The 57671-nt window shown below is 41.7% G+C and carries 51 protein-coding genes, 1 tRNA gene and 1 pseudogene (1 of these 53 running past the window's edge); 28 read left to right on the forward strand and 25 right to left on the reverse strand.

Annotation, left to right across the window (positions count from 1 at the left end):
• Positions 1-1306: pseudogene (locus SKC38_RS11325) on the forward strand (IS3 family transposase); the annotation flags it as partial.
• A 52-nt stretch (positions 1307-1358) separates the two neighbouring features.
• Here the strand turns inward: SKC38_RS11325 and SKC38_RS11330 are convergent.
• The 6 genes from SKC38_RS11330 to SKC38_RS11355 all read right to left on the reverse strand — a co-directional run bounded on the left by SKC38_RS11330 (position 1359) and on the right by SKC38_RS11355 (position 6549).
• Complete coding sequence (locus SKC38_RS11330) at positions 1359-1559, reverse strand: hypothetical protein (RefSeq protein WP_377977260.1); 201 nt, start codon at positions 1557-1559, stop codon at positions 1359-1361.
• A 57-nt stretch (positions 1560-1616) separates the two neighbouring features.
• The gene (locus SKC38_RS11335; RefSeq protein ID WP_377977261.1) at positions 1617-3347 is read right to left on the reverse strand and encodes a hypothetical protein; all 1731 of its coding nucleotides are present in this window, start codon (positions 3345-3347) and stop codon (positions 1617-1619) included.
• Between the two features lie 8 nt (positions 3348-3355).
• Complete coding sequence (locus SKC38_RS11340; RefSeq protein ID WP_377977262.1) at positions 3356-4015, reverse strand: hypothetical protein; 660 nt, start codon at positions 4013-4015, stop codon at positions 3356-3358.
• Positions 4016-4044: 29 nt separating this feature from the next.
• On the reverse strand, positions 4045-5265 hold the full coding sequence (locus tag SKC38_RS11345; protein WP_377977263.1) for a BaiN/RdsA family NAD(P)/FAD-dependent oxidoreductase: 1221 nt from the start codon (positions 5263-5265) through the stop codon (positions 4045-4047).
• Positions 5266-5341: 76 nt separating this feature from the next.
• Positions 5342-5539 (reverse strand): hypothetical protein, encoded by a 198-nt coding sequence (locus tag SKC38_RS11350; RefSeq protein WP_377977264.1) that lies wholly within the window; start codon positions 5537-5539, stop codon positions 5342-5344.
• 17 nt (positions 5540-5556) lie between these two features.
• On the reverse strand, positions 5557-6549 hold the full coding sequence (locus SKC38_RS11355) for an endo-1,4-beta-xylanase (protein WP_377977265.1): 993 nt from the start codon (positions 6547-6549) through the stop codon (positions 5557-5559).
• Between the two features lie 82 nt (positions 6550-6631).
• On the opposite strand from SKC38_RS11355, the gene SKC38_RS11360 reads away from it, so the two are divergent.
• Complete coding sequence (locus SKC38_RS11360; RefSeq protein ID WP_377977266.1) at positions 6632-7531, forward strand: PIG-L family deacetylase; 900 nt, start codon at positions 6632-6634, stop codon at positions 7529-7531.
• Position 7532: 1 nt separating this feature from the next.
• Here SKC38_RS11360 and SKC38_RS11365 read toward each other — a convergent pair whose 3' ends face one another.
• The 6 genes from SKC38_RS11365 to SKC38_RS11390 form a co-directional block, all read right to left on the reverse strand.
• Positions 7533-8618, reverse strand: coding sequence for an alpha/beta hydrolase (locus SKC38_RS11365; RefSeq protein WP_377977267.1), 1086 nt, complete (start codon positions 8616-8618; stop codon positions 7533-7535).
• A gap of 1 nt (position 8619) precedes the next feature.
• Positions 8620-9357, reverse strand: coding sequence for a hypothetical protein (locus SKC38_RS11370; protein ID WP_377977268.1), 738 nt, complete (start codon positions 9355-9357; stop codon positions 8620-8622).
• 1 nt (position 9358) lies between these two features.
• Positions 9359-10138, reverse strand: a complete 780-nt coding sequence (locus SKC38_RS11375) for a hypothetical protein (protein ID WP_377977269.1) — start codon at positions 10136-10138, stop codon at positions 9359-9361.
• Positions 10139-10245: 107 nt separating this feature from the next.
• On the reverse strand, positions 10246-11025 hold the full coding sequence (locus SKC38_RS11380) for a hypothetical protein (protein WP_377977270.1): 780 nt from the start codon (positions 11023-11025) through the stop codon (positions 10246-10248).
• Between the two features lie 8 nt (positions 11026-11033).
• The gene (locus SKC38_RS11385) at positions 11034-11822 is read right to left on the reverse strand and encodes a hypothetical protein (RefSeq protein WP_377977271.1); all 789 of its coding nucleotides are present in this window, start codon (positions 11820-11822) and stop codon (positions 11034-11036) included.
• A 50-nt stretch (positions 11823-11872) separates the two neighbouring features.
• The gene (locus tag SKC38_RS11390) at positions 11873-12598 is read right to left on the reverse strand and encodes a hypothetical protein (protein WP_377977272.1); all 726 of its coding nucleotides are present in this window, start codon (positions 12596-12598) and stop codon (positions 11873-11875) included.
• A gap of 136 nt (positions 12599-12734) precedes the next feature.
• Between SKC38_RS11390 and SKC38_RS11395 the strand changes: the two genes are divergently transcribed.
• The 12 genes from SKC38_RS11395 (at position 12735) to SKC38_RS11450 (ending at position 25862) form a co-directional block, all read left to right on the forward strand.
• Positions 12735-13886 (forward strand): helix-turn-helix domain-containing protein, encoded by a 1152-nt coding sequence (locus SKC38_RS11395; protein WP_377977273.1) that lies wholly within the window; start codon positions 12735-12737, stop codon positions 13884-13886.
• A 113-nt stretch (positions 13887-13999) separates the two neighbouring features.
• The gene (locus SKC38_RS11400; protein WP_377977274.1) at positions 14000-15292 is read left to right on the forward strand and encodes a serine hydrolase domain-containing protein; all 1293 of its coding nucleotides are present in this window, start codon (positions 14000-14002) and stop codon (positions 15290-15292) included.
• 2 nt (positions 15293-15294) lie between these two features.
• The gene (locus tag SKC38_RS11405; protein WP_377977275.1) at positions 15295-16038 is read left to right on the forward strand and encodes a hypothetical protein; all 744 of its coding nucleotides are present in this window, start codon (positions 15295-15297) and stop codon (positions 16036-16038) included.
• Position 16039: 1 nt separating this feature from the next.
• Positions 16040-16789, forward strand: a complete 750-nt coding sequence (locus tag SKC38_RS11410) for a hypothetical protein (protein WP_377977276.1) — start codon at positions 16040-16042, stop codon at positions 16787-16789.
• 6 nt (positions 16790-16795) lie between these two features.
• Entirely contained in the window at positions 16796-17575 is a 780-nt protein-coding gene (locus tag SKC38_RS11415) for a hypothetical protein (protein ID WP_377977277.1), read from the forward strand.
• Positions 17576-17583: 8 nt separating this feature from the next.
• Complete coding sequence (locus SKC38_RS11420; protein ID WP_377977278.1) at positions 17584-20100, forward strand: serine hydrolase domain-containing protein; 2517 nt, start codon at positions 17584-17586, stop codon at positions 20098-20100.
• Between the two features lie 2 nt (positions 20101-20102).
• Complete coding sequence (locus SKC38_RS11425; protein ID WP_377977279.1) at positions 20103-20342, forward strand: alpha/beta fold hydrolase; 240 nt, start codon at positions 20103-20105, stop codon at positions 20340-20342.
• On the forward strand, positions 20302-20631 hold the full coding sequence (locus SKC38_RS11430; protein ID WP_377977280.1) for an alpha/beta fold hydrolase: 330 nt from the start codon (positions 20302-20304) through the stop codon (positions 20629-20631). The genes SKC38_RS11425 and SKC38_RS11430 overlap by 41 nt, the downstream gene beginning before the upstream one ends.
• Positions 20632-20726: 95 nt before the next feature.
• Entirely contained in the window at positions 20727-21269 is a 543-nt protein-coding gene (locus SKC38_RS11435; RefSeq protein ID WP_377977281.1) for a hypothetical protein, read from the forward strand.
• Positions 21270-21303: 34 nt separating this feature from the next.
• Entirely contained in the window at positions 21304-21807 is a 504-nt protein-coding gene (locus SKC38_RS11440; RefSeq protein WP_377977282.1) for a nuclear transport factor 2 family protein, read from the forward strand.
• A 182-nt stretch (positions 21808-21989) separates the two neighbouring features.
• A complete protein-coding gene (locus tag SKC38_RS11445; protein WP_377977283.1) occupies positions 21990-24635 on the forward strand; it encodes a M14 family metallopeptidase in 2646 nt (881 codons plus the stop codon).
• A 12-nt stretch (positions 24636-24647) separates the two neighbouring features.
• Complete coding sequence (locus SKC38_RS11450; RefSeq protein WP_377977284.1) at positions 24648-25862, forward strand: serine hydrolase domain-containing protein; 1215 nt, start codon at positions 24648-24650, stop codon at positions 25860-25862.
• 12 nt (positions 25863-25874) lie between these two features.
• Here SKC38_RS11450 and SKC38_RS11455 read toward each other — a convergent pair whose 3' ends face one another.
• Both SKC38_RS11455 and SKC38_RS11460 read right to left on the reverse strand, forming a co-directional pair.
• On the reverse strand, positions 25875-26621 hold the full coding sequence (locus SKC38_RS11455) for a hypothetical protein (RefSeq protein WP_377977285.1): 747 nt from the start codon (positions 26619-26621) through the stop codon (positions 25875-25877).
• Entirely contained in the window at positions 26621-27274 is a 654-nt protein-coding gene (locus tag SKC38_RS11460) for a glycosyltransferase family 2 protein (protein WP_377977286.1), read from the reverse strand. Before SKC38_RS11460 ends, SKC38_RS11455 begins: the two co-directional genes overlap by 1 nt.
• A 195-nt stretch (positions 27275-27469) precedes the next feature.
• On the opposite strand from SKC38_RS11460, the gene SKC38_RS11465 reads away from it, so the two are divergent.
• Together SKC38_RS11465 and SKC38_RS11470 are read left to right on the forward strand one after the other, a co-directional pair.
• Positions 27470-29104, forward strand: a complete 1635-nt coding sequence (locus tag SKC38_RS11465; protein ID WP_377977287.1) for an amidase — start codon at positions 27470-27472, stop codon at positions 29102-29104.
• Between the two features lie 20 nt (positions 29105-29124).
• The gene (locus SKC38_RS11470; protein WP_377977288.1) at positions 29125-29649 is read left to right on the forward strand and encodes a lipocalin family protein; all 525 of its coding nucleotides are present in this window, start codon (positions 29125-29127) and stop codon (positions 29647-29649) included.
• 188 nt (positions 29650-29837) lie between these two features.
• Here SKC38_RS11470 and SKC38_RS11475 read toward each other — a convergent pair whose 3' ends face one another.
• Positions 29838-30974 carry a phage tail protein gene (locus SKC38_RS11475; RefSeq protein WP_377977289.1) on the reverse strand — a complete coding sequence of 379 codons (1137 nt, stop codon included), beginning with the start codon at positions 30972-30974 and terminating at the stop codon, positions 29838-29840.
• Between the two features lie 168 nt (positions 30975-31142).
• Positions 31143-31217: transfer RNA gene (locus SKC38_RS11480), tRNA-Val, on the reverse strand.
• A gap of 151 nt (positions 31218-31368) precedes the next feature.
• Between SKC38_RS11480 and SKC38_RS11485 the strand changes: the two genes are divergently transcribed.
• Positions 31369-32181 carry a TerC family protein gene (locus SKC38_RS11485; protein WP_377977290.1) on the forward strand — a complete coding sequence of 271 codons (813 nt, stop codon included), beginning with the start codon at positions 31369-31371 and terminating at the stop codon, positions 32179-32181.
• 167 nt (positions 32182-32348) lie between these two features.
• Here SKC38_RS11485 and SKC38_RS11490 read toward each other — a convergent pair whose 3' ends face one another.
• The 8 genes from SKC38_RS11490 to SKC38_RS11525 all read right to left on the reverse strand — a co-directional run bounded on the left by SKC38_RS11490 (position 32349) and on the right by SKC38_RS11525 (position 42482).
• Entirely contained in the window at positions 32349-32762 is a 414-nt protein-coding gene (locus tag SKC38_RS11490; protein WP_377977291.1) for a thioredoxin family protein, read from the reverse strand.
• A 158-nt stretch (positions 32763-32920) separates the two neighbouring features.
• On the reverse strand, positions 32921-34045 hold the full coding sequence (gene dnaN, locus SKC38_RS11495; RefSeq protein WP_377977292.1) for a DNA polymerase III subunit beta: 1125 nt from the start codon (positions 34043-34045) through the stop codon (positions 32921-32923).
• Between the two features lie 71 nt (positions 34046-34116).
• Positions 34117-35784, reverse strand: a complete 1668-nt coding sequence (gene gldG, locus SKC38_RS11500) for a gliding motility-associated ABC transporter substrate-binding protein GldG (RefSeq protein ID WP_377977293.1) — start codon at positions 35782-35784, stop codon at positions 34117-34119.
• 60 nt (positions 35785-35844) lie between these two features.
• Entirely contained in the window at positions 35845-37962 is a 2118-nt protein-coding gene (locus SKC38_RS11505) for a peptidylprolyl isomerase (protein WP_377977294.1), read from the reverse strand.
• 123 nt (positions 37963-38085) lie between these two features.
• A complete protein-coding gene (locus SKC38_RS11510; RefSeq protein ID WP_377977404.1) occupies positions 38086-39213 on the reverse strand; it encodes an aspartate aminotransferase family protein in 1128 nt (375 codons plus the stop codon).
• Positions 39214-39669: 456 nt separating this feature from the next.
• Complete coding sequence (argC, locus tag SKC38_RS11515; protein ID WP_377977295.1) at positions 39670-40620, reverse strand: N-acetyl-gamma-glutamyl-phosphate reductase; 951 nt, start codon at positions 40618-40620, stop codon at positions 39670-39672.
• Entirely contained in the window at positions 40620-41816 is a 1197-nt protein-coding gene (locus tag SKC38_RS11520; RefSeq protein WP_377977296.1) for an argininosuccinate synthase, read from the reverse strand. Before SKC38_RS11520 ends, argC begins: the two co-directional genes overlap by 1 nt.
• A gap of 3 nt (positions 41817-41819) precedes the next feature.
• Positions 41820-42482: a GNAT family N-acetyltransferase gene (locus SKC38_RS11525; RefSeq protein WP_377977297.1), complete on the reverse strand. Its 663-nt coding sequence runs from the start codon at positions 42480-42482 to the stop codon at positions 41820-41822.
• Positions 42483-42709: 227 nt separating this feature from the next.
• Here SKC38_RS11525 and aat point away from each other — a divergent pair, with 227 nt between their 5' ends.
• The 3 genes from aat (at position 42710) to SKC38_RS11540 (ending at position 44902) form a co-directional block, all read left to right on the forward strand.
• Complete coding sequence (gene aat / locus SKC38_RS11530) at positions 42710-43318, forward strand: leucyl/phenylalanyl-tRNA--protein transferase (protein ID WP_377977298.1); 609 nt, start codon at positions 42710-42712, stop codon at positions 43316-43318.
• Between the two features lie 46 nt (positions 43319-43364).
• Entirely contained in the window at positions 43365-44393 is a 1029-nt protein-coding gene (gene proB / locus SKC38_RS11535) for a glutamate 5-kinase (RefSeq protein WP_377977299.1), read from the forward strand.
• Positions 44394-44536: 143 nt separating this feature from the next.
• Positions 44537-44902 (forward strand): four helix bundle protein, encoded by a 366-nt coding sequence (locus SKC38_RS11540; protein WP_377977300.1) that lies wholly within the window; start codon positions 44537-44539, stop codon positions 44900-44902.
• Positions 44903-45086: 184 nt separating this feature from the next.
• Here the strand turns inward: SKC38_RS11540 and secA are convergent, their stop codons facing one another.
• A complete protein-coding gene (secA, locus tag SKC38_RS11545; RefSeq protein WP_377977301.1) occupies positions 45087-48446 on the reverse strand; it encodes a preprotein translocase subunit SecA in 3360 nt (1119 codons plus the stop codon).
• Between the two features lie 152 nt (positions 48447-48598).
• Here secA and SKC38_RS11550 point away from each other — a divergent pair, with 152 nt between their 5' ends.
• From SKC38_RS11550 to SKC38_RS11585, 8 genes are all read left to right on the forward strand, one after another.
• Complete coding sequence (locus tag SKC38_RS11550) at positions 48599-49063, forward strand: hypothetical protein (protein WP_377977302.1); 465 nt, start codon at positions 48599-48601, stop codon at positions 49061-49063.
• Between the two features lie 63 nt (positions 49064-49126).
• Positions 49127-50497 (forward strand): DUF1800 domain-containing protein, encoded by a 1371-nt coding sequence (locus SKC38_RS11555; RefSeq protein ID WP_377977303.1) that lies wholly within the window; start codon positions 49127-49129, stop codon positions 50495-50497.
• Between the two features lie 3 nt (positions 50498-50500).
• Positions 50501-52036, forward strand: coding sequence for a DUF1501 domain-containing protein (locus tag SKC38_RS11560; protein WP_377977304.1), 1536 nt, complete (start codon positions 50501-50503; stop codon positions 52034-52036).
• An 82-nt stretch (positions 52037-52118) separates the two neighbouring features.
• A complete protein-coding gene (locus tag SKC38_RS11565; RefSeq protein WP_377977305.1) occupies positions 52119-53075 on the forward strand; it encodes a hypothetical protein in 957 nt (318 codons plus the stop codon).
• Positions 53072-53749, forward strand: a complete 678-nt coding sequence (locus SKC38_RS11570) for a DUF6089 family protein (RefSeq protein ID WP_377977306.1) — start codon at positions 53072-53074, stop codon at positions 53747-53749. The genes SKC38_RS11565 and SKC38_RS11570 overlap by 4 nt, the downstream gene beginning before the upstream one ends.
• Positions 53750-53798: 49 nt before the next feature.
• Positions 53799-54572, forward strand: a complete 774-nt coding sequence (locus tag SKC38_RS11575; protein ID WP_377977307.1) for an isoprenyl transferase — start codon at positions 53799-53801, stop codon at positions 54570-54572.
• A 27-nt stretch (positions 54573-54599) separates the two neighbouring features.
• A complete protein-coding gene (locus SKC38_RS11580; RefSeq protein WP_377977308.1) occupies positions 54600-57251 on the forward strand; it encodes a BamA/OMP85 family outer membrane protein in 2652 nt (883 codons plus the stop codon).
• A gap of 12 nt (positions 57252-57263) precedes the next feature.
• On the forward strand, positions 57264-57671 hold the 5' portion of the coding sequence (locus tag SKC38_RS11585) for an OmpH/Skp family outer membrane protein (RefSeq protein ID WP_377977309.1). It continues 132 nt past the right edge of the window; only the first 408 of its 540 coding nucleotides appear in the window; the start codon lies at positions 57264-57266; the stop codon falls past the right edge of the window.

The following is a 57671-nucleotide window of genomic DNA, read 5'->3' on the forward strand; positions in this document are numbered from 1 at the left end:
TTGAAGCCGTAATCAAAGACAACTGCTCGATACGAACAGTTGCTCAAAAAAAAGGAGTTAACATCACTAATTTACGCCTTTGGTATCGTTTCTATGAACGATATGGCAAGGATGGGCTGAAAGAAAGAAAATACCAATTCTACACCCCATCTTTTAAGCTCATGGTGCTTCAGTCTATTGAAAAGGAATTTCTATCTTTACGGGGAGCCTGTGCACGATTCAATATCCCAAGTGAATCGACAATTATCAAGTGGAAAAAGGTATATGAAATAGAGGGTGTAGCGGGCTTGAATTCTAAACCTAAAGGACGACCAGCTAAGATGTCAAATTCCATCAAACCCATCGCAAAGAAAGCCCAGAAGCCTCTAACAAGAGAAGAAGAATTACTTAAGGAAAACGAATACTTAAGGGCTGAAAATGACTTACTAAAAAAGCTTCAAGCCTTAGTTCAAGCAGACAAAAAGCGCAAGCCGTAAGTGAACTAAGGCATAAGCACAGGTTAGCAGTATTGCTTACTTGTGTAAAAATGGCAAGGAGTTGTTTTTATTATTATTCAAAACAAGGGACCGAAGACAAGTACTCGAAGCTAAAGCAAGAAATTGAACTGATCTATCATCACCATAAGGGCAGATTGGGTTATCGTCGTATAACCATTCTACTGCGTCAAGCTGGCCACCTAATTAATCACAAGACTGTTCATCGACTAATGACATGCTTGAAATTAAAGAGCTTGATTAGAAGGAAGAAATATAAATCCTACAAAGGAGAGCAAGGTAAAATAGCGCCCAATATTTTAAACAGGGCTTTTAAAGCAATGGCTCCTAATCAAAAATGGACAACCGATGTAACAGAGTTTAATGTATTAGGAAGGAAGCTATACTTGTCGCCTGTATTGGACTTATACAATCAAGAAATCGTCTCCTACGACATATCAGAACGACCTGATTTTAAAAATGTCATGAATATGCTAACAAAGGCAGTGAAAAAGAAGTCAAAGTCAACAGCCCTTCTGATGCACTCGGATCAAGGATGGCAATACCAAATGAAGCAGTATCAAAGTGTTTTGAAAGACAATGGAATCCAACAAAGCATGTCTAGAAAAGGAAACTGCTTGGATAATGCAGTCATGGAAAACTTCTTTGGAACACTAAAATCGGAACTGTTTTACCTGAACAAATATGAGTCAATAAAACAACTAAAGAAAGAAATCAATGAATATATCAAATACTACAATTATGAAAGAATCAAACTCAATTTAAACGGAATGAGCCCGGTGCAATACCGAGCTCATCACAATAATAATTAATTACTAACTTTGTCCAACTTTTGGGGTTCAGTCCATTCCGGCGGGCTTTTTTTTAATATACTTGATTCACTGTGACGATCAGTGAAGGTATCGCAGGCCTTCTCGGAATGCTTGTTGAAGGCGTGTAGGCGATGTAAATCTGAGGATTTGATACGCTCCACATAAGTTCCACTTGATCACCTGCGGCAAGATTTTGGAAGAAATTCCACGATGCGACAACCGCAGCAGTACTAACTCCCCCAGAAATAATCATTTCAGTCAATGATGCGGGGACATCTACCCCATTTTTTCGTAACCATATTTTGATGGCTTAGATGGTAGTTCCTGCGCTTCGGTCAACTTGCGCAGAGAATTGGATGTTGTAAATTCCAGCATTGGTAAATCGCAACTGCGAATTATTCTGAACAGTTACGCCGGCAGCAAAATCGGTATTGCTCAACTTCATGGCTACTGCTGAATCTGCCAGAGCAGCCGTTTGATTCGTTAGATCATAAAAGCTACCATAACTTGCAGCGCTAAATGCCCCCGTGCCATTGCCACGAACCAAACCGGTGAGTGTACTCGCACCTGTTCCGCCATTTGCCACGGAAATGTTGCCGGTCAACTTCGACGCTTGCAAAGAAACGATTTTCGCATCGGTCACGTTGGCGTCTACAATCTTACTTGTTGTCACGGTGCTATCTGCCAGATTTGAAAATTTCACGGCATTCGCAGCTATTCGAGGAAGCGTTGCCGTTCCGGTCAAATCCCCTGCCAACTGGATTTTACCTAATAGACTAACTGTAGCGTTCGGCGTAGTCTGTGCATCCACGTAGGTTTTTACCGCCTTTTGAGATGGGTAAAGGTCATCGCTAGGAGCAGAAGCACCTAAGTTGGCCGCCACCGCTTTATTCGCTAGATTTTCTTTTAATGCTAACGCGGGTACCGTAGGAGCGGAGGCGGTACCTGCCAAATCACCCGCAAGCTGCAATTTACCTTGAATTAAAGTTGTTGCTTCGGGGGTTGTTTGTGCATCTACATAGGTTTTTACAGCCTTTTGGGTTGGGTAAAGTACATCGCTAGGAGCGGATGCACCTAAGTTGGCCGCCACCGCTTTATTCGCCAGATTTTCTTTTAATGTTAAAGTGGGAACTGTGGGTGCATAATATGGCCCAGCTAAATCTCCTGCCAAAGTAATTTTACCTGCAATTGAATTGGTTGCCGGTACCGTAGTTTGGGCATCAATATACGTTTTAACAGCACGTTGACTTGGATAAAATCCATCTTGAGGATTTCTACCACCTAATTCTGTATCAAGTGAACGGTTTTGAAGTCGTTCATAGGTTAATCCTAAACTTTGGATGGCCATGTTCGTTTCTCCCACTTGCGCATTTAAATAATCAAGTCGATTCGTTTGTGTCTCATTAACCTTATTGATTGCAATGATTGATTGATTAATAACGGCAACTTGAGTAGATGTCTGTGAATTTGAGGATTGAATGCTTTGAATATCTTGCTGGGTCTTTAAGATATCTGCTTTGATGGGATCAAGGTCCTTTTTTGAGGCAATTTGAATGTCATCCGTAAACTGCGATAATTTTGTAGGTGCTGAGCGAACATTTTGGTAGTCGACGCTTTCCGCATAAAGTGCATAAGCAGCATAATTCAGTGCTTGCGTGCTGACCATCGTAAAGGTTTTCCCTTGGTCAAAACTAACATCTACTTTCAGTTTCTTCGGATTTGCATCCCAAACAATTGCATCAAATTTGCTGTATTTTCCCGTATTTGAGCTATTCCCAGCACCAATATTCAGATTCACTAAGCCATATGCATCCGACTTCGTGCATTGTACTTCTTGATAATCCAATTGGCCACTTTGATCCAATAAACTGAATTTGATACAAACATCACTAGATCCATAAGGGAGGTTAGAAATCGTATTCCCAGGTACGTCAATTGGATTCGGATTGAGAATAACGGCTTGGTAATTCAAACTTTTGCTTTGTGCCAAACTGGAAAATGCCAAAAGGAACAAACAGAAAATGCGTATATAGGTCAACATAGATGGTCTTATGGATTGATTTTAATGCCCAATGAAATGGTTGTTGGGATAATGCGTAAGTGGTTCACCGGATAATCGGGTTCCTTTACTGAGCTCAAATATTGGTATTTAACAAATCCACTGACGAATTTGCTGAGATGGTGCACTAAGGCAATCGAATATCCGCCATAGATTCGAATCTTCGAAAATTGTTGCTGCTCATCCAATGGCATGTACTGATTCGCGATATATTGATTTCCATTCCACATTTTGGCTACGGACACAATGCCTTTCAGGTCCAAGGAGATTGCTTGATTGATCGGAATTTCAGGGCCTATTTCCCCCGTTATACCCAGATGGTCGGCTTGATAGCTCAACGCAATTCCTCGCGTGTTTCCTACACTATTGTATTGATTATATGTGAAGCCAAACGCATATTTGATTGTGGGAACATACAGCGGATTTTCGTCTTTTTCCGTCGCACCTAAATGCTTGGAAATTTTCCAAAGGACATTCTCTCTTTTGAGTTGAACGTGTAGGCCCGTGGCGGGTTTTAGGTAGTCGACGAGTGTACCATTGAGGTTTTGGTATTGGTATTCGGTGGAGTTTCCTCCTACTTCGAAAACCAATTCTTGTGCGTTTGCTTCATTGAGTAAAAGGCAAGCAAACAATAGAATTAGGATGCGCATGAATATGTGATAACGTTTTACGAAGATAGTTAATTAACATGCATTCCACATGATTTTCCCGCAATAAAGCCTGTTGTCCATGCGCCTTGAAAATTGAACCCACCCGTGATGCCATCAATGTCGCAAACTTCACCGGCAAAAAAGAGTCCCGGTAGTAATTTACTTTGCATGGTTTTTACCTCAATTTCTGCGAGATCGATACCGCCTGCTGTTACAAATTCTTCTTTAAAAGTCGTCTTCCCTTTGACCTCGTAGCGGTCATTGATCAGCGTATTGATGAGCTTATTTGTGTTTTTTCCTGCCAAATCCAACCAGCGCGATTCGGGTTTGATTTCGTTTTTTTCTAAGAGATAAATCCACAGCCTATTAGGAATGGGGAAGGGGTTATGATTTTGAAGCATTTTGGCGCCATGGATTTTTTGAATCGATAGAAATTCTTGTCGGAGGGCCTCTTCCTTCATTTCATCGAGCCAATTAACTAAAATAGAACAGCAGTAATCTTTTTCTGCCAAAATTCGAGCTCCCCAGGCGGAAAGTTGCAAGATGGCTGGGCCGCTCATGCCCCAATGGGTGACGAGAAGGGGTCCTATACCCAAGAGCTTTTGGCCTTCGATGCGCACGCGGGCTTTTTCAACAACGACTCCCATGAGTGCCTTGATAGGCTCTTGCGGCATGTTGAAGGTGAACAAGGAAGGTACGGGAGGAATAATGTTGTGGCCAAAGGATTCGATGGCTGAAAACCACGTGCTTTTCGGTTGGCCCCCCACCGTAATAATTACCCGGTCCGCAAGATGAATTCCCTGATTGCTCTTAATTTCAAAACCCTTGTCGGTTTTTCTTATATGCTCAACGGATTGATTGGTCTGTATTTCGATCCCTAATTTTCGTGCTTCGTTCAGGAAGCAATCGATGATGCTTTGGGATTCGTTGGACAAGGGAAAGATACAGTTGTCGGGGTATGTTTTTAGCGCCACCCCGCGCGATTCGAACCAGTTGACCGTGTCTTGGGCATTAAATTGCTCGAATGCTTTGCGGAGAAATTTCTCGCCGCGCGGGTAATTCTCTGAAAGCAGACGGTTGTTAAAAGTCGCATTGGTTACATTGCATCGCCCACCCCCGGATATTTTCACCTTCCCGAGGAACTTGCTCGTCTTTTCTAGGATGCAAACATGGGCATCAAGGAAATGGGATTTGGCAGACAGGGCGGCAAAGAAACCGGCGGCTCCTCCGCCGATGATGGTGATTTTCAAGGGCAAATGTTTTGGCAAAAATAAGATAATTATTTCATGCGCAGCCGAGTTTTATGAAACCATTAAGCTTGGAATGTTATTTAAATCGAGTCGAATCAATCACTAAACACAATCCCGCCTGAAATACCACCAGCGCCCCCGTTCCATACCAAAACCATTCGCCACCTTGTAATTTACTTATTCCGGCGTCGATCGCCATTGAGAGTCCACTTCCCGTGAGGAGAAGTCCGCAGGTTGCTTGAAGCGCCCAACGGGTCGTTGATTTATTTTTCATTTGTCTAAAAGGGTTGATTAGATTGCTTTTCGGTTGTATTGATCATCAAATAAGAGCGGATATTCCTTCGGTCTTTTGAAATATCCTCGAAGCCAAGAGTCGCGATCTCCTATGTTCCAAAACGTGATGCCATATTGCTGCTTCTTGGGTATGGCGCGGTAGGCCTGAAAAACGAGCTTCAGTTTTTCTGATTGGGCTGATTTGGCAGCATCGTCATAGACAAATGTGGAATCATTTTTGGGATTCACCGCCACATCTAATTCGGAAAAATGGATGGCAAGACCAGTTGCGGTTGATTGCTCAATGACCCCTTGAATATCTTCATTTTTTGCGTTGATATTGATATGCATTTGTAGCCCTAATCCATGAATGGGAATGTGGCGCGCTTGTAGGTCACGCACCATATCCAAAATGGCTTGCATCTTTTTGGGTTTCCCATCTTGGCCATAATCGTTGTAAAACAAGGTCGCATTGGGATCGGCTTCATTTGCCCATTGAAAGCTTTTCGCGATGTAATCCGGAATGTTTTTCGACCAAATCGTAGGCCTCAAACTTCCATAGTCTAGAAAAGATTCATTGACAACATCCCAACCGGCGACTTGACCTTTATAATGTTTTACGACTGTTTGGATATGGTTTTTCAACATGTCTTCCCAGGCTTTCTCATCGCCTGTAAAATCCTGCATCCATTTGGGTACCTGATTATGCCAAACCAAGGTGTGGCCGTGCATCCGTTTTTGTTGGCCCTGCGCAAATCTGACGATTTCATCTCCTTTGCTAAAATCAAAACGATTCGCTTCTGGATGGACCAACATCATTTTCATGTGGTTTTCTGCGGTGACGCTGTTGAATTCGGAGGAAGCTAGTTTGAGGTATGCTTCATTTTCAACTAGTAATCGAGGGTTCATGGAGGCGCCAATCGGAAAAGAAACTTGGTCTTTTAACAAGGGGGATTGTCCCAATGAACTTTGGGCTATCCCTAGAAGCAAGCAAAAAAGAATCGTTTTCATAAAAATAGGTTTCCGCAAGATAATCAATATTGTTAATTTCTTTTTTTTCTGTTAACTCGCTATGTCTTAGACCTTAACCTACATGACTCGAACATTCCGAATCCTCACGCTCCTTGCGCTTTTCTTATCGACCAACTTATTAGCCCAATCTCCTAAGGTATTAGTGGTTACCGCTCACCCCGACGATGAGACGGGCTTTTCCGTGACCATGTTCAAGATTACCCACGAACTAAGAGGCATCGTAGATATGGCCGTTATGACCGATGGGGGTGGCGGCTTTGCGGATTCGCAATTGGGCGCCCTTTATTATGGTTTGAATTTGACAGACTCCCTCGTTGCGCGTACGCATTTACCCATGTTGCGTAAACAAGAAATTTTGGATGCCGGTAAAATCATGGGTGTGCGGAATATCTACTTCATGGAGCAGCCGGATGATTGGTACACGCTCGACCCACAGCCCTATATTTCAGGAAAAAACTGGGAGATTCCGTATGTGGAAAGGCGTTTGGATAAATTACTTGCCGACCGCGATTATGATTTTGTCATTACGATGTTGCCACATGCTGGCCAGCATGGGCATCATAAAACATCGGTCATCTTGGCTTTACGCGCTGTTCAGCGATTTAAAGGGACTCATAAGCCTATCATTATAGCGGGGAGTCCCATGAGCGCGACGAGTAAACCCATCGATTATACCCAGCTCGAAGGATTTCCTGAAACGAAAATCAATCCTCAATCGCCCACATTTACCTTGAATCGTGCCTTTCGGTTTAAAGAAAATGATAAAGTGAGTTATAAGATTGTCGCCGACTGGGTTATCTCCGCATATAAATCCCAAGGAGCCATTCAAGAAAATGGGATCCATAAAACCGATTTTGAAGTTTATCGATTTTATGACATCAATGACCCGAAGGGTATTTCGCGCGTGAAGGAATTGTTTGATGCATTAGCCAAAAGCGGATTTGCCGCTCCCGAGAACTGATTTATTTGGCCGTAAACTTGGCATATTCCTTCGGGTATAGCCGCTGATAATAGTCACGCAGTTTTTTCTGACCTGCGAGGTCTTGGTTTATTGCATAAAACATATCGAAATATTCGAGTTCCTCTGGCCTTACTTGGAGTGGGGTTTTCAACTTTGCCGATAAGTTTTTGTAATAGGCCGTAATGCGTTTTTCAGGATCAAAGTTGGGGTTAACAACTTCGTAATAGGATAATTGATGCGCTCGGAAAATCTTGCGAAGGCCGTCATAAATCCCAACAAACGGGATGGATCCGTGGTCGTCTTGAGGATAATATTGATAGTTAAATGGAATCGATTTAGACCGATGAAGTTGTTGGCAGAAACGTATAATACTTTTTTCGTGAACAGAAAAAGCAGCTTTGCTCGCAAGCACTTTGGCTAGACTTGGTTCATAGGTTGTATTGGCCAGGCCGATAAACAACGATTTGTTTTGATATTTTCTAGCTTGTATTGTTCGTAATACATCCTTTGAAAATCGACCTTCATCATACCAAAGACTCGGGTCCATCACCAGATAATCATCAAATAATGTGGGATGCTTCTGCAAAACAGCAAGCGCGAAGATGCCACCAAAACTATGGCCAAAAAGTGCGCGATATCCACTGCTAGGATATTTGCTTTCGATGTAGGGAATGATTTCTTGCTGGATGACTTGGGTGAAATTTTCGGCTCCTCCGGTAACATCGGCCATGGCTTTGGGTAACATGGCAGAGGCGTTCACGCGATACGGCGTTAAATCCCGCGTCCGATTCGTATTGTTGATAAATACGACAATCATTTTAGGGAATATCCGATTTCCATTTACTTCCGATAGGTAGTTTACCATACCTGAAACGGGCAGATAATTGTCGTCTCCATCGAGGACATAGAGTACCGGGTATTTTTCTTGTTTGGGTTTTTTATCTACAATTTCTTTGGGTAAATAAATCCGAAAGGTTCTGGATTCCTTCAAAATTGAGGATTGGATAGAATCCAACACGATGCTGGGATGCTGAGCAAAAATCACGTGTGAACAGCATGCGATTAGGCAAACGAATAATACTTTCATCTTATAATTCCGTTTCAATCAGTTTAATTAAATCTTGTCCTTCTTTTTTGAGTTTTTCTTCAAAGAACATAACGACATAATTGCTTTTATCCATCGCAAAAAACTGCGACATCATGATATTGATTTTGGCTCGATCATAGGTTAATAGCGGGGGATTTCCTTGTGGAATAAGATTTGACGTGTAGTTGCTAACATTGCTCCCTGCATATTTCATGAGGACTTTTACATCAAAGACTTCTGCGTTTGCTTTGGAATATTCACGTAGGTAATTCATTTCCCCCTCCTGAAATTTCTCGATGGCCGAAATGGAGTTTTCATAATGTTGGATGGCTTGAATGATTTTCGGATTATGAATTAAGCGCAATCCTCCTGCATTTTTCATGAGTTGGAAACCGGCATCTGTTCGTTCGAATAAGTAGCGGACATGAAGTCGCCTGCCGTTATAATAGAAAGGCCCCGAGTCTTTTTTGTATTCATCTTCAGTAAAGTTTTTAGTGAATTGTTTACTGATGTCGGCGCGAATATTTCGGTAATGTAAATTGGAGTCCACCATCGCAATGTCCATTTCGATGTCTTTCGCAATTAGGCTCAGGAATTCTTTTTCTCGTGCGCGTTCGATGACATGTTCCCGGTAATTTTCCACGAAGAACCCGAGTGTGACTGCCATGAAAAGCATGAAAAACTCGCTGAAATATTCTTTCCAATTCTTAGGTGCGTGATGGGGGTGATGTACTTCCATGTTAGTTTGATTCGGGGAAATTAGATTCAATTAATTTACGCAGTTGGTAACTTTTCGCTTTGTAGGTCTTGTAATAGCCTGTTTCAGTCACATTCATGAGCCAGTCGCTCCCACGAAGCATATTGGCGGTTTTGTGATTTAAATCTGGCTGATTAGTGTCTAGAAAAAAGGGTTGTCCCGGTGCAGAACTTTGGTTTTTCTCCAACAAAGCCATCATTTTACTCCTTGCTAAGCCATTTCGATGTGCATCTACATGCGCCAGATTTAAATGATTAACCACCCAAGGTTGAATATTGGCATAGAAATATTCCTTTTCGCGGTCTTGTCGGTATTCAATGCGTTTTAGTTGCATTTTCAAATCCGAAATAGCTTTGGCTAAGGTGTCGTTTTTAAAATAACGGAGTGAGCCGGAACTGATGATTTGGTCCAAATTGGCTTGTCTAAATTCCGGATGGCGCCAAATGAAAACACCGCGGATAAAGTGATAATAGAGTGTTGGATCATTGGGTTTTAGGCCTTTTGTTTCAATGATTTTTATGGCCTGATTTACCGATTGTCGTTCGATTACTCTCAGTTCTTGGAATTCTTTGAAGTCGACAGAGTCCGCAGCGAGGTCTTTCAACAAAGATTGCGCTAATTCCTTTTCGCGTAAACCTTCGATGTAATGTTCGCGTTGGTTTTCCACTAAGAAGCCGAGCGTTAATGCGACGAATATGACGATGAATTCACTGGCATAATCCTTGAGACTTTTAGGTGGGTGATGGGGGTGGTGTACTTCCATGTATATTTTTTATTACCTTTCGTTCATTAAATCAAAAACGATATGCCATTAGCCATCATTTTCGCGTTGATTGTTGTAGTTGTTATCTATTACCGTCGCCGGAGGGATTAGAAATCGCTACCATACGTATCCATTAATAGCTTGTTTAAAGCGATGCATTGGGCTTTTAATTGGCCCAAGTGCCCATTGATATACCGTGTCGAATTCACGGGGGCAATTCCCAAATTCACTAATTCATTGATATCTTCCGGATTGTTGTGTTTCAACGGTCGTGCATTTTCGGGCAATTCAAAACGATTCAAATAGCGTTGTTTTTCAGAGCCATTGGGCGAATAATTTAACAGTTGTTTTTGGTTCATTTCCCATACAGTATAGGCATCCAAAACACATCCCGTTTTCATTCGGAAATAAAGTAAATTTTGGTCCATGCTCTCTTGCAAGGCATCAATATTCGCGATGCGAATTTCAATCAATTGGAGTTGTTTGATGATTTCATCATTTTCAATCAGGCGTAGACCTCCCGCATTTTTCAATTGATCAATGCCGTTTTTAGAATGCTGAAAATAGCTGCGTAATGCGAGTGACTTGATTAAATAGTAAAATTGTGGGATGTCGGATTGGTAGCCTTTCGCATATAAATTAGCGAGTTGGATGCCCAATTTTTGTTTCAAGATGTTGTATTTAACGATCTTGTCGATCTCCGACATATCTCGTTCCAAGTCCAAATGAATATTCTTTAAATATTGAATTTCGCGGTGTTTTTCGATTTGATGCTCGCGTAAATTTTCGGCAAAAAATCCGAGCGTTACCGCGGCGAATAACATGATGAATTCGGTGAAATATTCACTTACTTTTTTAGGCGGGTGTGCGTGGTGGTGTACTTCCATGTAGGTATTTATTCAAAGTGATAGACGCGTCGTAAATCGTTCAATAATTTGGTGTTGATTTCACGATACTTTTTCAATTGATTGTGTCGCGTTGAGGCAAGTAAGAATCGATAGAATTCCAAAGATTTTCGAAGCGATTTCAGGTAACTGGGGCTTGGATTAATCTTAGGAAACTGATAGTAGTTAGGTGATGCCAAATATTCTTCCACCAGTAACGTGAGAGATCGAGTGTTTTTCCCATTTTGCGTTAATGCTCGGATTAAATCCACATTTTGAATATCGATAAAATTGGGAAGTACGAATTGGTGATAGGCGTCTGCTTCACGTTGCATCCGAATGCGTATTTTCTCTTGATCATTGATGATTTTAAGAAGGTCTTCTTGTATCTCGATGTCTTTAAAATAACGTAGCATGCCCGATGATTCGAGTTGGCGCAATATCGCACTTCGTGGTTCAAACAATATTTGTGAGTTCGCATTTACCCCGATGAATTGCGCGGCTTGAATGCGTTTTTGTTTGGAGGGGTCATCCACATCCCCTTGGTAGGTCAAATAAAGTTCATTTAAGTAAGATTCCTTTTTGATTCGAAAAGGAATGATTTCAGCTAATTCGATGGAATCAGCTTTGGTTTCTAGGTATAAGCTATGGGCTAACTCTTTTTCGCGGATACCCTCGATGTAGTGTTCGCGCTGGTTTTCAACAAAAAAGCCTAGGGTAAGTGCAACGAAAATAACGATGAATTCGCTCGCATAGTCTTTGATGCTTTTGGGTGGGTGATGTGGGTGATGAACTTCCATGGGGGTCTTTTAAGCGTAAATGGCCCGATTAACGGGCCATTTGAAGCATGTTATTTAGATGACAAATCAGGTTGAAGCGTCATGTAAACGGTTTCGTTTTCTACGATGTAATTACGTAAAATGGCGATGTCTCGATCATAAGATCCTTTGCCATAGATTTCTTCATAGGATGCTTTCAATTTTGAAGGCTCATCCAATTCTTTCCAACCGTTCGGAAAGCGACGGGAAAAAATGATGCGGGCTGCTCCGGAGGTTTGGTAGGTGGCAATTTTGATTCCTGCTTTGTCCCAAGCTTTTGGTAAACGTTTCATCACATCCCAAAACTCGGGCGCCGGCGCATATTTCAAGGTTAAGATATTCGAGCGGATTTTTGCTGATCTTTCGGCAGGGCTCGAATTGCTGTAATCGGCTTGGTAAGTAATGATTTCACCACCGGTCACAGCCTCGATATGGGGTGAAACTTTCAGATAGAAGTCATCGGCTGCTTCAGCGTTTGCAGGCATGGAACCTAACTCATCCCGCTTAGCCCAAGAAGTACCGATGTTATACAGGGACATCACTTCTCCATGGTGACTTCCGCCTACCAGGTTGAAAATAGCCCACGCATAGGGAGTGCCTGCTTTGCGGAATTTTGCAGTATGGTTTTTGAGGGCCTCATTGAAAGCGCCACGGTGACCGGGTTTCACTTTGTAATACTGGAAATTTGTGGTATTTGCTTGACCAAAAAGCGTTACGCTTAGCAAGCAAAAAATCGAGAGGGTAAGTAGTTTTTTCATCTTGAGAAGGGGTTTTATTTAATGTTCGAAATTAGACCAAAGCCTGCTGGCTTGATATTTTTTTTGTCTTTGCTTTGTCCTGTTTTTTGGATTTTTTGTCTAAATTTCTTTTACCAACTTACCTATCAAGTTTACTATGTATGATTTTGTACCTTATTTGTCATTTTTAACGAGTGGCATTGGGCTGTTTTTTATATGTTACTTGTTGTTCCGTTTTGGGAAATCCCCCAAGGTTTACGGACTCATCTTCATCATTTTTGCACTCGTTTACATGGAGTTCTATTTATATGCCTTGACTTCTAAGCATATTTATAAAATGCTCTTTCTTTTACGTAGCTCGAATATCTTCCGCATCTTTTTGCCGGCCACACTTTACCTGTACGTTCGGAGCATGTTGTTGCCTGCGAACCAATTAAAATCTTGGCAGTTCCTGCATTTTACGGTTCCTGTTCTAATGAGCATTGGTATAATGCCTGATTTATTCTTGTCAGAAGAAGCGAAAACGGCCGTTTTGGATAATTACTATGTAAACAATAAGTATTTTATCTCTATACCAGTCGGCTGGATTCCTGCCGGATTTATGCAGCCTATTTCCATAGTTTTTGGTATCGTTTATGGTGGGTTGACCTTGGTCTTGATTCAAAAGACGCGTAGGAAACAGGGTGAAACGTATGCCCATATCAATAAGCAGACCTTGACTTGGTTAAATTTATTGGCCGCCGCAGTGACGATTTACTTTGCGCTTCAATTATATCAATACATCAATTTATTCCTTAACAACGCCTTTGATCCACCTTCCCAAATAATCAAATGCCTCTTGGGAATTTTATTGTTTAGCTATTTCATCAGTACGCCCAATGTGCAGGAAAATATGGATGGCTGTATACTGCCGAAGGGAAAATCCTTCCCGTCAATTCAAGAGATCTATCCGAACATAATCCCTGCTTACAACATGGATTTGGTTGCTATGAATTTAGACAAGCAGGTTAAAGAATCGAAAGCCTATTTATCTGCCGAATATGATTTGTCGGCCATGGCAAAAGCACTTGAAATACCAATTTCAAAATTGCCTAAGTTGATCAAAAAATATTACGGAATTTCGTTTGTCGAATTTATCAATCGATTGCGCATTCATCATTTCTTAGAGCAGCGGTCTTCTTTTGATCAATTTACGTTGGAGACCTATATGTACCAAAGTGGATTTTCTAATCGGTCCACGTTTTATGCGGCTTTCAAAAAATATGTTGGTGTCAACCCTAGTTTCTATTTGAAAGAAATGGCCATTTAAGATCTTTTTGGACAAGGTCATCTGAATACTAGACAAATTTCTCAGGCTTTTCACGAAGTATGCTATCCATTTTAGACAATTTGGATACTTGTTTTATCATACTTATTAAGTCTGTGAAAAATCGATTTTATACGTTGGCATGCATGTGCCTTACATTTGGCTTATTGGGCCAAACGAAAGAATTTATTCATAAGGGGAATATGAATCCGGCTCGATTGTCCCAAATAGATCGGATGCTTGAAACCTATATTCAAAACAAAACTATTAACGGCGCAGTAGCTGTTATTCACCGGAATAATGAACTAGTTTACCACAAGGCTTTTGGTTATTTTGACGTGGAAACGCAAAAATCGATGCCACGCGATGCGATCTTCCGAATTGCCTCTCAAACGAAGGCAATAACGGCTACGGCTATCATGCAGTTATATGAGGAAGGTAAACTACTATTGGATGATCCGATCGAGAAGTATTTGCCTTCCTTTGCATCGCCTCGGGTAATTGCATCGTTCAATTTTACGGATACAAGTTACACGACTATTCCTGCGAAACGTTCTGTTACCATTCGGGATTTACTTACACACACTTCCGGTATTGGATATGCGCAAATAGGAAATGATACCGCACGTGCGCTTTATGGGAAGTTTGGGGTTGTTGGTGGAATCGGTGTGACGAATCCCAAAATACGTCTTGCAGATCAAATAAACACGTTAGGTACTATCCCATTGATGCATCAGCCAGGTACTAAATGGACGTATGGATTGAATATTGATGTATTAGGCAGATTAGTTGAAGTATTAAGTGGTCAAGATTTAGCCTCATTTTTCAAGACGCGTATTTTTGACCCGCTTGGAATGAATGATACCTACTTTTACCAACCTGCTTCAAACTGGTCGCGCATCGTTCCGTTGCATTCGAGTTCTGCATCAAACGGAATTGTGAAGTTGCCAACGGAGACATCCATGCTCGGGGGATTGTATACCGCTTATCCAAGTTTTAAAGGTACCTATTTTTCGGGTGGAGCGGGTCTTTCTTGTACGGCGATGGATTATGCCCAATTTCTACAAATGATGCTGAATGACGGTATCTATAAGGGGAAACGCATTTTATCGCGTGCAAGTGTTAAACTCATGCGAAGTAATCAAATAGGGGATGTCGAATTCATCATGCCTGGACAGCAACCTAATAATAAAGTGGGTTTTGGATTTATCATCACAACGGAAAAGGCGAGTGCGCAATCCCCAACTTCTGTAGGTACATTTTTTGGAGGAGGGGCTTTTTATTCGATTTACTGGATTGATCCCGTAGAAAAAATAACAGGACAATTGATGGTCAATATGTTGCCAATGTCCGATGCTGATTTATTAGAAAAGTTTAAAGTTGTAACCTATCAAGCTATTCAGGATTAAAAATGGAAGTACACCATGGCCACCATGCGCCTAAAAATTGGAAAGAATATTTTGTCGAATTCCTCATGTTGTTCACAGCCGTAACACTCGGTTTTTTCGCAGAAAACGTCAGGGAACATTACATCGAATCACATCGCGAAAGTCAATACATGGAATCGTTATTGGCGGATTTGAAGATTGATCAGGCTAATTTAAAAAACTCTATCCCATACCAACAAAAACGCGTGGAGGCAATGGATTCCCTCTTTTTGTTTTTCAAAAACAATCCCCAAGCTACTCAAGTCCCAGTTTCGGTTGTCAAGCATTTTAAACGTGTATCTTGGGAGATCATTTCGTATCGTAATACAACCACGATAAGTCAATTGAAAAATTCTGGTGGCTTACGTTTAATCCAAAATAAACGAGTGACTGATTCTATTGATGTCTACGACATGCGCTGGATCCGAATTGAATCCTCCAATAACCGCTTTGTCACGAATTCACGCGACATCAATTTGTTAGAAGAAAAGATCTTAGATGCATTTGATTCTTTGGATGCTTACATCAAAAACAATGGCTATGACAATCAAGATAATATACCCCAAACTGGTTTTGTGCGGATTAATCGGGCACATTTGAGAGAGTATTTAAATTTGTTGGCTCGCCAACAAACGATAACCCGACAAGATATCCGATCCTATAAACGGGCATTACAAACTACCGAAAACTTAATGGCAATAATTAAAAACGAATATAATCTGCCCTAGCATGGAAGTACACCACCACAGCCATATTCCCAAAAAATGGACGGAATACATCACAGAATTTATCATGCTATTTGCAGCGGTAACGCTAGGTTTTTTTGCAGAAAATCTACGTGAACATGCCATTGAAAAGGAGCGAGAAGTAAAATTTATTCAAATTGTGCATGAAGACTTATTGAATGATATTAAAAATTTAGATACAGTTTCGACCATTTATCAAACGAGGTTAAAACGAGAGGATACCTTGCTGAATCTATTAAGCAATCGAGATTTTAAGCAAACGAATGACCTGTATTATTTGGCACGATTGAACTCCATTCGATTCTTTTTCCATCATTCAAAAAATGGTTTTCAGCAATTGAAAAATGCCGGTGGCTTGCGCTTGATCTCGAATATAGAGGTTATCAAAATGATTCAGGCCTATGAAAATAATGTGGAGGAAATGGATGAATTGCAAAAACTTACGGAGGATTTACTCATGAATTACCGCCAACAAATGGCAATGATTTTTGATGGTCGAGTTTTTAAAAATATGGTGATAAATGGGCAATCAAGAAATATTGAAGCACGTTTTTCTAGGCCAACGGGCAATCCTCCTTTATTTAATGATAGCCCTGAAGCACTTAACGATTTATTGAATAAAACCTTGTATGTGCACAACAATAACTTAGGTATTGCCAGTCGGTCAAAGGAATTAAAGCGTGCCGCAATAGAGCTGGACAATATGTTAATTAAAACCTACCACCTAAATTAATATACGATGGAAGTACACCACCATGCCCACGCACCTAAGAAGTGGAATGAATACATCACGGAATTTATCATGTTGTTTGCGGCGGTAACACTGGGTTTTTTGGCCGAAAATTTCCGGGAACATCAAATAGAAAATAACCGTGCCAAAGAGTACCTCGAATTATTCAAAACAGAAATTAAACGAAATAATACAGCGATTGACTCTGTCTTGAAATTTGGGACCCCCGTGTTAATCCAAAATGAGAAACTTTATTTTTCGCTTTATGCAGATAAAAATCTCTCGAACGAGACCATTGCCAACTCCCTCGATTTAATGGTCTATCGTTTTTCCAATGACAAACGCATTTTCGAATTGATGAAAAATTCAGGCTCTTTGCGCTACATCAAAGACAAGAAATTAATCGAAGAAATAAACGCCTACGAAACAGATGCCGACTTTGCTGAATTCAGAACCTTTGATCAAGAGAGTTCCGCAGGTAAATTATTCTGGGAGTTTTTAGTGCAGAAGATGCCTCCTGCTTTATTGATGAAGTGGCTGAACCGACCAGATCTTGATTACATTGCTAATCTTTCTCCGGCCTATGCCAACTTGTATGCGGCAAATAAACAAGCCATAGAAACTGACTTGAAAAATGTACGATTGTCGGAAGATGTGAAGTCTGTCCTCCTCAAGTATTTGATGAATAAATGTACCATTCAAAAATTGAGTATATTAAATCTTAAAATTATCAAGAAAAAATCCGATCCTTTATTAGCACATATTGATACCTATTTAGCAACTAATTAACTCATTTTATGAAGATCTTACGTCTAATTTTTCTCCTGCTTTTTTGTGTTCAAGTTACGCTTGCGCAAAATTTTGAATCGCTGAATCAATTTCTTAAACAAGAGGTGCAAGCCAATAAATTGAAAGGCGTTCATGGCCTCGTTTACCATAAGAACAAGGTAGTATTTAATAAATTTTATGGAGATCGAGATGCGGAAAATAAGGTTCCCATGACCGGCAAGGAAATATATTACTTGCAATCGATGTCCAAGCCCGTGATCACTGTGGCGCTTATGACACTTTATGAACAAGGTAAGTTCTCATTGGATGACCCCGTGGAGAATTACTTACCCGAATTTAAAAACTTAAGTGTTGTACAAGATGTGAACCAGGGAATGAGAAGCAGTTTGATTCCTGCGAAAAGCAGAATTACAATCCGGCAGTTGATCAGTCATACTTCGGGTATGTCGCATGGCATAACACAGGTGAAGATGGATCGAGATATTTGGAATACGATTTTATATGATCAAAGTTTGACAACGATAGAGAAAAGGGTTGCGGCCTTAGCTAAAATTCCGTTGTCATATCAGCCTGGTACGAAATGGAATTATTCATTTGGACCAGATGTGGCTTCTCGGTTGATCGAGGTGCTGACAGGAGAAACTACAGATGCCTATCTGAAGAAGACCATTTTTCAGCCCTTGGGGATGAAGGATATGGGTTATAATTTAAATGAGGCCCAAGAAAAACGGGCGATGGTGGTGTATGATTTTCAAAACGGAAAAAATTTGGTTCGATCCAACATGCAACCTGCACGCAAAAATGTTACCGTTTTTGCCGGTGTAAATGCCTTGTGGGGAACGATGGAGGATTATTTGACCTTTGCCAAAATGCTATACCATCATGGAGAATTACATGGGAAGCGAATTTTGAAAAAAGAGACCTTGCAGTTGATGCGGACAGATGTTACAGCGGAAATCACTCGTAAACCGGATCAAACATCGCGTATTTATAAAATTGCCAATGGCATTTCATTAGATGAGGATGGAAGTACAAACCTAGAACCAGGTTATGGTTTTGGTTTGGGCTTTGGGATTTTGATAAATCCCATGGTGGCCAATAAACCGAATGTTTCTGCGGGAGAATACTTTTGGAGCGGGGCTAATTCCACGCATTTTTTCATCAATCCTAAGGATGAAGTCATTGGGATTTTCATGACTCAAATAGGTTCCTTGGGTACGCCTAATCCTTATCAATTCTATTTTGGGGATGAGTTTAGAAAAGGCGTGTATGCAGGGATAAAAACAGCTGAATCAAAGCTCGTAACGACGGATGTGGCAAAGCCTTCAGAAGTGAAGGCATTGGGTTTTGATCAAAAAGTATTGGATGAATTTCAACAAGAAGTTTCAAAAAGTATCCAACAAAAAGAAATTGCCGGAGCAGTAACCTTGATCGCGCGCAAAGGTAAAATTGTTCATTTTGAGGCGAAAGGGGAGTCTCAAATGGAGACACATGTTCCCATGCAAAAAGATGCCATTTTTCGTTTGGCTTCCATGACGAAACCGATCGCGACTTTAGCTTTATTGTTGCTGATGGAAGACGGAAAATGTAAGCCAAATGATCCCGTGAGCAAGTATTTGCCTGAGTTTGCATCCCAACAAGTTTTAGTATCGAAAGATAGCGTTGACGGCATGTGGATGTTTAAGACACGCGAAGCAACAAAGCCCATGTTGATTCGTCATGTGTTGACACACACAACGGGCCAACCAAGTGCTTACGGGGGAAATATGCCCGAGGCATATGCTGCGATTACGAAAAATGCCTACAGCAGTAATATCGAAAATTATGTCAAGAAATTAGCCAAATTGCCTTTGACACATGAACCCGGTGAAGGCTGGATATATGGTCCAGGTTTATTAGTCGCAGGACGAATCGTGGAAGTGATCAGTGGCATGCCATTTCAAGATTTTGTACAAAAACGAATTCTGGATCCGCTCGGCATGAAGGACACACATTTTTTCTTAGAAGCTAAAGATGCACCACGATTTACGTCCTATTACCAGCCGGATGGCAAGGGAGGTTTGGTTTTAATCGATCCCGGTTCAGAAAAAAGTATTCGGATCAGTGGTTCTAAGACCTATTATTCCGGATCCGGTGGATTACATTCGACGGCCTTGGATTATTTTAAATTTTGCCAAATGGTCGTTCAAGATGGCGAGTTGAATGGCGTGCGTATTGCGAAGCCTTCCACGATTGCTATGATGAAAACGGATCAAACACCGTTGAATTTAGAGGCGGCAATTACGCCCACGGATGATTTAAAGAACAACGGTTTTACCTTTGGTTATGCGATTAAACGCAAGGAAATTGGTAATGACCCACGCCCTGCCGGTACGATATATTGGAGTGGGGCTACGGGTCCGATATTCTTTATTGATCCAATACATGAGCTGATTGCTATGTTATTATACCAGCGGCCATCGACTGCACCAACAAACATTCGGACGAATTTTAAGTCCTGGGTAATGAAGAGTTTAATTAAATAAGTATGAGAGCATTATTTACAACCGTATTGTTATTGTTGACAATGACGTTAGCAGCGCAGATTCCTTATGGATCAAATTCAGCTGTGGGTAAACGAATTCAAGTGGGTGACATTTCTATGTATTATGAGATATATGGAAAAGGGGAGCCCTTGATATTATTGCATGGGGGCTATGGAAATATTGAAACAATGGGCGGAATGATTGCTGCTTTTTCTAAAAAAATACCGTGTTATTGCTGTTGATTCGCGTTCCCAAGGCAGAACGACGGATAGTGATTTGAAGGAGCTGACCTATGCACAAATGGCCTTAGATGTGAATGGATTTATGGATCAATTGCATGTGAAGAAAGCCAAATTTGTGGGCTGGAGCGATGGGGGAGATATCGCATTGGAATTAGCCTTGATACATCCAGAGAAAATCGATAAGGCAGTGATTATGGGTGCTAATTTCTTGGGGGAGTCTAAGGGCGTCGCGTTAGCTATTGATACGACCTGGCTTAACTTCCCCTATCTTTTTTTTGTTCCCATTTGAGATTTGGGAACATATTTTTCCATTGTTTCTGATGTCATCTTTGATACATCAGGTTAAGTTCGTTGGATTACTCAAAAACTTAAAAAACAAAAACAATGAAAAAATTAATGATGATGGTTGTTGTAGCTGCGGCTTTGTTTGCTTGTGGCCAACAAAAAACAGAAGCCGTTAAAACGGATGCCGCGGAAACAGATTCCTTGGGTGGAACGATGACCACTTTAGATGAAAAAACTAAATCTATCCATGCGCAAATCAAGGCTTATCAAACCAAGGATTCCACATTCAAGGGAGACGAATTAGCCGAAAATATTCAAGTTTATTATCCTAGCGATACGACGGCTGATTTGGTTGGGAAAAAAGCCTATTTGGCTGACTTTTTCTCCAATCAAAACTTATGGGAGAATTCAAATTTCGGAAGTTTACGTGTGACTACGTTGACTTTAAACAATGGTGAAGTTTGGACGAATATATGGGCGATCTTTACGGCCAAAGGGAAATACAGTGGGAAGGATATTTTGATTCCAGTTCATGAGGCCATTTTGTGGGTAAATGATAAGGAGGCTAAGGAAATTCATTTTTATGATACCAAACTTATTATGGATGAATTAGCTGCAAAAGCTGCAGCTGAAAAGAAGTAAGAAATTTTAATTTTCCTTAAAAATACGTTCAACTATGAAAAAGATTGTATTATCATTACTTACTGCAGCAACTATGCTTGCATGTACAGAGGCAAAAAAAGAAGAAACAGCAAACGCTATTGTTCACATTTACAAACCTACCTACACGGATAACTTTAAAATAGGGGATCCCAATAATGCTTTACTAGCGGAGAAATTTCATCAAGATCTTTTTGCACAAGATTACCAAAAGGCTGGTGAAATTATCGCTGATACAGCGGTATTCCACAATGAAGATGGGACTACGATCAAAGGCAAAGCGGCTATTCTCGATTTTATGCAAAAGAGTTTTGCTCAAGTAAAATTCAAGAATTATGAAATCGTTGCCATTATTCCTACCATCGGAGAAAATGGTCATCAATGGGTGAATATCTGGGATAAAGCCGATGTGGAAACTCCCGATGGGAAAACTCAAAAATTGGCTTGGGTAGATTCTTTCCGATTTGAAAATGGGAAAGTGGTGAGGTTTGATGGATTTGTCAAAGCCATCAAAGAATAAATTGTAAAAAGCCTCCTACAGGTGTCTACTGCCTACAATGAGCGTCTGCCTTATTGTGGGCAGTTTGTTTTGTATAAGTATTGGGTAGTCGTATTACCACCAAGAATCAAAATTATACGAATTGTCGGCATAAGAATTTGTCGCATTTTTTTCTATCTTTAAAACTTACCTACATCAGCGCTATGAAAAAAATCACTTTACTATTTCTATTCGTAACTCAGCTTATTTTTGCTCAAGTCCCTAGTCCCCAATCGCATTTTGGTTTTTCCATCGGGGATAATTATCACCTAGCCACATTTACGCAAACAGAATCCTATTTACAGAAAGTTGCCAAAGCTTCCCCTCGGGTCAAATTACAATCCATCGGGAAAACGGAGGAGGGAAGAAACCAATACATGGTCATCGTTTCTGATCCTAAAAACATCAAGAACTTAGCAAAATACAAAGCCATCTCTCAGCGCCTCGCTCGGGCGGAACGCCTCAGCGAATCTGAAGCGAAAGCTTTGGCCAAAGAGGGCAAAGCCATTGTTTGGATTGATGGTGGATTGCATGCAACAGAAACGGTAGGTATTCACCAATGGATCGAATCCATTTATCAATTCACCACTCGGAACGATGAGGAAACCAAACGTATTTTGGCAAATACCATTATCCTCTTTGTGCACGCGAACCCGGATGGACAGGAGTTGGTCTCCAACTGGTATATGCGCCAACAAGACACGCTGAAACGCTCGACGGAACATTTGCCACGGCTGTATGAAAAATACATCGGGCATGATAATAACCGGGATTTCTACATGATGAATATGAGCGAGTCGGCGAATATGGCGCGCCAACAATACATCGAATGGATGCCGCAGATTCTATATAATCACCATCAAACAGGTCCAGAAGGAACAGTTGTAGCCGGTCCTCCGTATAGAGATCCATTTAATTATGTCTACGATCCTTTGTTGGTCACCGGCATCGACGCCCTTGGCGCCGCGATGAGTTCGCGCTTAAATGCTGAGGACAAACCCGGTTACACGATGAAGTCCGGTTCCGTTTACTCTACTTGGTGGAACGGGGGATTACGTACGACGGCTTATTACCATAACATTATTGGCCTATTGACAGAAATCATCGGTAGCCCGACGCCGCAAAATATCCCTTTGGTGCCCAATCGTTTGATTCCCAATTCAGCGACGCCTTTTCCGATCACACCTCGCAAATGGTTTTTCAAGAATTCCATCGACTATTCGTTATCGCTCAACTATGCCGTACTGAATTATGCGACGCGTTACCGGGAAGAAGTGTTGATGAATATTTATAAAATGGGCCGTAAATCCATTGAACTAGGGTCTAAAGATTATTGGACGTTGTCGCCGAATAAAGTGGAAAAATTAACGGGAATTGCGGGAAACAATCTCAAGACCAAAAGCGATAGTTTATTTTCAGTCGTATATAAGAATCCGGAAACGCGGGATGCGCGCGCTTACATTATCACGGCGGATCAATCGACGACACGTTTGGCCTTTGTGAATATCTTGATTAAAAGCGGTATTCGCGTGGAGAAAGCGACCAAGGCTTTTGAAGTGAACGGCAAAACTTATCCACAAGGTTCGTATGTCGTGAAGACAAATCAAGCATTCCGTCCGCATGTCATCGACATGTTTGAGCCACAAGATCATCCCAATGATTTTCAATACCCAGGCGGCCCTCCCGTTCGTCCGTATGATTCTGCGGGATGGACACCGGCCTTTACCATGGGGATTCAGTTTGATCGGATATTGACCGACCTGCCAGCCCCGTTGGAAACCATCCCTTATGGTCAGCTCCAACAGGCAAGTCCGGCGTTTGAAACCGCTAATTATTATGCTTTCCCAAGTTCGGATAACGCGTCATATACCCTGTTGAACGACCTGCTAAAAGCTGGAATCGAGGTTACTAAAACCAAAGAATCTTTCTGGCTAAAACATAGCACGGCTGTTGCAGCCATTCTTGCTAAAGCAACCGTGAAAATTTCACCGTTGGCAAACATGCCTCAGCAGGCATCAAAAAAATTGGGAGCTAAGCGGATCGGTTTGTGGGATGTCTATGGCGGGTCAATGCCCTCAGGTTGGTTGCGTTGGATTTTAGAACAACATCATTTTGATTTTAAACTGGTCTTCGCCAAAGAAATCGACAAAGGAAATCTGCATGCTAAATTTGACGCGCTCATCTTTGTTACCCGCGCAATTCCTGGTCTAAAACCTGAAACAGCTGGCGAGAATACGTCTAAAGAACCTGTAGAAACTGATATTCCTGAGGAATATCGCGCGACCATGGGAAAAATTACCGTTGCCAAATCCATTCCTGCCTTACGCGCATTCTTGGAAGAGGGGGGAGATATTATTACGATCGGTTCCAGTTCAAATCTAGCCTATCACCTGAATTTGCCCGTAAAAAATGCCTTGGTGGAAGTTGTGGCTGGTAAGGAACGCGATTTGCCGGGTGAGAAATTTTACATTCCAGGAAGTGTGATGCAAGTTGCGGTGGATGATGCGGTGGAGGCCAACTGGGGTATGACGTCGAAAGCAGATGTTTATTTCAGCGCGAGTCCAGTCTTTAAATTATCGGCGGAGGCCATTGCGCATGGCAGTTTAATTCCATTGGCTTGGTATGCTTCTGAGAAAACCTTACGTAGTGGATGGGCATTTGGCCAAACCTATTTGGAAGATGGCATCGCGGCATTTCAAGCGAAAGTAGGCAAAGGGAATTTGTTCGTCTATGGACCTGAAGTAACTTTTAGAGCGCAGACGCACAATACATTTAAGATGGTATTTAATCAATTATACGAGAGTCGATAACGAATGAAATGTATGAATAAGTGCCTTTTATTATTGTTTTTGGGGTTGGTCTTTTCAGCGCATGCACAGAAATTCTATTATCCATCTGCCAAATCCTGGGAGCATAAGGCCCCGGACTATTTTCAATTAGATACCGCGAAATTAAACGAGGCGATTCGATTTGCCCAAAGCAATGAGAGTAGCTTGCCGAAAAATTTATGGCTTTCACAGGCGATGCAGTATGGCAAGGAACCTTTTTCGGATCCGATTGGGCCCATGGCTGACCGAGGTCCTGCGGCCGGAATTATCGTTTATAAGGGATACATCGTCGCGGAATGGGGGAACCCTTCTTCGGTGGAAATGACGCATAGTGTTACAAAGAGTATGGTTTCGTCGGTGGTGGGCTTGGCTTATGACAAGGGCCTCATTGCTTCCTTGGATGATAAGGTTCACGGGTATTTACCGCCTGTGGAGGTACTGAATTCCGAAGGCATTCAGGCAAATCAAAATCCGATTGCGAAAACATCCTTCCTTTATCCGTTTGAAACGGAGCATAATCGGAAAATTACTTGGGATCATTTATTGCGTCAAACCAGCGATTGGGAAGGTGTTTTATGGGGAAAGCCGGATTGGGCGGATCGTCCTTCGGATAAGCCGGCGGAATGGTTGACCCGCAAGCGTTTTGAGCCGGGCACGGTTTACAAATACAATGACACACGTGTAAATGCTTTGGCATTGGCGGCTACCTTGGTTTGGCGAAAACCATTACCTGAAGTGTTGCGTGAGCAGATCATGAACCCGATCGGGGCGTCCAATACCTGGGCGTGGACGGGCTATATAAATGCTTGGATTGTTGTGGATGGAAAATTGATTCAATCTGTGAGTGGGGGTGGCCATTTTGGCGGCGGGATGTTTATCAATGCCTACGATATGGCACGTCTGGGGCTCCTAACTCTGCGAAAAGGAAATTGGAATGGCAAGCAAATTTTATCAGAAGAATGGATTCGTAAAGCGACGACGCCGGGAGCGGTCAACCGTGGATATGGTTTTATGAATTATTTCTTAAACACGGATAGCAAATTATATCCTTCAGCGCCTGCGAGTGCTTATGCGCATATTGGTAATGGGACAAATGCCATTTACGTGGATTCGGAAAATGATATCGTGCTGGTGGCCCGCTGGATTGAGGATAAGTCCTTGGATGGTTTAATCCAACGGGTGTTAAGTGCTTTGCCTGCGAAACGTTAATCAGTTCGAATATTACTTATGCCGGAACCAACAATCCATGCGATCATTTTCGTATGCTTTGAAAACGGTATTCACCGGAAATCCATGGCGTAAATTTTCGTTAAAATTGGTTCTAGCTAGGTAATTGAATGCCCCCATGTCTCCCGTATAGGCTGTTTTGTTTGTGCGATTATAACGATCGTGTATTTCACATAATTGCTTCAGGAATTCGAAAAAGACAGGGAAGGATCCGCCAAATATACCACAGTTTAAGAGCGGTTCTTTGGCAAATCGTTCTTCGTAGGCCTGGTAATCTTGAATTTGTCCACGCAGGTGTTCAGCGTGGGCAATCATCCATTCGTTATGCAGCGTTTTAGGTTCATCGCCACAAAAAAGTGTGTTTTGATTTTCCTTAAAAAAGGCGTCTTCAAATGGGTTTTGGGCTAAAGTAACATCGGAAACATCCGTCACAAAAACACCCTGAATGGGATCCGTACATTGCGCGAGATAATCGCGGTAAACGAAATAGCGAAATACATTGGGATTAAATTCCGGATTGTAGTATACTTTTTTGAATGAGATATGTGCATTGCTGTAGCGTTTGCATGTCTCCACTGAAAAATTATTGTGAAAGATAATCCCGCGGAGATTAGTCAGCGCGACAGATTCCGCCCATGCCTGAACTAATTCATAGGAGTCGTCCGCGAGGGTCGTGTTCCGATTAACATCATAAATGCCCGTTAAATGGCAGGCCATGATGAGGTGAGTATGGGTCGGCATTAAATGGTATTTGACGCTAATTCCCTTTTCAAAACAGCACAAGAGCTATTCGGATTATTCCGGTAGTAGATATAGGACTTTTGGTTCACCTTCTTCACGTTAAACAGGACTTTTGCTTTTTCATAAAATGCGGAATCCGCGGCAAATCCACCTTCGAAATCGATCGTTTTAAATACTTTCTGATGGCCAAACAAAGTCCCAAAAAGAATCGCATCGTCCAAATGAATGGGTTTGCTCAGGTCATTCTTATCCGGGACATAATAATCCTCGATGGAATCGACGACGGTCTCCGTGGTGGAACATATCAAATCCGCATTTTCCATTTCTTGCAGACACGCGCTTAAATGAAAGGGTTTGTATTCATCGTCACTATCTAAAATGGTGATGTATTCCCCGATGCTATTAATGACTCCTCGATTGATGGATGCTGCTTGTCCCCGATTTCGGTGACGAATGTAGGCGATTTTATCTTCGTGTAGCTCAATGTATTCCAATAGCGATTTGCGATCGTTTTTGGTACTACCGTCGTCGATAATAATCAGTTCAAAATCCTGAAAATCTTGCCCTAAAACAGAATCAATAGCTCTTTTAGTCAAATGAAATTCCGTATTAAATACCGCCATGAGGACCGATATTTTTATCTTTTTAGGCATGATTTTTACTAAAGAGTAATAATTGATAGGTCAAATTTAGTGATAAAATACTCAAAGCTAGATTAAACTATTGTTCTCGACGAATTACCTGTTTTATGTTTCATGTGGGATGTCGGGAATTTCGATATCCATTTTTAACTTGCGCTTGTCGCTTGCGAAAAAACAATCCATGCGTTAAACAAGTTGTAAATAGATATGAAAAAAATAATCTTCCTTCTTTTGTTTGCTTCGCCCGTTTTTGCTCAGACAAAATCGGATTTAACCGGGGCCGCTAATCTGTTTGATTTAAGCTTTACTTCCCAGGAATTAGATACTCTTTACACAGATGTATTGGATAATTTGGCCAATTACAAAGCCATGCACGGTCTTTCGTTGAATAACAATGTTCCTTTGAGTCTTTGGCAAAGTCCAAAACTTCCCGGCATGAAATTCGATCAAACGCAACGCCCCGTTGTTTGGCCAAGCGTTCGTGCGACCTTACCCAAAAATAAAAACGATTTAGCTTTTTATTCCATCGATCAATTAGCCTATTTAATCAAAACGAAGCAAATTTCGTCGGTCGCGCTGACGGAGTTTTTTATCGCGCGAATCAAAGCGCATGGACCTAGTTTGCAATGTGTGATTAGTGTGCAGGAGGAGATTGCTTTAGGGCAGGCTAGACAGGCCGACAAAGAAATTTCGGCGGGGAAATACCGGGGTTTGTTGCATGGGATTCCGTACGGTTTGAAGGATTTATTTGCTGTCAAAGGTACCAAAACGACCTGGGGAGCTGCTCCATACAAAGATCAGGTGATTGATGAAGATGCTTATGTGTATACCAAATTGAAAGAAGCAGGCGCTGTACTCGTGGCCAAATTTACACTCGGAGCTTTAGCCATGGGGGATTATTGGTACGGTGGGCGAACGAAAAACCCTTGGAATTTGAATGTTGGGTCCTCAGGTTCATCCGCAGGATCTGCATCAGCGACGGTGGCGGGCTTAGTTCCGTTTGCGATTGGTACGGAAACTTGGGGCAGTATTGTCTCGCCTGCGACTACTTGTGGGGCAACGGGGCTCCGACCAACCTTTGGGAGTATTAGTCGGTCCGGCGCCATGGCATTGAGTTATAGCTTGGATAAGGTAGGTCCTATTTGTCGGTCGGCCAATGATGCCGCCATCGTTTTTCATTATCTACATGGAAGCGATGGGAAGGATTTGGCGGCAGTGAATATGCCGTTTAATTACCAGGCAAATCGCTCGGTGAAAGGGATGAAAATCGGATATGCCAAAAACTATTTTGACAAAATTACGGATACCACGCGGAATGAATGGAAGGTCTTGGCGGATTTGAAGAAACAAGGGGTTCAATTGATTCCTGTAGAGTTTCCGGATGAAAAAGCGTATCCGTTCAATATTATGGATGTGGTGATTGGTGCGGAATGTGCAGCGCAATTTGATGAGTTGACGCGGAACAACATCGACGACCAACTGACCCGACAAACTAAAAATGACTGGCCGAATCAATTCCGGACGGCTCGGTTTGTTCCTGCGGTTGAATACATCAATGCGCAGCGGCACCGTTATTTGTTGATGCAAAAAGTGAATGAGGTAGTTTCTCAATTCGATGCCATTATTTGCCCTTCTCGGGGCGGAGGAAACCAGTCGGCCATCACCAACCTCACCGGCCATCCGGTGGTTTGTGTGCCCACGGGTTTTGATGCGAAGAGCCACTTGCCTACGGGAATTTCGTTTGTGGGGAAATTATATGATGAAGGAACTTTGTTGCGCATTGCCAAATTTTACCAAGATCACACGGGGCATGAGGAGGTGCATCCTGAGGCGTTTCTTTAAGAAATCTCATGCTAATACATATGAAAAAATATCTACCTAGTTTACTTTTAATCTCGACCGTTATGTTGTGTTGGGCTTGTTCGAACGCCACGATTCCCGCAGGAGCGAAAGCCGTTACGCAGTTTGATCAGTCTAAATATTTGGGGACTTGGTATGAAGTTGCTCGTTTGGATTTTTATTTTGAAAGGAATTTGATCAATACAACGGCCAATTATTCCTTAAATGAAGATGGGAGTATTAAGGTCGTCAATCGGGGATATGAACCCTTTAAAAAGGTATGGAAGGAGTCTACGGGCAAAGCCAAGTTTGTGGGGCCAGAGGACGTCGGGATGTTGAAGGTATCCTTTTTCGGCCCCTTTTATGGAGGTTATAATGTGATTGCCTTGGACTCGAATTACCAATATGCCTTAGTCGCGGGTGAGAATTTATCGTACTTGTGGATTTTATCGAGGCAAAAATCGATCCCTGATGCGGTTCGAAAGGAATATCTCGAGATAGCGAAGGGGATAGGTTATAAGACGGAGGAGTTGATTTGGTTGTATTGAGGTGATATTGGCTCGAAAGATGCTAATGTACGTTTCTGCATTATTTATTTAAAATGGATAGTAATGCGTAATATATTTTTTCTCAAGTATTTTTTGCATCAAAAAAAGCATATAAAATTAAATTCAAGGCACTTGTATTTTCAAAAATAAGTGAGTTTAATCTTATATAAATGGTTAAATGAAATTTATTACCACACCTTTCCGCTGAGATTAACTTTCTTAATCTTCGGCCCCATTAGAAAGTGGATGTCTTTATAATTTGTTGTAAAAATATTAGTGAATCCAACAAATTTGTTTGGATTGTAATCAATAGTAACACTACTAGGTGGTAATTCATCAGCCAAAATTTTATCTACTGAAATATGCCAATTTGGTAATGGCGTTTGCATGTTCTTTTTAAAATAGAGCTCTGTCCATGTTATTCCACCTGTTTTAATACCATTAGATTTTAATCCTTTTTCAAACCGAATAGATCCAACATAAGTAGTTTCATTGGTTGATTTTTTTGTGATATATAAGCCATACCAATCTCCAATTGTGTCTGAGTTGTCAAGTTTTAATTCAATAATATATGTTCCAATTGTCCATTCGTAATTTAATCGTACTCCTATAAAATCTCCTTCATAACCTGCACTTTGTCCAAATCCGCTTGGTGCTAATTTGTAATTATTTATATCTCGAGTTCCCCAACGAGAAAAGATTATACCTTTTTGGGGTATTCCTCCATTTGGATTATAAACGAAGTTTTGAATGCCATAATAGAAACCTATATCATCATTTAATTGACCTTGATAAAACTGATAATATAAACCATCTTCATTGATAGTGCCATCTGCATTCGTTGGATTTTTATGTATGGTGAATTCGTGAGAAAGTTTTGTAAATGTTTTTTTAGGGAAATTCCAAAATGCATAATTCAATCCCCCAATCTCTCCATTTAAGGGTGTAGAATTGTTTATTGATTCTTCAGTCGTACCATTTGTTTCTATTGATTTATCTGATTCAACTCCTAAGGAGTTTATTGAAGTAACTCTATAATAATACTTCTTGTTTGGGATAATTAATTTGTCAACAAAGAAACAATTCGGATAAATTTCAGCCAATAATTTTGAAGGATCTGAAATTGTGTCTCTATATATTCGATATGATTTAATAGAAGTAGATTTTATGGTGTCCCATTGAATTTTTAAATTGTAATCCCCACTAGATATTTTTAAGTTTATTGGTGTTAAACTAACATTACTTATAGCCTCAATATTATCTTTTTTACATGAAAATATAATTATCGTGCTAATCAAAATATAGAGGTAAATCAAACCTTTCATGCGTTATTGTTTATTTGGATTACCTGCGAATTTATATTAGAACATTTTAATTAAAATATTTTTGAGATATTTTAATTAAATAAAATGATATAAATCTCCTTCGTTACTTCCCACATTACTACCAATGCCGTAAAATAAAAAAAACCACCTCGTTTGAGGTGGTTTCTGTGGTCCCACTAGGATTCGAACCTAGGACCCCCTGCTTGTAAGGCAGGTGCTCTGAACCAGCTGAGCTATAGGACCATTCCGTGTGAATCGGTTTGCAAATATCTGCTTTTTATTTTTTTTATGCAAACGAGCATCTGAAAAAAAATGATAATTTTTCGCTCAAAAGCGATTTGAATTGATTATCTGCCTGAAACACACCATCTTTACGCCTCAATATTTTTTTTGCATGGAATCACTTTTTAGCCTCGATAATCTGATCAGTTTACTGACTTTGACATTTTTGGAGATCGTTTTGGGAATCGACAACATCATCTTCATCTCCATTACCGCTTCTCGCTTGCCCCAAAAGGATCAAGCCAAAGCCCGCAACATCGGTCTTTTGTTGGCCATGGTCTTTCGTGTCATCTTATTGTTTGGGATATCCGTGCTGATCTCCTTGCAAAAACCTTTTATGCATATCGATTGGGGCTTTGTCAAATTAGCACCTAGCGGCCAAGCGATCATCCTATTCGTAGGGGGCTTGTTCCTCCTTTATAAAGCCACCAATGAAATCTTCATGAAACTGGAAGGTGAGGAGGAGCATATCGCGCATTCAGGAAAGACGGTTAATAGCATTGCTAAGATTGTAACCCAAATCGCACTCATCAACTTGGTCTTCTCGATCGACTCGATTTTGACCGCTATCGGGCTGTCGGATAACATGGGTGTCATGATTATTGCCGTCGTGGCCTCAGCGATCATTATGATGGGCTTCTCAGGGCCGGTTGGGCGCTTTGTCAACAATCACCCTTCCTTACAGGTTTTGGGGCTCTCATTCTTAATTATGATCGGTTTTATGCTTATCGCAGAGGCAAGCCACGATTCGGAATTGAGTATCTTAAACAATAGCATCGGTCAAATCCCGAAAGGTTACTTATACTTCTCCATCGCATTCTCCTTGTTCGTGGAATTCATTAATATTCAAATGCGTAAGCGTTCCAAGAAACCGATAGAAATTCATGATTTAAAGAATCAGGCGGAAGAGGAAGGGATCATTTAGACGTTAGACATTGGTCATTAGTCATTAGACGTTGGTCGCTGGCATGTTTTGTGTTAACGATTCCCATTTCAGTTCTAATTTATTTTTAAATAAAAAAGACGCGATATAAATCGCGTCTCTATAATCTTTAATCCAACGTCTAAAGTCCAACGTCCAACGTCTAATGTCTATTTCACCCCTTTCGCCACCCCTAGCAACTCCTTCGCCCCACCTTGTGGCAATCCTAATACTTTCTTTTTGATCTTGCCTGAAGCGTCTAGAAACAAGATTGTTGGGTAACCTTCAATGGGATACATATTTGCCAAAGCTGGACCTTCACCCGCTTCCATATCTACACCGATAGACACGAAATGCTCATTGATATACTCGCCTAATTCCTTATTTGGGAATACCTTGTTTTTCAAGACCTTGCAAGGTCCGCACCAAGACGTGTAAGCGTCCAACATGACCATTTTCTTTTCCTTCTTCGCCTTCGCCAATGCCTGACGGAAGCTACCCTCAAAGAAATTCACGCCATCACCTTCTGCGAAAGCAGGTAGGGATAAGGTTGAAATCAGCAAGAAAATAAATAAGTTTTTCATTTTTACTGCCTTTTAATTGGTTTATACATCTAGCCCCAGACTTTAGTCTGGGGTCTCCTAGGCTAAAGCCTAGGGTTATAAAAATCGTCTAACGTCTAAAGTCCAATGACTAACGTCCAACGTCTATTGTTAAATTCTTATAATTAATTCCGACGGAATTAATTATAAGAATTTAACATCACCGGCATCACCAATAACAAAATATCTTCCGCCTCATCTTGATCCGATGGGATGATTAATCCTGCCTTGTTTGGCTCGCTCAATTTGATGTCCACAAACTTCGACGATAAATTGCTTAATAACTCAGAAATCAATTTCGCATTGAAACCAATCTCCATGTCCTTACCTGCATAATCACATGTCAACGCCTCATTCGCCTCGTTTGAGTAATCTAAATCCTCTGCCGACAAAGTCAATTTATTGGCACTCAATTTCAAACGAATTTGGTGTGTTGTCTTATTAGAATAAATCGAAATACGCTTAACAGAACTTAAGAACTCCAAGCGATTAATCGTCAAAATCTCATTGTTTTCCTTTGGAATCGCATTCTCGTATTCTGGGAAACGCTCGTCGATGATCCGACAAATCAACTGGAAGCTTTGGAAGCTAAAGAAGGCATTCGATGAACTGAATTCCACCGTTACAGGTGTTTCATCGGCTGGCAATGTCGACTTCAACAATGACAACGCTTTCTTTGGTAAAATCAATGAACTGCTTCCTTCTGTCTTCAAATCCGTTCTGCGGTAACGTACCAAACGATGTCCATCGGTTGCCACAAAATTCGTGTGATCACCCATCATTTGAATCAATACCCCCGTCATCGCCGGACGCATATCATCGTTAGATACGGCTAATAAAGTATTTGCGATGGCCTCACCTAAGGTTAAAGCCGACAAAGAAATCGATTGATTCTTCGCAACTTCTGGAATGCGTGGGAAGTCGATTGGGTTCTCGCCGCTCAACTTAAAACGTCCGTTTTGTGTCGCAATTTCCGCTCCAAATGTTCCCTGATCCGCGCCGATGGTTACTGGTTGTTCAGGTAAACTACGAAGGGTCTCCAACAATAATCGTGCAGGTAAAGCAATTGAGCCATTTTCAAAGCCCTCAACCTCTAAGGTCGTTGTCATCACCGTTTGCAAATCCGATGCCGTTAACATCAATTTGTTACCCTCCAATTCCACTAAAATGTTTTCCAAAATAGGAATAATCGGATTGCTCGCTACCACACCATTAATGGCAGATAGTTGCTTCAATAAGACATTAGAGGCTACTAAAAATTTCATTGCTTTTAATTATTGATTAATGTTGAATTCAGACCTTGAAGTTAAATCAATTTGACTACAAAGCCAAGTGTTTAAGCTCCGTATTTGCGCTTGCGGTAAAGAATTACCAAAAGACTGATAAGGATTCCAAATGCGACCGGAACCAAGACATTTAAGAATTGGTAATAGCTTCTTCCCTCCTGTATTTTGGCTTTGTCCAAAGGACGTAAGCGGATGTTTTTATTGCGTGCCAACAAGGCTTTTTGGTCGTCCAATAAATAGTGAAATGCATTCAACGCAAAATCCCGATTCGCAAACGTATGCTTCATAAAGGGATCATATCCCAAAGGCGTTGGCCCCTTCGTATTCGGGTCAATTCCATTCAATGCCAAATCTCCATCCCCCACAATAATTAAGCCCCCCAGATTTTCTCCCTGGGCAACAAATCCCTTCGATAAACTGTCTTGTGGCAAAGGCCGATTCGCGAAAATGGACTTGAATTTACCCTCCAATAAATACGAAATGATTTGTCGGCCGGATTTATATTGTGCCGGATTAAAGTCCTTGCCCGATGAAGAAAATGGAAGCATCGCCGGTGCTTTTTGCACTTGGGTGTATGCACTCGTCATCAATAATGGCGTTTTCTTCAAACCACTATTCCCCGAAACCGTATCCATGCTCGATACAAATTTGCCATAAATAGCATCCAAATTTTTCGTAATCACCGATGCCGGATTTCCTGTCAATAAGGGGAAGGCTGGCCAGGGCATCAATTGTAAATTGGCCTTATTTCCAAAGTTGCCCACCTCCAATGGAATCATGCCACTCAATTCCGCATCTTTAACCCAGTTGGCATTCAACCTCAATCCATAACGATATAACATCTCCTCCAATCCCACATCCATCGGCGAACTTACTAATCCCTGTCCTTGGATCGTATCTACGCGAACGCCTTCCAAAAAGAATACGCCCTTGCCACCCTTGACTAAAAATTGGTCGATTTTAAATTGGTCGCTTGTGCTAAATTTTCGATCTGGTTGAATGACACATATCGCATCCAATCCCTCCAAGGTAGATGAAGCACTCAAATCAACAGGATATAAATCGTAGGATTTACGCAAATTGGCAATCAGTCCTAATTGTTTGATGGCCGGCACTTTACTGTAATCCAATAGGAAGCCTATTTTCTTGCGTTCCGTTTCCATGAGGCTCTGAATGCCCTGCATGATTTCGTATTCGAGGCCTTCCACCGACTGGTTCAATACCTCTTGCGAAGAGGCTAATTGGTTGCCTTTTAATAATAGAACCCCCGTTTTTTTATCCCCTTTCTCAATCACCAAACCGGGAAATACCATTTGTTGGACCTGCTTTCCACCCACATTATTGACAACGTTCGTCGGGGGTAAGCCTAGCGAATCCAATAAAAATATCTCCTTTTCGCGCGCATCGGAATTCGGGAATTCCGCATAGAGATCGATTGTCTCGATACTAATCGTTTGTGGACTATTTCGCTGCAAGTCTTGCAAGATGGCATAGCTGGCTTTTTGGAGGCGTTTAAAGCCGCCAGGAAGGTCGTTGCCGGCAAGATAGACTTTAATGTGAATCGGTCCATCCAAAGCCTGCAAAGTAGCGAGGGTGGATTCGCTTAAGGTGAACTTCTTTTCTTCGCTTAAATCCCAACGAACTAGGATATACGGACTTGCCAGGAGCAATAATAGCCCTGCAGAAACGAATAAAATCCAAGCACGTATATTTTTCATGGCATCTAAACAAGAAAAGCATCCCTTACAGAATGCTTTTCTCTTTTTCGGTAAGTACTACTAATAGAACTTGTAACGCTTATCTACAATCTTAGCATTCTCTTTGATTGCCTCGTTGATGTAGAATGAAGAACGTTGAACGCCCATCATTTGAATTTGATTTTTGTATAATGAGTAATCCGCTAAGGCTGGAGCCGCAACACCACCAGTTTTTTCTGCGATGAAAACACCATTGTCTCCTACGAATACAGCACTACGCTTTCCATTTTTCAAACCTGCAATACGTCCTAAAGCGACTGCATCTGGACCTGCTGTATTCAACATGCCGCCTGCCAAAGTTTGATCTTGTACTGTTTCTACCAAAGCACCCGCACCGTATTTCTGTGCGATTTGCTCTAATGTTCCTTTGATACCTGCTAATTTTTTCGAGATTTGCTCACCTTTGATTTCGTTACGAACCAAAGCAGTCAATTCGATGCGGAAGTCTTCAACTTTCACATTTTCTTTCTCTGTTTTACCCGTTAAGAAAGCAACAATGTATTGGTTGTCTTGCTCAAATACTTTCTTTGAACCATCACCTACCGCAGTGTTGTCATCAAATGCCCAACGAACGATTTCACGTGCATTGGCTAAGTTGTTAACTGCTGATGAGTTTTCTTGCAAACGATCGGCACGCATCATGATGATTGATTTGTCTTTCTTCAAAGCCGCCTCAAATGCACCTACCGTTCCGTTCGCATTCGCAAATGCATCTGCTTGCGTGAACACTTTGTCTAAGGTCGCTTGAGAAGGAGCGATGGTCTTGTTGATCGCCGCTAATTTATAGCTCGTGTTTGTTTTAGCATCTGTCACTTTCACAACGTGATAGCCAAAATCAGTTTCAATAACACCTGGCATCAAACCTGTTCCATTAAAACCGAACAATGCTTTCTCGAATGACTTAACCATTCCGCCATTGTTTTTGAAATAACCTAAATCACCTCCATTTTGAGCGGTACCATCCATGCCATTCATTTGAGCCAATGTCTCAAAGCTTCCGCCTCCTTTAACTTGCGCTAAAATTGCTTCAGCACGTTGCTTCGCTTGTGCTTTCGCTGAATCCGATTTGTTGGCCGGTGCAATCAAGATATGACTCGCACGCATCGTGAACAATGAATCTTTCTTCACGCCACCGTATTTGTAAATCGAATAAGTTAACCCTTCTTTGAATGGACCGTAGATACCACCCACTTGGAAAGTTGGCAACATCGTTTTCACCGCTGCTGGAATTTCTGCGTACGGCAACAAGTATGGCGTGCGCACATCTGAATTCAACATGGCAAAAGCTGAATCGTTTGGTGCAACCGCTAAGTCTTTCGCTAATTTTTTGATTTGCGTATAGAACTCAGCTGTATCTTGTTTTGTAGGAATTACAGGGAAAGTCGCATATTGGATTGAACGTGTGTTCGTTCCTTTGAATTGATCTTTGTGCTTCGCCAAATACTCCTCTAATTGCGCATCCGTTACTTTCACGGTTGTGTCTGCCACAGAGAAGAATGGAACGAATAAGAAACGCGCATTGAACTTTGAATTTTGTGCTTGGTATTCTTTTTGCGCATCTGCTTGTGTTACGTAGTTCGACAAACGCAATAAGTTCTCATATTTCGAACGAATACGATCTTGAGAAATCGACTTCTCAAACGCCGCCCAAGCTTGTTGTTGTTGCGCAGGCATTGTTTTCAAGTTCTTCAAAAATTGGATCACAAACGTTTTGTCAAATTGACCCGTTTGAGGATTTGTGAATTGTTGGCGTACCGATGGGTGGATGTAATTTCCTTGAACCATGTCGATCAACTCCTCTTCAGAAACCTTTAATCCTAGGGCATCGAATTCTTTTTTGTAAGCAATATCCAAAACGAATTGGTTCCAAACTTGCTCACGAATCGAAGCAGCTTCTTGCTCAGATGGACCTTTGCCTGTTTGAGCCGTGTAATTAGCCGTAGCTTCTTCTACTTTCTTTTGGAAGTCTTGAATCATGATGCTTTCGCCCGCGATTTGACCTACTTCTTGAGAACTTGAACCAAATAAGGATGATTTACCTTGGAAAATATCACTTCCCACGAGAAACAACACTAAACTGATCGCGATAGCCGCTGCCGCAATTCCCGATTTCTCTCTAATTTTTGTAATTAATGCCATTGATACTATTATCTAATTGTTTTGTACGCTTTCTTTTCTTTGTATTTCTCGACTTTGTCTTGAACAAAAGAAACGCAAAATAATCACATTTCTAATGAAAAAGCAAGTCATTTCTAAACTAATCTAGCCTTTTAAAACGCTTCGTAAACTTTCAAGGAAACGATCTGCGATGGCTTGGTCAATCGCCAAACTTGGCAATAAACGTAGCGTATGCTTTCCTGCATAGCCCATGAAAATATGGTGCTGGTGCAATAATGCATCCCGAATAGGCCCTACGGCCTCTTCTAGCTCGATTCCGATCATCAATCCACGTCCGCGAACTTCTTTGATACCTTGAATTCCTGCTAATTCTTGCTCAATATAAGCACCTATTTGCGTTGCATTGGCTAGTAAATTTTCTTCTTCAATGATATCCAAAACGACATTAGCTGCCGTGCATGCCAAATGATTTCCGCCAAAAGTCGTACCTAACAAGCCATAGCTCGCCTGGATATGCGGTGCGATTAACACGCCGCCAATCGGGAAACCATTGCCCATGCCTTTCGCCGTGGTCATCATATCGGGATTAATTCCCGCGTATTGATGTGAGAAGAATTTTCCCGAACGGCCATAGCCACATTGTACCGAATCCAAGATTAATTGTGCTCCCGTTTCATCGCATCGCTGACGTAAGGCTTTTAAAAATGGCGTAGAGGCAACTTGAATCCCACCTACACCTTGAATACCTTCAACAATCACAGCGGCCGTTTCTTCTGTAATGACATCCGATAATCCCTCGATTTGATTGAAGGGATGGAATGTCACATGGGATGTATCATTGATCGGAGCGACTATGCTCGGGTTGTCGGTAACTGCCACCGCACCGGCTGTTCTGCCGTGGAATGCTTTGGTGAATGCAACAACTTTTTTGCGTCCTGTGTGAAAAGAGGCCAATTTCAGCGCATTTTCATTCGATTCCGCCCCCGAATTCGTTAAGAATAATTGGTAGCTTGGATATCCCGACACACGTCCTAATTTCTCGGCTAATTCTGCTTGACCACCAATGATGATGGAATTTGAATAAAAACCGATGTTGGACAATTGTTCCGTCATCCTAGCCACATAGGTCGGGTGGGAGTGACCGATCGAGATCACCGCATGTCCGCCATATAAATCCAAATATTCCTGTCCATTTTTATCCCAAACCGTACTTCCTTGGGCTTTCATCAATTCGATAGGGTAGAGGGGATATACGTCAAATAGTTTCATAATCCTTTGTTTTATAGCCCTAGGCTTCAGCCTAGGGTTTCCCCAGGTTAAAACCTGGGGTTAATGATTTATTTATAGCCCCTAGGCTTTAGGCCAGGGTTTCCATCGGTTAAAACCTGGGTTTAATGTTTTATTTTATAGCCCTAGGCTTCAGCCTAGGGTTTCCCCAGGTTAAAACCTGGGGTTAATGTTTTATTTATAGCCCTAGGCTTTAGGCCAGGGTTTCCATCGGTTAAAACCTGGGTTTAATGTTTTATTTTATAGCCCTAGGCTTTAGCCTAGGGATTCCCCAGGTTAAAACCTGGGGTTAATATTTTTTATATCCTAAATCTTTGGCAATCAAAATAGGTTTACCAAAGAGTCAAAGGTCCAACGTCCAATGTCTAACAGACGCGAAGTATCGCGTCTCTACAACCTATCATCCAACTCTCTTCACTCTTACCTCTTACCTCTCAACTCCTAAAACCCTATCGCCTTCAATCCCAAGCCCGTCGTCTCAGGCCAGCCCAACATCAAATTCATGTTTTGAACGGCTTGGCCAGATGCCCCTTTGATTAAGTTGTCAATGACCGAGCTGATCAACAATTGGCCATCATATACTTCTAAATGCAGAAAACATTTATTGGTATTCACCACTTGCTTCACGTCAATGGCCTTGGGACTCACAAATACGAATGGCGAATCTTGGTAATAGCTTTCATAAAGTTCGACAGCCTCTTCCTGTGTTCCTGCATAAGCCGTGTACACATTGGCCATGATGCCGCGTGAAAAGTTTCCACGGTAGGGGATGAAATTTACCTTCGGTGCAGGTGATTTTGCGCCTAATACCATCCCAATTTCCGTAAGATGCTGATGCGTAAAAGCTTTGTAAATGCTCACATTGTTATTTCTCCAGGAGAAATGACTCGTAGAAGATAGCGCTTGGCCTGCTCCCGTCGAGCCTGTCACCGCCGAAACGTGTACATCTGCTTTCAATAAACCCGCTTGTGCCAAAGGTAAAAGCGCTAATTCAATCGAAGTAGCGAAACAACCTGGGTTAGCGATTTTATTCGCCGACTGGATTTTTGACTTTTGGAATTCGGCTAAGCCGTAAACAAATCCTTCGGACTCATCACGGAAATCCGTGCTCAAATCTACGATTTTGGTATGCCAAGGTATCTCATTTACTGCTAAGAATTTCTTCGATTCGCCGTGTCCAGAACACAAGAATAGTACATCTACCGGGCTCAAATCAGCACAAAAACGGGCATTCGTTGATCCTAAAAGATCCGTATGAACGTCCGAAACCAATTTTCCTGCTTGCGAATTGGACATAATGCATGTTAATTGTACATCCGGGTGATTGACCAAGATGCGCAATAATTCACCACCTGTGTAGCCCGCAGCGCCTACGATTCCAATTTTAGCCATTAGTTTGATTCGTTTACTTTCCGGTGAATCATCGTTTGGTTCGAAACGATTTTCGAGAATCCTCTCACATCATCACCTGTCCATGCTTTGTTCATTTCCCCATAAGCACCAAAAGCCGATGACATCAAGTCAAATTTCGACTCGATACCTGTCACCTGGAATTGATAAGGGGATAAAACCACGTGAACGGTCCCTGTAACATTGTCCTGTGTATCTGCTAAGAAGGTCTCGAAATTCCGCATAATTGGATCCAAGAATTGTCCTTCGTGCAATAAAGTGCCATACATATCACCAATGTTTTGTTTCCAATACAATTGGTGTTTTGTCAACACATGTTTCTCTAATAAATGATGCGCCTTGATGATGATCAACGGTGCAGGTGCTTCAAAACCTACACGACCTTTGATACCAATAATTGTATCACCCACGTGAATGTCGCGGCCGATCGCATAAGCTCCAGCGCGTGCAGTCAATTCACGAATGGCATCTACCGAGCTTGTATATTTCTCGCCATCGATGCCCACTAATTGGCCATATTCAAATTGCAAAGATAATTTGCTCGGTTTTGTTTCTGTTAATTGTGTTGGCCATGCCTCTTCTGGTAAATAACCATCGGATGTCAACGTTTCTTTACCTCCTACAGATGTTCCCCAAAGACCTTTATTGATCGAATAAGTTGATTTGTGCCACTCTTGTACAACACCTTTTGATTTTAAGAAATCGATTTCCGCTTCACGTGATAATTGTAAGTCGCGAATAGGGGTGATAACTTCACATTCTGGCGCCAAAATGCGGAATACCACATCGAAACGAACTTGGTCATTGCCTGCACCTGTACTTCCGTGAGCGATCGCTTTGGCACCTAATTTTGCTGCATATTTAGCTACGGCAGTTGCTTGGAAAACACGCTCTGCCGAAACAGATAATGGGTAAGTATTATTTTTCAATACGTTTCCAAAGACCAAATACTTGATGCAATCTTGGTAATATTCTTCCACGACATCCAACGTAACGTGTGAAGTTACTCCTAAGGAATAGGCTTTTTCTTCAATCGTCTTTAATTCTGCAGGTGAAAAACCACCTGTGTCTACCAAAGCTGAGTGCACTTCCATGCCGCGCTCTTCGGTTAAGTATTTTACACAAAATGATGTATCTAATCCCCCACTAAATGCGAGTATTACTTTCGGCTTGCTCATAATTTATTTGGATTTTCCTTTCTTGTGGAAAGGCATTAATAATTTCTCTTTAATTTTTTTCAATTGGGTGAAGTCGGCAATGTTCTTTAAAAAGATCCATTTGTCGTCTTTTTCCGGTTTAACTGTTGTATGTGCCGGGTCGTAAATCATCCCAGTGCATAAACAAATCTTGCGTTCCGTTCGGGTTAAGATGTCATAATTCACGCAGGATTGGCAACCTTTCCAAAAGTTATCATCTACCGGTAATTCCGAAAAGGTCGTTGGCTCATAGCCCAAATCCGAATTAATCTTCATTACCGCGAGTGAAGTCGTAATACCAATGATTTTTGCATCCGGAAAACGTGTGCGCGATAATTCAAAAGCTTTTGATTTAACCGCTTTGGCGACACCGTATTGGCGGTAGGATGGTTTAACGATCAAACCCGAGTTTGCGACAAACTTGCCATGTTGCCAGGTTTCGATGTAGCAAAAGCCCACGAATTCGCCTGTTACATCATCGGTAGCGATGATGGCCTTGCCTTCCGACATTTTTTCTTGCAGGTATTCGGGTGTACGTTTGGCGATACCGGTGCCACGTGCTTTGGCAGATTCTGCCATCTCGTGGCAAATAGATTCCGCTAGGTCAAAATGGGCTTGACTAGCGATTTGAACAGTATATGAATTCATGAATGGAATCAAGTATAAATGAAACAAATAGGTAAATCAATCTTTCAAGGGAATCATACCCTGAAGATGAATCTTCGTCGTCGGAGCGACGTGACTACATACCTGTTTGAATTATTTATCTTCATGTTCTTGATAAACAGCGTGATTAAACGCTAATTTTGTCTCGATAATAGGGGACAAATTTCAGTAATTCAACGGGGAAATCCCAACAATCAACTGATTATTTCATGGAAAATGATAATTCTTTAACTGCGGAAGCCTTGATTTATGCCTATACCTCGGGCGTCTTTCCGATGGCGGAATCAGATGGAACGATCTATTGGTACCGTCCAGATCCCCGGGCGATTATCCCAATTGATTCCTATAAGCCTGCCAAATCCCTGAAACCGATTCTTAATCGGGGGCAATTTGAAGTTCGAATTGATACGCAATTTGAGGCTGTTATACGTGCTTGTGCGGAACCTCGTGCTTATGAGCAGGAGACCTGGATATCGGAAGAACTCATTCAAGCCTATGTTGATTTACATCAAATGGGTTTCGCGCATTCCGTGGAAGCGTATTTGGATGGAGAGCTTGTCGGTGGACTTTATGGCGTGCATTTCGCTTCAGCATTTTTTGGTGAATCGATGTTTATGAAGGTTTCCAATGCGTCCAAAGTAGCCTTTCATTATTTAATCGAGATATTGCGCGCCAATGAATTTAATTTGTTAGATACGCAATTTATGAATGACAATGTGCAGCGCTATGGTGCCATCGAGATCAAGCGATCGGCCTATGAAAAATTGTTGGAAGCTGCATTGCAACAGGCCTGCGAATTTAAATTGCCGAGTAAATAGCCTAAATTTCATCATAAAGGGCTAAATTGTAGCAAATTTACCGATTATGTCAAAACCGATTCTCGTTATTAAGTTTGGTTCTTCTTCCATTACCCATGCCAATGGGGAGGTGAATGAGCAGACGCTCGAGAAAATTGCGGCACAGGTAGCAAGCCTTCAAGGGGAATATTCTATTGTATTAGTATCCAGTGGTGCCGTGGCAGCCGGTAAGGCTTCCTTGAAACATTACAAAGGTACCTTGTCGGAGCGTAAGGCTGCCGCCGCGGTAGGGAATCCCTTATTAATTGCAAAATACAATCATTATTTCCAAAAATACGGTATCTCCATCGCCCAGAGTCTTTGCGAGCGTCATCATTTTTCCAAACGGGAATCTTTCCTGCAATTGAAGGAAACCTATCAAGAGCTTTGGCGAAATGACATCATTCCGATTGCGAATGAAAATGACGTGGTGAGTAATGTGGAATTAAAGTTTTCGGATAATGATGAATTGGCGACCTTAATCGCTACCGGTTTTGGAGCTGAAAAATTATTGATTTCTACCTCAGTAGGTGGCTTGCTTGACGAACAAGGTCAAATCATTCGCCACGTTGCGGAGATCAATGCATCTATTTTGGATGTGGTGAATACGGATACATCTAGCACCGGTTTGGGCGGTATGATTTCCAAATTGACCTTCACGCGTTTGGCTACTCGAATGGGAATCAAAGTTGTGATTTTTGGATTAGATCAGGCGAATGGGATCATAGACGCTTTGCATGAAAATATCGGAACAGTTTTTGAGCCGCAATCGGCAACACTTTCTGCCCGACAAAAATGGTTGGCTTCCGGTAGCGTCATTACCGGTAGAATCGTTTTAGATAAAGGAGCTGTCAAAGCTATCCAAACCCGGAAGAGTCTTTTATCCGTTGGAGTTCTAGAATACTTCGGCGATTTCGAAAAAGGCGAGGTGGTCGAAATGCTGGACCCACAACACAATCCCATCGCCGTTGCGCGCGCGCGCTATTCCAAATCAGAGCTTGTTATTGCTGCGGAAAGTAAGGAGGTGGCGAATGCGGATGATATTGTAGTCTATTAGACGTTAGACATTAGACGTTGGTCGTTGGAATTATTTGTTTATGGATGCGATACTTCACGACCAATATTATCACCAATTTGATAAAATGGAATCTTTATCAATTTTAATACTCATGATTACTTGAATTCATTCTTTCTTTGTTCATGAAGAAAAAAGAAAGAAAAGTTGAGGATTTGCTCGTTTGGCAGCAAGCCATTTCTGTTGCGAATGTAATTTATTTGCATTTTAATTCATTGAACGATTTCGGCTTTCGAAATCAAATTCAACGTGCTGCAGTTTCCATTTCTAATAATATTACTGAAGGATTTTATCGAAAATCAGATCGTGATTTTAAACGCTTTTTAACGATTGCCTTGGGCTCAACAGGTGAACTGAAATCGATGCTAATTCTTGCTATTCACTTGAAATATATTGATGCAGAGAAACAAGTAGAATTAATGGGCCAATTAAATCAAATTGGTAAAATGTTAAACGCCTTGATTAATTACCTGAGCAATCAAATTGATTGACATAAATTAAAAAGACGCGAATTTCTTCGCGTCTTAATTAATATGCTCCATCGTCCAACGTCTAATGTCTAATGTCCAAAGTCTAGAAGACGCGAAGTATCTCGTCTCTACACAAATGCTTCCATCGTCTAACGTCTAAAGTCCAACGTCTAAAGTCCAATGTCTAACGTCTAACGTCCAACGTCTATTCCACCACCACCGCTTTTCCACTCTCCACATCCGCTTCCACAGCCTTGTACTTTACATTTTCTTTGATGCTTCCATCTTGGTATTGCACCGTTACACGTTGGTTGCGATCCGCAATTTTGATGGCTTGACGAGGTGCTACGCGCTCCGCTTGGCCTGCTGATGGATCATGGTAGCCTGGCTCTTCTTGTGCGCCAGCTAATCCGCCTAATAAAGAAGATAACGCCTCATCTTTGCTCATTTGCAATTTAGGTGCCTTCTCTTTCGGTGCTTTGAGTGCCGTTTGATTCGTCGATTGTGCCGCAGGAATTTCCGCTTTGATCACGAAGCTAATCGTATCTGAATTTACTCGTGCCACAAATCGTTGGAATAAATCCACCGCCTCAAACTTATAAATCAATAAAGGGTCTTTCTGCTCAAACACCGCATTTTGAACGGATTGCTTCAAATCATCCATCTCACGCAAATGCTCCTTCCACTCCTGGTCAATCAAAGTCAACGTGATGAATTTCTCCATCTCAGAGATCACTTCTTTTCCTTGTGTCGCCAAAGTCTTGTCGGCGTCCACCACAACACCCGTCACCATATGACCATTCGAAATAGGCACCTGAATGCCCGAGAATCCTTGACGCTTCGCCTCTTCCGCAACCTGAATTACTTGCTGTGCAATGATTTCATTCTTCGCTTTGTAATGCATTTCTGCCGCTAAGAACAATTGTTCCGTCCGCTTATCTAATGCCAAACGATTAAACTCTTCCGCCGTGAACGGTGGCTCCATGCCTAATAATTCAATCACTTTTAGTTCAAGCTCCTCATAATTTGAATAGCTTGTTGTGATATCTTGGCATACATCGAACAAGATATTGATGATGTCCAACGATAAACGCTCGCCAAATAATGCATTCTGCCGACGCTTATAAATCGCATTCCGTTGGTAATTCATCACGTCATCGTATTCCAATAAACGCTTACGTATACCAAAGTTATTCTCTTCAACTTTCTTTTGTGCACGCTCAATTGAGTTCGTAATCATGGAATGTTGAATCACTTCGCCTTCATCCATGCCCAAACGATCCATCACTTTCGCAATACGATCTGAACCGAATAAACGCATTAAATTATCCTCCAATGACACAAAGAATTGAGATGAACCCACATCGCCTTGACGTCCCGCCCGACCGCGCAACTGGCGGTCAACCCGACGAGATTCGTGGCGCTCCGTACCGATAATCGCCAAACCACCCGCAGCCTTCGACTCCGGACTCAACTTAATATCTGTTCCACGACCAGCCATGTTGGTCGCAATCGTAACCTTACCTGATTGTCCTGCTTCCGCAACAATTTCTGCCTCTCTTGCATGTTGTTTGGCATTCAAGACATTGTGTTGAATCTTACGGATATTCAATAATCGACTCAATAATTCAGAGTTTTCTACTGAAGTCGTACCCACCAATACCGGTCGGCCTGCAGCAACCAATTCTTGAATTTCCTCCGCTACGGCATTGTATTTTTCACGTACCGTACGGTAAACTTTATCCTCATGATCTTTACGTTGGATTGTACGATTCGTAGGAATCGAAACCACATCCAATTTGTAAATTGTCCAGAATTCACCCGCTTCCGTTTCCGCCGTTCCTGTCATACCGCCTAATTTGTGGTACATACGGAAGTAATTTTGCAAGGTAATCGTCGCATAGGTTTGTGACGCATCTTCCACGTTCACGCCTTCTTTAGCCTCAATCGCCTGGTGTAATCCGTCGGAATACCGGCGGCCTTCCATCACACGACCTGTTTGCTCGTCGACAATCTTAACCTTACCTTCTACTAAGATGTATTCGGTATCTTTTTCGAATAGGGTATAGGCCTTCAATAACTGATTAACCGTGTGAATGCGTGATGCCTTCTCGTTGTATTCGCTGATCAATTGTTCTTTTTTTGCCAAACGCTCTGCGTCCGACAAATCTTTATTCTTTTCGATTTTATTTAAATCGATCGACAAGTGAGGCAAAACGAAAAAGTCGGGATTCTCAGTGTTTCCACTCATGAACGCTAATCCTTGTTCGGTCAATTCTACTTGATTATTCTTTTCTTCAATCGTGAACAATAACGGCTCATCTGCCTGAGGCATCAATTTTTGGTTCTCAGCCAAATAAATCGATTCCGTTTCATGCATCAATTGCTTCATGCCGCTTTCCGACAAGAATTTAATCAAAGGTTTCGACTTCGGCAAACCGCGATAAGCGCGGAATAAGGCAAGACCACCTTCTTTTTTATTGCCAGCTGCAATTTCTTTTTTGGCCTCAACCAAGAAGTTTTGAACGATCTGTTTTTGAGCTTCAACCAATTTATTTACACGAGGTTGGAATGCTTCAAACTCCTGCTCATCTCCTTTTGGAATAGGACCTGAGATAATTAATGGCGTACGTGCATCATCGATTAACACGGAGTCAACCTCATCCACCATCGCAAAATGATGCGGACGTTGAACCTGATCTTCCAAACTGCGTGCCATGTTGTCACGCAAATAATCAAAACCAAATTCATTATTCGTTCCGTAGGTAATATCTGCCAAATAGGCTTGGCGACGCTCATCTGTATTCGGCTCATGCTTGTCGATGCAATCCACCTTCAAGCCATGGAATTCGAATAAAGGCGCATTCCATTCGGAGTCACGTTTCGCGAGGTAATCATTCACAGTTACCAAGTGTACACCACGTCCGGCTAAGGCATTTAGATAGGTAGGCAAGGTAGAAACCAAGGTTTTCCCTTCACCTGTACCCATTTCAGAAATCTTCCCTTGGTGTAGAACGATACCACCGATCAACTGTACATCGTAGTGGATCATGTCCCAGGTAATCTGGTTGCCAGCGGCTAACCATTGATTATGCCATATCGCTTTGTCGCCTTCAATCACGACATTCGCCTTTTTGGCAGCGATGAATTTGTCCTCAACCGTAGCCGTAACGACTAATTTCTTGTGTTCAGTCAAACGACGAGCGGTCTCTTTCACAACAGCAAATGCCTCAGGAAGAATTTCCATCAGAACAACTTCCAATTGTTTGTTACGATCCTCGTTTAATTTGTCGATTTGAAGAAAGAATGTTTCCTTCTCATCAATGTCCTCAGTTGCATTTCCTTGTTCGCGCAAAGCGACAATTTGTGCATCGATATCCGCTAGGAACTCCTGAATGCGTTGCTTGAATTCGTAAGACTTTCCACGAAGTGCATCATCCGAAATCTCATGCAAACGAGCATATTCTTCCTTGATCTTTTCCACAATCGGCATGATTGCTTTGATGTCACGCTCCGACTTCGTGCCAAATATTTTTGTAACGCTTTTGCTTAGTATTGAAAACATGGTAATATAGGGCCTACCTAGGCTTGGTGATAATTTAATTTGCAATTTACCAATTTGAATTTTTATCCTTGCTATGTTCCGACAATTAATCCAAAATTTTTACGGATTTGAATTCGAAATTCATTTGTTTTGTAGCTCAATTTTGAATTCTTATGGCTGATAATCCAATTCCTCCACGTCGGGCACCCCGGAAAAAACTGAAGATGCCGCTTTTCGGCGATATGATCAGTGGCTCTTCGGGACAAGGCGGGTCGAAGAATTTCTCAACATACCTCTTTTTATTGGTGGGTTTGGGGATGTTAGGCCAATTGTTCCTACCACAATTATGGGCAGAGAAGGTATACGATTCCGAATCTGAAGTGCGCGACATGGAAATCGATGGGGTATTGCGTAAAAAGTATGCGGATGCCAGTGATCGAAGTGAGATTCATTACCTATTAGTTGTGGTAGAAAAGGAAGGCAAGCGAAAGAAATTGGATTTATATCGGGCTGATTCGTTGTTTTTTGAACAAGTGGCAGTTCCTCAGCGAATTAAAAAGGAGGCTGGAAGCTTGATCGTCCATGTAACACGCTATTCCAAGCCTGATACAACGCTCGAAATACGATTTAAAGAATAAATAATATCAGTTTTTTGATAATCGGGTATTTCAATCTACCTTAGGGCAAAATTCTACTGTAAAATGCCCGCGCTTACCTCACCGAATGCTAAACATTTGTTGGCCCGTACGCTCTTTGGTTTCTCCAAAGATCAATTTCAGCAAGCCATGGGCTATGGTTCTCTCGAAGATCTCGTGGATCGTGCTTTATTAGCCGATGCAGCCTTGCCCGCCCCTCCGAATGCCTGGGTGAATACTGTTCCTGCGCAATCCCAACAAGATACGGGCGATGCGGGAACGTGGTATCGCGAATTAACCTATTGGTGGTATAACCGCATGTTTTCGGAAGGCTTGAATTTGCGTGAGAAAATGGTTTTGTTTTGGCATAACCACTTTTCCTGTGAACGGGATAAAGTGAATTATCCGCAATACATGTACCAGCAAAATCAATTGTTTCGCAAGTTTGCTTTTGGCAACTTTAAACAAATGGTCAAAGAAGTCAGCATTGATCCTACGATGCTAATTTATTTGGACGGGAATAACAGTCGGGGAACAGGCCCCAACGAAAATTATGCCCGTGAGGTGATGGAATTGTTTACACTCGGGATCGGGAATTACACAGAAAATGATATCAAACAAGCCGCCAAAGTGTTATCGGGTTGGCAAGTCAAAGGCCTAACATCCGTGTTTGATTCAACCCGTTGGTACAAAGAAACGTCCTTAACCATTTTTGGTAAAACGGCTGCTTTTAAAGTTGATACATTAATTGATTTGATTTTCGAACAAAAGGCCTGTGCCGAATTTATTTGTCGGAAACTCTACAAAGCATTCATTTACTATAAACCAGACGAGGCTTTTGTTGCTCAAATGGCCACAGTGCTGCGGACGAATAATTACGAAATGAAACCTTTATTGCGTTTCATGTTTTTGTCAGATCATTTTTACCAAACGACATTTCGTGCGAGTCACATCAAAGATCCCCAAGAATTAATGGTGGGTTCGTTGAAAGCACTTCAGGTGAAATCGCCGGATTTGGTCAATTTATATGACATGGCCAAAATCTTGCAAATGCAATTATTTCAGCCTCCTAATGTTGCGGGATGGCCCGGACAGCGCGATTGGATTAGTTCCACAACCTATTCGTATCGGGGTGGATTTACGGATTCCTTATTAACTGGAAAGCGTTTTAATGGAACAGCGGTCACTGGAAAATTAGATGCGGTTGCCTTTGCACGCACTTTTGCGAATAGTGAAAAGGCATCCTTGTTTGTAGACGATGTCATTGAATCTTTAGTTTTATTCCCGATCTCGGAAACGAAACGGCAGTTTTTGTTGAATACGTTATTGGATGGAACTATTGCTGCCAACTGGTCAACTTATACTCCCCAGGCAGATGCGCGCATTATTCGTTTGCTGAAAGCAATTATGCGTTTACCAGAATACCAACTCTCTTAGGACATGAAAAAGCAGATAAATCGGAAAGTTTTTTTACAGCAGATGGCCGTTCTTTCTGGAGGGGTTGGATTTGGTTTAGGGACGGTGACAGGAAAGGCTTTTGGTCAAATTCCAGCGGCGCACATGGCGAATGTAGAACCTGGTAAAATATTAATTATTATCCAGTTGGCTGGAGGAAATGATGGCTTAAATACGGTAATTCCAGCGGAAGATGACTTGTATTTTTCGGCTAGACCGAATATTGCTATTAAAAAAACAGATGCCTTGAAATTAGATCAAGGCATGTATTTGCATCCATCCGCGGTTGGTTTAAAGAAATTATACGATCAAGGGCAAGTCAGCATTGCTCAAAATATTGGTTATCCGAATCCGAATCGTTCACATTTTCGTGCGACGGATATTTGGAATACGGGATCTGATGCTTCCACGGTAATAGAGGAAGGTTGGGCTGGTCGTTTTTTAAAAACGCGCTATCCTGAATTTCCAATTTCGCTAGCCAAACATCCCATGGCGGTGCAATTGGGGTCAGTAGAATCATTGCTATTTCAGTCCGATCAAGGTGGATTTAGTACCGTTTTTGAAGACCCCAATTTATTTTACCAGTTGGTTAGTGGTACGCCATCTGACTCCGACATACCACCTGCTACCTTAGCTGGGGATGAACTAGGTTTTTTAAAGCAAATTGCAGCTGCCTCGGTTCAATATGCTGGAGTTATCCGGGATGGTGCCACGAAGGGGAAGAATACCATTGCATATCCTACATCAAATTTGGGTAGACAGTTTGGTATCGTATCCAAATTGATTTCCGGAGGATTGGAGACGCCCGTCTATCTGTTGAACATCGGAGGATTTGATACCCATGCGAACCAATTGACCCAACACGCTAATTTGTGGAAAACGATTTCTGAAGCGGTTTCAACGTTTCAGGTGGACATGACGAATCAAAATTTAGCAGATCGAATTAACATCATGACCTTCTCGGAATTCGGTCGGCGAGTGAATCAAAACGGAACTGCCGGAACAGATCACGGTACTGCAGCACCCATGTTATTTATTGGGAGAACAGTTCGCGGAGGTTTGATTGGGGCAAATCCGAATTTGAAGGCATTGGATAGCAATGGGGATTTGAAGTTTAATTATGATTACCGACAAGTGTACAGCACGGTGTTGCGGGACCATTTAGGTCTGGACAATGTTCGTTCGCAGCAGATTTTCAATTCGACCTTTGAACGATTACCTATTTTCAAGAATTCGCCTGATGCACTTCCGGAGGCAATTACGATGGAACTTATCGCGCCATGGCCAAATCCGGCGAGCGGCTATACCTTGTTGCAATATGGAATATTTGAGGAGGCGACCGTTTCGTTGGCATTGTATGATTTGCAAGGACGCCAACTGAAATTAATCGATACAGGCTTGCGCAAAGTGGGGTCATATTCCGTAAATTTTGACTTGCAAGGCTATGCATCGGGTCAATATTTGGTCAGTTTAAGTACGAGTAGAGGAGCACGAATGACTCGCCAATTGGTGATTCAATAGATAAATTGTTATCTTCGAGACTTGAATTTCGCACAACAAACATTTCGAATTTTCGTTGATGCTAAAACGTAAATTATATTCTATGTTTCGATTCGCCGTTCTTATCTGCTTTTTGGTCGGTCTGTTTCACACAGACTTAAATGCACAAATGTGGTTTTTAGGCCAAAAAGGCAAGAAGAAGTCGCCTTTCCCTGTTTTCAAAAAGCATACATCCATTTCTTTTGGGGCAGGTTCGTCGCATTACATTGGGGATTTGGTACCAGTCGCAGGGTTATTTACGGTGGGGGCTCAAACGACTCGTTGGAATGTAGGGGTAAATTTTACTCGGCATTTGTCTTCTAATTTTAGCGCTAATCTTGGATTGAATTACATTAGAATCGCTGGGGATGATAGTTATTTTTCGCCCGTAGGAGACTGGGATGCAAATTTTAGGCGCAATCTACATTTTAGAAATGATATCAAAGAAATGTCCTTAGTGGGGATGTATGAGATTGGTGGTAATCCAGAGAATTTAAAAAAGCGAAATGTGGTTTCGCCCTATGTATATTTAGGAGTGAGTGGTTTTTTACATTCGCCAGATGCGCGTAAGCAAGCAACGGCAAACGCAGCAGGAAATCCGGTTCAAGGTCCTTGGTTGTCGGAAAGCAATGGAAGTTTATTGGATTACAAAAACGAAGGTGTTGATTATTCGCTGATGGGTGTTTCAATTCCATTTGGGGTTGGATTCCGATATAAGATAAATGATGCTTTGGATTTTGGCTTTGACTTTGGATATCGCGTCGCTTTGACGGATTATTTGGATGATGTTACGGATAATCGAAATACTGTACTTCCTGTTTCTGTTGGCGGATCCATGTTGTACACAGATCGTTCAGGAGAACCTTATGCGGCGAATACATTAGTGAATCGTATTCCGGTTCCTGCGTCGGTTTCAGCGCCTAAAATCTCAACAGGTCCAGATCAATATTTTACCACGCAAGTGCGTATTATTTATCATTTGCGAAATAAAATTGATTGCCCTCCTTTGCCCATTCAATGAGAAAAATTATTGGTTTTTTCGTGTTTATGGTGCTAAGCCATGCGGCATTTGCCCAGCGCTGGACCATGTCCGCAGGGGCGGGTGCTACCTTGTACAAGGGAGATTTATCAGATTGGCATTTGATTCCTCATTTATCACAGTTGAAAACTGCCTCTACGGGGGTAAACTTCCAATTACGTTATCAGCCTAATCAGGCGATTGCCTATCGGGCAAAATTGACTTTTACGGGTATTTCGGGTGATGGTGCGAATTTTGGATTGCCTAGTATTTCTTATTCGACAAATAGTTTTTCAAGTCCATTAATTGAATTTTCGGGTCTAGTGGATTACAATTTAAAAGATTATCAAGCGAATCGAAATGTGCGAAATTGGACACCCTTTATTTATGGTGGGCTGGGAACCTTGTTTGTAAGTCCTGAAGGAAATATTCCTTCCCCTAAAACCTACTTTACTTGGGCAATCCCATTTGGTGTAGGGATAAAGGCCCAAATAAACAATCGATTAGGATTGCAATGGGAATTTGGAACGAGTAAATCCTTGTCGAACATCCTAGATGGTCAAGCAGCATGGGGCGAACAGCCTCAGATTTTTACTCTGAATAAAACAGATCAATATTTACAAAGTTCGGTATCAATCACGTATTCGTTGATTTCCGTTTATTGCCCTCGGGATTAATGTTTTGAATAAGGGGAGGGATTAGCTATCTTTGCCTCTTGTATGTTGTATGAATGTAGTTGTGAGTCAAAACGTAAAAGATTCTATTGATGTAAACAATCTGCCGGCGCACGTTGCCGTTATCATGGATGGTAATGGGCGATGGGCGAAACAGCAGGGGTTTAAAGATCGCATTTTCGGTCACCGACATGCCATTGCGGCTGTTCGGGAGACGATAGAGGGGTGCGGTGAATTGGGTATTAAGTATTTGACTTTGTATGCATTTTCTACGGAAAATTGGAATCGTCCTGCGGCAGAAGTGAAGGCTTTGATGAGTCTTTTGGTAAGTGCTATTCATGACGAATTGCCAGGAATGATGAAGAATCAGATCCGTCTAAAAGCGATTGGTGATTTGGCTTCATTACCTAAAAGTTCGCAGAAAGAATTGCAATCTGCGATGGATCAAACGGCTGCCAATAAGGGTTTAACACTCGTTTTGGCCTTGTCGTATTCTGGGAAATGGGACTTAACGCAAGCAACGCAAAAGATTGCACAAAAGGTTGCTGCTGGTGAAATAGCGGCATTAGATGTGGATGCGAATGTAATCAATGCGCATTTGTCTACGGCTGGAATGCCGGATCCTGATCTGATGATTCGTACGGGTGGAGATCACCGAATTAGTAATTTTATGCTGTGGCAATTAGCCTATGCGGAGTTGTATATTTTTGAAGAGTTGTTTTGGCCCGATTTTAGAAAAGTCAATTTGCATCAAGCAATCGTTGATTTTCAGATGCGAGAGCGTCGGTTTGGTAAAACAAGTGAACAAGTTAAACGTGAGGGCTAGGCCCTAGTAATGAAAAAAGACATTTGCATGAATTTTCGTAAAGAATCAAAAGGGTTTCGTTCTTGGCAGCTAGTATTGGTGGGCTTGGTTCTTTTCATCACTCAAACTGCGCAAGCGCAGGTTTTAGGTGGCCGTCGGTTCGCGCCTTCTTCGGCTGCTACTTCGACTTTCTCGTGGGCAGATCCTAAAGAGTATGAAATTGCAGAGATTGAGGTGACGGGTTCTCAGTTTTATGATGGTGCCTCCATGATTAATATTTCCGGTTTGCAAAAAGGCGATAAAATCAAAGTTCCAGGAGATGCAGTTGCTACAGCGATTCGTAAGATTATGGATCAAGGTATCTTAGAAGAGGTTGAGATTTTTGCATCCAAAGTAGAAGGGGACAAAATTTGGCTTCAAATAGCTTTGAAGGAACGTCCTCGATTATATGCCATCAATTATGTGGGAATTCGTAAAGGGGAGCAAGAAAGTTTAAGTGAAAAGGTAAAAACCTACAAAGGAAAAATTATCACTGAAACATTAAAGAAGAATCTTGAATTAGCAATCCGTAAGTATTACCAAGAAAAAGGTCGCTTAAATGTTAAGACAAAATCAACGATTCGAGTAGATACTTTGCGTGGTAACAATGCGACTTTAATTGTTAATGTAGACAAGGGAGAGAAGGTAAAGGTGCATAAAATCATTCTAGACGGAATTGATGAAAAATCACGTGGCTTGATCCTTCGTAAAATCAAAAACACGAAGCAAGTTCGTTTCGGTCGTATTTTTAAGCCTTCCAAATTCGTACCAAAGAAGTGGGATGAGGATAAAACAAAGTTGCTTGAAGCCATGAATAAATTAGGCTTCCGTGACTTTCAAATCAAATCCGATTCCATTGGAAAAGTAGATCAAAAGTCGGTAGACTTATACATCAAACTAGTCCAAGGGAAAAAGTATTATTACCGCAACATCAATTTTGAAGGAAATTACATCTATCCGGATTCTGTTTTGCACATGGTATTAGGTGTCAAAAAAGGGGATGTGTATAACACAGAAGAATTGGACAAGAAAATGCAAGGAAATCCGGGGGATGACTTGAGTTCTGTGTACATGGATAATGGGTATTTATATTACAATGCGGAGCCTGTTGAGTCGGCTATCGAAGGGGATTCGATTGATTTAACGATTCGTATCAGTGAAGGTAAGCAAGCGACGATCAACAAGGTTATCTTGAATGGAAATACAAAGACTTCTGATCATGTCGTTATGCGAGAGATTCGTACGTTACCGGGACAGAAATTCAACAAGTCGGCGATTATCCGTACCGTACGTGAGTTATCAACCATCGGTTATTTTAACCCAGAAAAAATTACACCAAATCCGCAGCCACGTCCAGATGGAACCGTGGACATTGAATACAATGTAGAAGAGAAGCCATCCGATCAAATTGAGCTTTCAGGCGGTTGGGGTGGTTACATCGGTTTTGTAGGTACTTTAGGAGTCGTGTTCAATAACTTTTCTGCGAAGAATCTGACGAATTTGTCGGCTTGGCGTCCTTTGCCTGCGGGTGATGGCCAAAAGTTATCCGTTCGTTTTCAAGCGAATGGTGCTGCCTATCAAAATTATAGTTTGACATTTACGGAGCCTTGGTTAGGAGGGAAGAAGCCAAATTCATTCTCAATTTCATTGAACCGAAGTGTTTCTTATCCGTATCAATTTAGAACGACAGGTTACGGTGGAGGTTATGGAAGTGGCTTGGGTGGCTATGGCAGTGGCTATGGTGGTTACGGCGGAGGCTATGGAGGCTATGGTGGCTATGGCGGTTACGGTGGATATGGGATGAGTGCTTATTCTGTTCCCGATTCTCTATTGGATGCGCACTTTAACGTGAATTCAGTGACCTTCAGTTTAGGAAAGCGTTTGAAATGGCCGGATGATTATTTCTCATTAAGTAATTCCTTATCATTCTCGCAGTATGATGTAGATCGTTATTATACGTGGGCTTACCCACAAGGTAAATCAACTTCGATTACCTTGATGACGAACTTCTCTCGAAATAGTATCGATAATCCGACGTTCCCACGTATGGGTTCAAGTTTCTCATTGAATGCATCGATTACACCACCTTACTCATTGATGGGAGGAAACAAAGATGGCAGTTTGATTGAATACCACAAATGGATGTTTGATGCGAGTTGGTTTACGCCTTTGCTAGGTAAGTTGATCTTACATACACGTGCTCACTTAGGATTCTTGGGATCTTATGGAGGTGCCCCTACAACCCGCTTTGAGCGTTTTGATTTGGGTGGATCCGGAATGGTTCAAGGTTTCTCTTTCAACCGGGATATCGTAGGTTTGCGTGGTTATAAAGATCGTGTGATCGGACCATCGGGATCTTATGGAAATGGTGGGGTAGCTTACAATAAGTTTGTGATGGAAGCGCGTTATCCTGTTTCGTTGAATCCTTCAGCGACAATCTTCGTGTTGGGCTTTGCGGAGGGTGGAAATAACTTTGCTTCGTTGACGGATTATAATCCGTTTAATCTGTATAAATCAGCTGGATTTGGGGCACGTATTTTTATGCCGGCATTTGGTATGATTGGTATTGATTATGGTTTTGCGTTTGATAAGCCACGTCCGGGAGATTCGGATTTTGGCCGACAAGCATTTACGTTCTCGATTGGACAGCAAATTCGCTAAGCAGTATTAACAATGAAAAAGTCAATTTTTTTCTTAATTTTGGGAATCATGTGCATGGGACAACGGACCTATGCTCAGAAATTTGGCTACATTGATACGGAGTTTATTACGTCCAAAATGCCTGAATTTCAAAAAGTTCAAACGGTCTTGAATGAGAAAACTAAAACCTGGTTAAAGGAAGTTGCCGACAAACAGGAGGCAGTTGCTCAACTGGAAAAAGAATTTCATTTGGAGGAATTATTGTTGACTGATGAGTTACGTCAACAACGTTTGGCCACCATTAAGGTGAAAGATCAAGAAGCTAAGGCTTACCAGGAAAAGGTATTTGGTGAGGAGGGTGAGTTATTTAAGGCCAAGCAAAATGCCATGAAGCCCATATTGGATGAAATCTCGAAAGCATTGGAGCGTGTTGTGCGCCAA

The organism is Aquirufa echingensis (assembly GCF_042714525.1).
In the GTDB taxonomy this organism is placed as follows: Bacteria; Bacteroidota; Bacteroidia; order Cytophagales; family Spirosomataceae; genus Aquirufa; species Aquirufa echingensis.

Bases quoted from the DNA above. Each gene is read 5' to 3' on its own strand.
- SKC38_RS11330 (WP_377977260.1), bottom strand. From the start codon at position 1,559: ATGATTATTTCTGGGGGAGTTAGTACTGCTGCGGTTGTCGCATCGTGG.
- SKC38_RS11335 (WP_377977261.1), bottom strand. From the start codon at position 3,347: ATGTTGACCTATATACGCATTTTCTGTTTGTTCCTTTTGGCATTTTCC.
- SKC38_RS11340 (WP_377977262.1), bottom strand. From the start codon at position 4,015: ATGCGCATCCTAATTCTATTGTTTGCTTGCCTTTTACTCAATGAAGCA.
- SKC38_RS11350 (WP_377977264.1), bottom strand. From the start codon at position 5,539: ATGAAAAATAAATCAACGACCCGTTGGGCGCTTCAAGCAACCTGCGGA.
- SKC38_RS11355 (WP_377977265.1), bottom strand. From the start codon at position 6,549: ATGAAAACGATTCTTTTTTGCTTGCTTCTAGGGATAGCCCAAAGTTCA.
- SKC38_RS11360 (WP_377977266.1), top strand. From the start codon at position 6,632: ATGACTCGAACATTCCGAATCCTCACGCTCCTTGCGCTTTTCTTATCG.
- SKC38_RS11365 (WP_377977267.1), bottom strand. From the start codon at position 8,618: ATGAAAGTATTATTCGTTTGCCTAATCGCATGCTGTTCACACGTGATT.
- SKC38_RS11370 (WP_377977268.1), bottom strand. From the start codon at position 9,357: ATGGAAGTACATCACCCCCATCACGCACCTAAGAATTGGAAAGAATAT.
- SKC38_RS11375 (WP_377977269.1), bottom strand. From the start codon at position 10,138: ATGGAAGTACACCACCCCCATCACCCACCTAAAAGTCTCAAGGATTAT.
- SKC38_RS11380 (WP_377977270.1), bottom strand. From the start codon at position 11,025: ATGGAAGTACACCACCACGCACACCCGCCTAAAAAAGTAAGTGAATAT.
- SKC38_RS11385 (WP_377977271.1), bottom strand. From the start codon at position 11,822: ATGGAAGTTCATCACCCACATCACCCACCCAAAAGCATCAAAGACTAT.
- SKC38_RS11390 (WP_377977272.1), bottom strand. From the start codon at position 12,598: ATGAAAAAACTACTTACCCTCTCGATTTTTTGCTTGCTAAGCGTAACG.
- SKC38_RS11395 (WP_377977273.1), top strand. From the start codon at position 12,735: ATGTATGATTTTGTACCTTATTTGTCATTTTTAACGAGTGGCATTGGG.
- SKC38_RS11405 (WP_377977275.1), top strand. From the start codon at position 15,295: ATGGAAGTACACCATGGCCACCATGCGCCTAAAAATTGGAAAGAATAT.
- SKC38_RS11410 (WP_377977276.1), top strand. From the start codon at position 16,040: ATGGAAGTACACCACCACAGCCATATTCCCAAAAAATGGACGGAATAC.
- SKC38_RS11415 (WP_377977277.1), top strand. From the start codon at position 16,796: ATGGAAGTACACCACCATGCCCACGCACCTAAGAAGTGGAATGAATAC.
- SKC38_RS11420 (WP_377977278.1), top strand. From the start codon at position 17,584: ATGAAGATCTTACGTCTAATTTTTCTCCTGCTTTTTTGTGTTCAAGTT.
- SKC38_RS11425 (WP_377977279.1), top strand. From the start codon at position 20,103: ATGAGAGCATTATTTACAACCGTATTGTTATTGTTGACAATGACGTTA.
- SKC38_RS11435 (WP_377977281.1), top strand. From the start codon at position 20,727: ATGAAAAAATTAATGATGATGGTTGTTGTAGCTGCGGCTTTGTTTGCT.
- SKC38_RS11440 (WP_377977282.1), top strand. From the start codon at position 21,304: ATGAAAAAGATTGTATTATCATTACTTACTGCAGCAACTATGCTTGCA.
- SKC38_RS11445 (WP_377977283.1), top strand. From the start codon at position 21,990: ATGAAAAAAATCACTTTACTATTTCTATTCGTAACTCAGCTTATTTTT.
- SKC38_RS11450 (WP_377977284.1), top strand. From the start codon at position 24,648: ATGAATAAGTGCCTTTTATTATTGTTTTTGGGGTTGGTCTTTTCAGCG.
- SKC38_RS11455 (WP_377977285.1), bottom strand. From the start codon at position 26,621: ATGCCGACCCATACTCACCTCATCATGGCCTGCCATTTAACGGGCATT.
- SKC38_RS11460 (WP_377977286.1), bottom strand. From the start codon at position 27,274: ATGCCTAAAAAGATAAAAATATCGGTCCTCATGGCGGTATTTAATACG.
- SKC38_RS11465 (WP_377977287.1), top strand. From the start codon at position 27,470: ATGAAAAAAATAATCTTCCTTCTTTTGTTTGCTTCGCCCGTTTTTGCT.
- SKC38_RS11470 (WP_377977288.1), top strand. From the start codon at position 29,125: ATGAAAAAATATCTACCTAGTTTACTTTTAATCTCGACCGTTATGTTG.
- SKC38_RS11475 (WP_377977289.1), bottom strand. From the start codon at position 30,974: ATGAAAGGTTTGATTTACCTCTATATTTTGATTAGCACGATAATTATA.
- SKC38_RS11485 (WP_377977290.1), top strand. From the start codon at position 31,369: ATGGAATCACTTTTTAGCCTCGATAATCTGATCAGTTTACTGACTTTG.
- SKC38_RS11490 (WP_377977291.1), bottom strand. From the start codon at position 32,762: ATGAAAAACTTATTTATTTTCTTGCTGATTTCAACCTTATCCCTACCT.
- dnaN (WP_377977292.1), bottom strand. From the start codon at position 34,045: ATGAAATTTTTAGTAGCCTCTAATGTCTTATTGAAGCAACTATCTGCC.
- gldG (WP_377977293.1), bottom strand. From the start codon at position 35,784: ATGAAAAATATACGTGCTTGGATTTTATTCGTTTCTGCAGGGCTATTA.
- SKC38_RS11505 (WP_377977294.1), bottom strand. From the start codon at position 37,962: ATGGCATTAATTACAAAAATTAGAGAGAAATCGGGAATTGCGGCAGCG.
- argC (WP_377977295.1), bottom strand. From the start codon at position 40,620: ATGGCTAAAATTGGAATCGTAGGCGCTGCGGGCTACACAGGTGGTGAA.
- SKC38_RS11520 (WP_377977296.1), bottom strand. From the start codon at position 41,816: ATGAGCAAGCCGAAAGTAATACTCGCATTTAGTGGGGGATTAGATACA.
- SKC38_RS11525 (WP_377977297.1), bottom strand. From the start codon at position 42,482: ATGAATTCATATACTGTTCAAATCGCTAGTCAAGCCCATTTTGACCTA.
- aat (WP_377977298.1), top strand. From the start codon at position 42,710: ATGGAAAATGATAATTCTTTAACTGCGGAAGCCTTGATTTATGCCTAT.
- proB (WP_377977299.1), top strand. From the start codon at position 43,365: ATGTCAAAACCGATTCTCGTTATTAAGTTTGGTTCTTCTTCCATTACC.
- SKC38_RS11540 (WP_377977300.1), top strand. From the start codon at position 44,537: ATGAAGAAAAAAGAAAGAAAAGTTGAGGATTTGCTCGTTTGGCAGCAA.
- secA (WP_377977301.1), bottom strand. From the start codon at position 48,446: ATGTTTTCAATACTAAGCAAAAGCGTTACAAAAATATTTGGCACGAAG.
- SKC38_RS11550 (WP_377977302.1), top strand. From the start codon at position 48,599: ATGGCTGATAATCCAATTCCTCCACGTCGGGCACCCCGGAAAAAACTG.
- SKC38_RS11555 (WP_377977303.1), top strand. From the start codon at position 49,127: ATGCCCGCGCTTACCTCACCGAATGCTAAACATTTGTTGGCCCGTACG.
- SKC38_RS11560 (WP_377977304.1), top strand. From the start codon at position 50,501: ATGAAAAAGCAGATAAATCGGAAAGTTTTTTTACAGCAGATGGCCGTT.
- SKC38_RS11565 (WP_377977305.1), top strand. From the start codon at position 52,119: ATGTTTCGATTCGCCGTTCTTATCTGCTTTTTGGTCGGTCTGTTTCAC.
- SKC38_RS11570 (WP_377977306.1), top strand. From the start codon at position 53,072: ATGAGAAAAATTATTGGTTTTTTCGTGTTTATGGTGCTAAGCCATGCG.
- SKC38_RS11575 (WP_377977307.1), top strand. From the start codon at position 53,799: ATGAATGTAGTTGTGAGTCAAAACGTAAAAGATTCTATTGATGTAAAC.
- SKC38_RS11580 (WP_377977308.1), top strand. From the start codon at position 54,600: ATGAATTTTCGTAAAGAATCAAAAGGGTTTCGTTCTTGGCAGCTAGTA.